At 47.4% G+C, this 57,671-nt stretch carries 52 protein-coding genes, 4 tRNA genes, 2 pseudogenes and 1 riboswitch (1 of these 59 running past the window's edge); of the genes and pseudogenes, 44 read left to right on the top strand and 14 right to left on the bottom strand.

The annotated features are described in order from the left end of the window. The 6 genes from DCCM_RS09230 to corA form a co-directional block, all read left to right on the top strand. On the top strand, positions 1–148 hold the end of the coding sequence (locus DCCM_RS09230; protein ID WP_104372104.1) for an HD family phosphohydrolase. 2,033 nt of this gene lie to the left of the window's left edge; 148 of the gene's 2,181 nt are visible here — the last part of the coding sequence; its start codon lies off the left edge, out of view; it ends in the stop codon at positions 146–148. After that, positions 102–560, top strand: a complete 459-nt coding sequence (gene ybeY, locus DCCM_RS09225) for an rRNA maturation RNase YbeY (protein WP_104372103.1) — start codon at positions 102–104, stop codon at positions 558–560. Before DCCM_RS09230 ends, ybeY begins: the two co-directional genes overlap by 47 nt. A 13-nt stretch (positions 561–573) precedes the next feature. After that, positions 574–951: a diacylglycerol kinase gene (locus DCCM_RS09220; protein WP_104372137.1), complete on the top strand. Its 378-nt coding sequence runs from the start codon at positions 574–576 to the stop codon at positions 949–951. A 63-nt stretch (positions 952–1,014) separates the two neighbouring features. Beyond that, complete coding sequence (locus DCCM_RS09215; protein WP_174705150.1) at positions 1,015–1,425, top strand: cytidine deaminase; 411 nt, start codon at positions 1,015–1,017, stop codon at positions 1,423–1,425. Between the two features lie 18 nt (positions 1,426–1,443). Beyond that, positions 1,444–2,346, top strand: a complete 903-nt coding sequence (gene era, locus DCCM_RS09210; RefSeq protein ID WP_104372102.1) for a GTPase Era — start codon at positions 1,444–1,446, stop codon at positions 2,344–2,346. Between the two features lie 287 nt (positions 2,347–2,633). Further along, complete coding sequence (corA, locus tag DCCM_RS09205) at positions 2,634–3,605, top strand: magnesium/cobalt transporter CorA (protein WP_104372101.1); 972 nt, start codon at positions 2,634–2,636, stop codon at positions 3,603–3,605. A gap of 106 nt (positions 3,606–3,711) precedes the next feature. Here the strand turns inward: corA and DCCM_RS09200 are convergent, their stop codons facing one another. Continuing rightward, entirely contained in the window at positions 3,712–4,272 is a 561-nt protein-coding gene (locus DCCM_RS09200; RefSeq protein WP_104372100.1) for a UbiX family flavin prenyltransferase, read from the bottom strand. 202 nt (positions 4,273–4,474) lie between these two features. Between DCCM_RS09200 and recO the strand changes: the two genes are divergently transcribed. The 13 genes from recO to DCCM_RS09130 all read left to right on the top strand — a co-directional run bounded on the left by recO (position 4,475) and on the right by DCCM_RS09130 (position 16,752). Further along, positions 4,475–5,221, top strand: coding sequence for a DNA repair protein RecO (gene recO, locus DCCM_RS09195; protein WP_104372099.1), 747 nt, complete (start codon positions 4,475–4,477; stop codon positions 5,219–5,221). A 61-nt stretch (positions 5,222–5,282) separates the two neighbouring features. Beyond that, positions 5,283–5,936, top strand: coding sequence for a DUF4342 domain-containing protein (locus tag DCCM_RS09190; protein WP_104372098.1), 654 nt, complete (start codon positions 5,283–5,285; stop codon positions 5,934–5,936). A gap of 478 nt (positions 5,937–6,414) precedes the next feature. After that, positions 6,415–7,293, top strand: coding sequence for a glycine--tRNA ligase subunit alpha (glyQ, locus tag DCCM_RS09180; protein WP_104372096.1), 879 nt, complete (start codon positions 6,415–6,417; stop codon positions 7,291–7,293). 2 nt (positions 7,294–7,295) lie between these two features. After that, a complete protein-coding gene (gene glyS, locus DCCM_RS09175) occupies positions 7,296–9,398 on the top strand; it encodes a glycine--tRNA ligase subunit beta (RefSeq protein WP_104372095.1) in 2,103 nt (700 codons plus the stop codon). Between the two features lie 118 nt (positions 9,399–9,516). Further along, positions 9,517–10,143 carry a transcriptional regulator CcpN gene (gene ccpN, locus DCCM_RS09170; RefSeq protein ID WP_104372094.1) on the top strand — a complete coding sequence of 209 codons (627 nt, stop codon included), beginning with the start codon at positions 9,517–9,519 and terminating at the stop codon, positions 10,141–10,143. Between the two features lie 256 nt (positions 10,144–10,399). Continuing rightward, positions 10,400–11,233, top strand: a complete 834-nt coding sequence (locus DCCM_RS09160) for a pyruvate, water dikinase regulatory protein (RefSeq protein ID WP_104372092.1) — start codon at positions 10,400–10,402, stop codon at positions 11,231–11,233. Then, entirely contained in the window at positions 11,223–13,868 is a 2,646-nt protein-coding gene (gene ppdK, locus DCCM_RS09155) for a pyruvate, phosphate dikinase (RefSeq protein WP_104372091.1), read from the top strand. Before DCCM_RS09160 ends, ppdK begins: the two co-directional genes overlap by 11 nt. A 447-nt stretch (positions 13,869–14,315) precedes the next feature. Then, positions 14,316–14,591, top strand: a complete 276-nt coding sequence (locus DCCM_RS09150) for an AbrB/MazE/SpoVT family DNA-binding domain-containing protein (protein ID WP_104372090.1) — start codon at positions 14,316–14,318, stop codon at positions 14,589–14,591. After that, complete coding sequence (locus DCCM_RS19595) at positions 14,575–14,781, top strand: PIN domain-containing protein (protein ID WP_307718809.1); 207 nt, start codon at positions 14,575–14,577, stop codon at positions 14,779–14,781. The genes DCCM_RS09150 and DCCM_RS19595 overlap by 17 nt, the downstream gene beginning before the upstream one ends. Next, positions 14,708–14,968 (top strand): hypothetical protein, encoded by a 261-nt coding sequence (locus tag DCCM_RS09145; RefSeq protein ID WP_231702721.1) that lies wholly within the window; start codon positions 14,708–14,710, stop codon positions 14,966–14,968. The genes DCCM_RS19595 and DCCM_RS09145 overlap by 74 nt, the downstream gene beginning before the upstream one ends. A gap of 88 nt (positions 14,969–15,056) precedes the next feature. Then, complete coding sequence (locus DCCM_RS09140) at positions 15,057–15,560, top strand: kinase (protein ID WP_104372089.1); 504 nt, start codon at positions 15,057–15,059, stop codon at positions 15,558–15,560. A gap of 572 nt (positions 15,561–16,132) precedes the next feature. After that, entirely contained in the window at positions 16,133–16,438 is a 306-nt protein-coding gene (locus tag DCCM_RS09135) for a type II toxin-antitoxin system RelB/DinJ family antitoxin (protein ID WP_104372088.1), read from the top strand. Continuing rightward, a complete protein-coding gene (locus tag DCCM_RS09130) occupies positions 16,435–16,752 on the top strand; it encodes a type II toxin-antitoxin system RelE/ParE family toxin (RefSeq protein ID WP_104372087.1) in 318 nt (105 codons plus the stop codon). The genes DCCM_RS09135 and DCCM_RS09130 overlap by 4 nt, the downstream gene beginning before the upstream one ends. Before the next feature lie 84 nt (positions 16,753–16,836). On the opposite strand, the gene DCCM_RS09125 is transcribed toward DCCM_RS09130, so the two are convergent. After that, positions 16,837–17,103: a DUF1413 domain-containing protein gene (locus DCCM_RS09125; RefSeq protein ID WP_104372086.1), complete on the bottom strand. Its 267-nt coding sequence runs from the start codon at positions 17,101–17,103 to the stop codon at positions 16,837–16,839. A gap of 259 nt (positions 17,104–17,362) precedes the next feature. Further along, positions 17,363–17,465, top strand: a riboswitch (guanidine-I (ykkC/yxkD leader). A gap of 58 nt (positions 17,466–17,523) precedes the next feature. Here DCCM_RS09125 and DCCM_RS09115 point away from each other — a divergent pair. From DCCM_RS09115 to DCCM_RS09060, 12 genes and pseudogenes are all read left to right on the top strand, one after another. Next, positions 17,524–17,839, top strand: a pseudogene (locus DCCM_RS09115) (DMT family transporter). Positions 17,840–18,007: 168 nt separating this feature from the next. Further along, complete coding sequence (locus DCCM_RS09110; protein WP_104372084.1) at positions 18,008–18,493, top strand: pyridoxamine 5'-phosphate oxidase family protein; 486 nt, start codon at positions 18,008–18,010, stop codon at positions 18,491–18,493. 66 nt (positions 18,494–18,559) lie between these two features. Further along, positions 18,560–19,513 carry a hypothetical protein gene (locus DCCM_RS09105; protein WP_128739119.1) on the top strand — a complete coding sequence of 318 codons (954 nt, stop codon included), beginning with the start codon at positions 18,560–18,562 and terminating at the stop codon, positions 19,511–19,513. 141 nt (positions 19,514–19,654) lie between these two features. Further along, on the top strand, positions 19,655–20,233 hold the full coding sequence (gene thpR / locus DCCM_RS09100; RefSeq protein ID WP_165792088.1) for an RNA 2',3'-cyclic phosphodiesterase: 579 nt from the start codon (positions 19,655–19,657) through the stop codon (positions 20,231–20,233). A gap of 198 nt (positions 20,234–20,431) precedes the next feature. Further along, positions 20,432–21,049, top strand: coding sequence for a flavodoxin family protein (locus DCCM_RS09095; protein ID WP_104372135.1), 618 nt, complete (start codon positions 20,432–20,434; stop codon positions 21,047–21,049). Positions 21,050–21,101: 52 nt separating this feature from the next. Next, positions 21,102–22,106: a deoxyguanosinetriphosphate triphosphohydrolase gene (locus DCCM_RS09090; RefSeq protein WP_104372081.1), complete on the top strand. Its 1,005-nt coding sequence runs from the start codon at positions 21,102–21,104 to the stop codon at positions 22,104–22,106. A gap of 240 nt (positions 22,107–22,346) precedes the next feature. Continuing rightward, positions 22,347–24,107: a DNA primase gene (dnaG, locus tag DCCM_RS09085; RefSeq protein ID WP_104372080.1), complete on the top strand. Its 1,761-nt coding sequence runs from the start codon at positions 22,347–22,349 to the stop codon at positions 24,105–24,107. Positions 24,108–24,139: 32 nt separating this feature from the next. Further along, positions 24,140–25,228 carry an RNA polymerase sigma factor RpoD gene (gene rpoD / locus DCCM_RS09080; protein WP_104372079.1) on the top strand — a complete coding sequence of 363 codons (1,089 nt, stop codon included), beginning with the start codon at positions 24,140–24,142 and terminating at the stop codon, positions 25,226–25,228. A gap of 163 nt (positions 25,229–25,391) precedes the next feature. Next, positions 25,392–25,466, top strand: a tRNA-Asn gene (locus DCCM_RS09075). A gap of 5 nt (positions 25,467–25,471) precedes the next feature. Continuing rightward, positions 25,472–25,546: transfer RNA gene (locus DCCM_RS09070), tRNA-Ile, on the top strand. 80 nt (positions 25,547–25,626) lie between these two features. Continuing rightward, positions 25,627–25,702, top strand: a tRNA-Glu gene (locus DCCM_RS09065). A 9-nt stretch (positions 25,703–25,711) separates the two neighbouring features. Beyond that, positions 25,712–25,787: transfer RNA gene (locus tag DCCM_RS09060), tRNA-Val, on the top strand. 257 nt (positions 25,788–26,044) lie between these two features. Here DCCM_RS09060 and DCCM_RS09055 read toward each other — a convergent pair. Next, entirely contained in the window at positions 26,045–27,637 is a 1,593-nt protein-coding gene (locus DCCM_RS09055) for a long-chain-fatty-acid--CoA ligase (RefSeq protein WP_104372078.1), read from the bottom strand. A 493-nt stretch (positions 27,638–28,130) separates the two neighbouring features. After that, positions 28,131–30,089: a sigma-54-dependent Fis family transcriptional regulator gene (locus tag DCCM_RS09050; RefSeq protein WP_231702717.1), complete on the bottom strand. Its 1,959-nt coding sequence runs from the start codon at positions 30,087–30,089 to the stop codon at positions 28,131–28,133. A 315-nt stretch (positions 30,090–30,404) separates the two neighbouring features. Between DCCM_RS09050 and DCCM_RS09045 the strand changes: the two genes are divergently transcribed. The 8 genes from DCCM_RS09045 to DCCM_RS19465 all read left to right on the top strand — a co-directional run bounded on the left by DCCM_RS09045 (position 30,405) and on the right by DCCM_RS19465 (position 38,052). Beyond that, positions 30,405–31,184 (top strand): SDR family oxidoreductase, encoded by a 780-nt coding sequence (locus DCCM_RS09045; RefSeq protein WP_104372133.1) that lies wholly within the window; start codon positions 30,405–30,407, stop codon positions 31,182–31,184. 19 nt (positions 31,185–31,203) lie between these two features. Continuing rightward, positions 31,204–31,347, top strand: a complete 144-nt coding sequence (locus DCCM_RS09040) for a hypothetical protein (protein ID WP_174705149.1) — start codon at positions 31,204–31,206, stop codon at positions 31,345–31,347. A 95-nt stretch (positions 31,348–31,442) separates the two neighbouring features. Next, positions 31,443–32,702, top strand: a complete 1,260-nt coding sequence (locus DCCM_RS09035) for an MFS transporter (protein ID WP_104372077.1) — start codon at positions 31,443–31,445, stop codon at positions 32,700–32,702. Between the two features lie 159 nt (positions 32,703–32,861). Continuing rightward, positions 32,862–33,653 carry an enoyl-CoA hydratase/isomerase family protein gene (locus DCCM_RS09030; protein ID WP_104372076.1) on the top strand — a complete coding sequence of 264 codons (792 nt, stop codon included), beginning with the start codon at positions 32,862–32,864 and terminating at the stop codon, positions 33,651–33,653. Positions 33,654–33,699: 46 nt separating this feature from the next. Next, complete coding sequence (locus DCCM_RS09025) at positions 33,700–34,545, top strand: 3-hydroxyacyl-CoA dehydrogenase family protein (protein WP_165792087.1); 846 nt, start codon at positions 33,700–33,702, stop codon at positions 34,543–34,545. Positions 34,546–34,598: 53 nt separating this feature from the next. Further along, positions 34,599–35,906 carry a thiolase family protein gene (locus DCCM_RS09020; protein ID WP_104372075.1) on the top strand — a complete coding sequence of 436 codons (1,308 nt, stop codon included), beginning with the start codon at positions 34,599–34,601 and terminating at the stop codon, positions 35,904–35,906. Positions 35,907–35,950: 44 nt separating this feature from the next. Next, complete coding sequence (locus tag DCCM_RS09015) at positions 35,951–37,081, top strand: acyl-CoA dehydrogenase family protein (RefSeq protein WP_104372074.1); 1,131 nt, start codon at positions 35,951–35,953, stop codon at positions 37,079–37,081. Between the two features lie 137 nt (positions 37,082–37,218). After that, positions 37,219–38,052, top strand: a complete 834-nt coding sequence (locus DCCM_RS19465; protein WP_104372073.1) for a methyl-accepting chemotaxis protein — start codon at positions 37,219–37,221, stop codon at positions 38,050–38,052. 273 nt (positions 38,053–38,325) lie between these two features. Here the strand turns inward: DCCM_RS19465 and DCCM_RS09000 are convergent, their stop codons facing one another. From DCCM_RS09000 to DCCM_RS08960, 9 genes are all read right to left on the bottom strand, one after another. After that, positions 38,326–39,033, bottom strand: a complete 708-nt coding sequence (locus DCCM_RS09000) for an ABC transporter ATP-binding protein (protein WP_104372071.1) — start codon at positions 39,031–39,033, stop codon at positions 38,326–38,328. After that, positions 39,027–40,841: a branched-chain amino acid ABC transporter ATP-binding protein/permease gene (locus DCCM_RS08995; protein WP_104372070.1), complete on the bottom strand. Its 1,815-nt coding sequence runs from the start codon at positions 40,839–40,841 to the stop codon at positions 39,027–39,029. The genes DCCM_RS09000 and DCCM_RS08995 overlap by 7 nt, the downstream gene beginning before the upstream one ends. Continuing rightward, positions 40,795–41,682: a branched-chain amino acid ABC transporter permease gene (locus DCCM_RS08990; protein ID WP_104372069.1), complete on the bottom strand. Its 888-nt coding sequence runs from the start codon at positions 41,680–41,682 to the stop codon at positions 40,795–40,797. Before DCCM_RS08990 ends, DCCM_RS08995 begins: the two co-directional genes overlap by 47 nt. Before the next feature lie 769 nt (positions 41,683–42,451). Continuing rightward, positions 42,452–43,738 carry an ABC transporter substrate-binding protein gene (locus DCCM_RS08985; protein WP_104372068.1) on the bottom strand — a complete coding sequence of 429 codons (1,287 nt, stop codon included), beginning with the start codon at positions 43,736–43,738 and terminating at the stop codon, positions 42,452–42,454. Positions 43,739–43,923: 185 nt separating this feature from the next. After that, entirely contained in the window at positions 43,924–44,664 is a 741-nt protein-coding gene (locus DCCM_RS08980) for an SDR family oxidoreductase (protein ID WP_104372067.1), read from the bottom strand. Positions 44,665–44,784: 120 nt separating this feature from the next. Continuing rightward, positions 44,785–45,687 (bottom strand): AraC family transcriptional regulator, encoded by a 903-nt coding sequence (locus tag DCCM_RS08975; protein ID WP_165792086.1) that lies wholly within the window; start codon positions 45,685–45,687, stop codon positions 44,785–44,787. 62 nt (positions 45,688–45,749) lie between these two features. After that, positions 45,750–47,324, bottom strand: coding sequence for a CoA-transferase (locus tag DCCM_RS08970; protein WP_104372065.1), 1,575 nt, complete (start codon positions 47,322–47,324; stop codon positions 45,750–45,752). Positions 47,325–47,762: 438 nt separating this feature from the next. Beyond that, positions 47,763–48,611: a 3-hydroxyacyl-CoA dehydrogenase family protein gene (locus tag DCCM_RS08965; RefSeq protein ID WP_104372064.1), complete on the bottom strand. Its 849-nt coding sequence runs from the start codon at positions 48,609–48,611 to the stop codon at positions 47,763–47,765. Positions 48,612–48,649: 38 nt separating this feature from the next. Continuing rightward, entirely contained in the window at positions 48,650–50,473 is a 1,824-nt protein-coding gene (locus tag DCCM_RS08960; protein ID WP_104372063.1) for an acyl-CoA dehydrogenase, read from the bottom strand. Positions 50,474–50,660: 187 nt separating this feature from the next. On the opposite strand from DCCM_RS08960, the gene DCCM_RS08955 reads away from it, so the two are divergent. From DCCM_RS08955 to DCCM_RS08940, 4 genes and pseudogenes are all read left to right on the top strand, one after another. Then, positions 50,661–51,236, top strand: a complete 576-nt coding sequence (locus tag DCCM_RS08955; RefSeq protein ID WP_104372062.1) for a TetR/AcrR family transcriptional regulator — start codon at positions 50,661–50,663, stop codon at positions 51,234–51,236. A gap of 154 nt (positions 51,237–51,390) precedes the next feature. Then, on the top strand, positions 51,391–52,572 hold the full coding sequence (locus tag DCCM_RS08950) for a thiolase family protein (RefSeq protein ID WP_207655569.1): 1,182 nt from the start codon (positions 51,391–51,393) through the stop codon (positions 52,570–52,572). Between the two features lie 91 nt (positions 52,573–52,663). Beyond that, positions 52,664–52,884 (top strand): annotated as a pseudogene (locus tag DCCM_RS08945) (long-chain-fatty-acid--CoA ligase); the annotation flags it as partial. Between the two features lie 684 nt (positions 52,885–53,568). Next, the gene (locus DCCM_RS08940) at positions 53,569–55,125 is read left to right on the top strand and encodes a methyl-accepting chemotaxis protein (RefSeq protein WP_231702716.1); all 1,557 of its coding nucleotides are present in this window, start codon (positions 53,569–53,571) and stop codon (positions 55,123–55,125) included. Between the two features lie 217 nt (positions 55,126–55,342). Here the strand turns inward: DCCM_RS08940 and DCCM_RS08935 are convergent, their stop codons facing one another. Further along, positions 55,343–56,161, bottom strand: coding sequence for an enoyl-CoA hydratase/isomerase family protein (locus DCCM_RS08935; protein WP_165792085.1), 819 nt, complete (start codon positions 56,159–56,161; stop codon positions 55,343–55,345). A gap of 926 nt (positions 56,162–57,087) precedes the next feature. Between DCCM_RS08935 and DCCM_RS08925 the strand changes: the two genes are divergently transcribed. Continuing rightward, positions 57,088–57,671 (top strand): DUF169 domain-containing protein (locus DCCM_RS08925; RefSeq protein WP_231702715.1); only part of this gene is annotated, 584 nt, incomplete at its 3' end.

The raw sequence follows: 57,671 nt of genomic DNA, 5'->3' as shown, positions 1-57,671 counted from the left end.
CGCCATTGCAAATTCTTTTTTAAAGGTTTTAAGCGGCATTTTCCATTCCAGGGTGGAATATCCGGATATGTCCAAGGAAATGGAAAGGAGAAAGAATCGAAATGCCGGTTCTCGTAAGCAACTTGCAGGAAAAAATCCAGCTCAGTGAAGAAATCGCGGCCACGGTGGAAAAGGTTGTGCTGGCAGTGCTGGAAAGGGAATTAATTGACCCCGGCGCGGAGATTAGCGTGGTTTTTGTGGACAATGACTATATCCGCCAGTTAAACCGGGAATACCGGGGTATTGACAGCCCCACCGATGTTCTTTCCTTCGCCCTGGAGGAAGGGGAGCCCATGCCGGATTCCGGGGAGGAAAGGATTCTGGGAGACGTGGTTTTATCCCTGGAAAGGGCGGAGGAACAGTCCAGGGAATACGGACACGGTTTTATGCGGGAAGTGGCTTACCTCACCGCTCACGGGGCGCTGCACCTTTTAGGCTACGACCACGGCACGGAGGACCAGAGGAACATTATGAGACAAAAGGAGGAAGCCGCCTTGGCGGCCCTTGACCTGGGGCGTTAGAGCGGTTTTTTATATGGGCAGAGGGAGATTGTGGAGGAGTTTCGGGTATGCCTTCAAGGGCATTTACCATACCTGGAAAACCCAGCGCAACATGAAGATCCATTCCGCAGCCGCCGCCGTGGTGTTCATTTTGGCCCTGGGGCTGAGAGTGGCGGGCAGGGATCTGGCGCTTTTGATATTGGCCATGGCTTTGGTCATGAGTGCGGAAATGATAAATACAGCCATTGAGGCAACAATAGACGCCACTGTCAAGGAGTATCACCCCCTGGCCGGCGCCGCCAAGGACGTCGCCGCCGGGGCGGTGCTGCTGGCCGCCATTGCGGCGGCGGTTATCGGATTACTGGTCTTTTATCCGTATTTTATCGGGGGTATTCCTTCGGGAAATAAATAAAAAGGTAAGGAATCAGGGGCAGCCTAAGAAGGTGTGTCCCCTTTCCTTGGACAGGTGATTATTATGATTCAGGAATTGATTAATACTGCCGTCGCGGCCAGGGAAAAGGCCTACGCCCCCTATTCCGGATTCAGGGTGGGGGCCGCCCTTCTGACCGAGGGGGGAAAGGTTTATAACGGCTGCAATGTGGAAAACGCTTCTTACGGCTTAACCTGTTGCGCTGAAAGGGCGGCGGTTTTTAAAGCAGTGAGTGAGGGTGATACAAAATTCAAAGCTATAGCGGTGATTTCAGACACCGAAGATTTCTGTACCCCCTGCGGGGCCTGCAGGCAGGTACTGGCCGAATTCGGGGGAGATATTAATGTGATCATGTGCAACAACAGGAAAGAGTTTCTGGAGCAAAAGGTTTCCCAGCTCCTGCCCGGATATTTCACATTAACCCCGGCTGCGGGGAATACTACGTTAAAAGGTTAAATCAAAGGGGAGCGCCAAATGACCGCAAAGGATTCATATAAATCTGGCTTCGCAGCCATCGTGGGCCGCCCCAACGTGGGCAAATCCACCCTATTAAACCGCCTGGTGGGGCAGAAGATAGCCATCGTTTCCGATAAGCCGCAGACCACCAGGCATAAAATACACTCGGTAATAACCAGGGAGGACGCCCAGCTGGTGTTGCTGGACACCCCGGGAATTCACAAACCCAAGCACCGCCTGGGGGAATACATGGTGGAAGTGGCCCTGGGAACCCTAAAAGAGGTCGATGTAATACTATTCGTGGTGGAGACGGAAACCCCGGGGCCCGGCGACACATTCATACTGGAGCAGATGAAAAGGGTAACAACCCCGGTTTTGCTGGTGATTAACAAAATCGACCGGATTGCCAAACATGACTTGCTTCCCTTGATTGAGGGTTACAGGCAGCTTTATGATTTCAAAGAGATAGTGCCGGTTTCCGCCTTGAATGGTGAAAATGTTGAGCGGCTGACGGACTTGATGGTGAATTACCTGCCCGCCGGTCCCAAATATTATCCCGACGACATGGTTACCGATCGGCCGGAAAGGTTCATCATGGCCGAGCTGATAAGGGAAAAGGTATTGCACCTCACCTCCCAGGAAGTGCCCCATTCGGTGGCCGTGGTGGTGGAGGATGTGGCGGAAAGAGCCAACGGCGTGGTGGCGGTAAGGGCCATTGTATATACCGAAAGGGATTCCCAGAAGAGGATATTGATAGGTAAGAGCGGGGCGATGCTTAAAAGGATAGGCCAGCAGGCCCGGGAGGAAATGGAGGCCCTTTTCGGCTCCAAATTTTTTCTGGAGCTGTGGGTCAAGGTAAAGGCGGACTGGCGAAATAAGGATTCTTACATTAGTAATTTCGGTTATACCCCGGAGAGGTAAGGAATAAAATAGTAGCGGAACCCGGTCTGGAAAAGCCCGGGTTCCGCCGTTTTAAGCTGTCAAACGATTGACTTGGGGCCGTGAAAAATTATAAAATAAAACAGTTTCCGGATTATTTACAGATCATTTTGCTATTTTCGGGGGGTGGTATAATGGATGACCCGTGCCCACGACGTAGTTTGAATTATAATTCCATACCACCTGTTTTGTTTGTTGAGGAGTAAAATTTCCGTTCAAACTTTACCAGGAGGCTGATCTATGAATTAAAATTTCGGGGGGTGAACCCGATGATAAAAACTTATTTTTACGATGCGGAACAAAACCGCATAATTCATGATGTGGAACTTATACCCAGGGAGTTGCTGGCCAATCCGGAAAGCCTCCTCTGGGTGGATTTGTTTAATTTTACCGACCTGGAGATCAACCAGGTGGCCCGGCTGTTTGACTTTCACAGCCTCACCGTGGAAGACTGCCTGCATTACAGTCCCCGGGCCAAGGTGGACAATTACGAGGATTACTATTTTTTTAATTTGCATGCCTTGAGATACGAGGAAGAAAGTGACGAGGAAATTTCACTGGAGCAGTTGAACGTGTATCTCGGCAGGAATTACGTGGTGACCCTGCACAGGCGCACACTGCCCACCCTGGGGCGAATCGCCAGGGACTGCCTGAACAACCGGGCGAATGTAATGAAAAAGGGACCGGACTTCTTCCTGTATTCCACCCTGGACGGCATCACCGACATGTATTTCCCGGTGCTGGAACGCATCAACCAGAGGATTGAGGAACTGGAGGATGACCTTTACGAGCAGCCCACCAAGGAAATTACCGAAGAGTTCTTAAGCCTGAAGAAAACCATTCTCTCCATGCGCCGGGCCATTATGCCCCAGAAAAGGATGTTTACCAACGCCAGCGGGCAGTATTCCTTCAGCATAGACGAGGAAAACAAACCCTATTATCTGGACCTGGTGGACCACATAGAGCGAATTATAGACTCCATCGACGGCTTCGGCGCCCTGGTGGACGGCGCCCTGGCCACCTACTATTCGGTGATCAGCGCCCGGACCAACGAAACCATGCGGGTTCTGACGGTTATTTCCACCATTTTCATGCCCCTGACCTTTGTAACGGGTTTTTTCGGGATGAACGTTCCGCTGCCGGCCCAGGAAAACGGTATTTCCACCCTGGTCATAACCGGCGGCCTGCTGGGGGTATCGATTTATATGTATATGATATTCCGGATTAACAAATGGCTGTAGGAGACCGTTGAAAAACTGCGCCTGTTTAACTCAGAGCCGTCCAGTGCTCCGCGCTGGACGGCTTCGCCTTTCGCGCCATGCTTGTTTTTGAACGGCCTCTTGGTAGCTACTTTGGGCCGTTCCAGCGGCTGAAAATATCGTTTTCAATGCCCAGCAGTTCCAGCGCCCTGCCCGCGGTCTGCCGGATTAGGTCACCGATTGTTGCCGGGCGCTGATAAAAGGAAGGTATGGGAGGCATTACAACAACACCCAGCCTGGACAATTTAAGCATGTTTTCCAGATGTATGGCGTTAAGAGGCGTCTCCCTGGCCAAAAGCACCAGGGGACGCTTTTCCTTTATGGTCACGTCGGCGGCCCTGGAAATGAGATTGTCGGCATAGCCGTTGGCTATGGAAGCCAGGGTTTTCATGCTGCAGGGGGCGATTATCATTCCCTGGTGGGAAAAGGAGCCGCTGGCCGGCCCCGCGGTCAGGTCCTCCGGCTGGAAAGAAACCGTGGCCAGTTCCGCCACCTGAGCAGCGGTATAGTCGGTTTCCAGTTCTATGGTTTTCACCGCCCAGGGACTTAATATCAGATGGGTTTCAATTCCAAGGGATTTAAGGGCCTCAAGTACGGCGACACCGTAAACCGCCCCGGTGGCGCCGGTTATAGCCACAACTATTCGCATCTATATACCTCCAACTCCGGTTTTCCCGGATTCCTTATATCCTGGCAAATTCGCCGGGGAATGTCCCCAATTAATTTTAAAGCCGCTGAGCGAAAAAGGAAAGCGCCGCTTCATAGAACTCATTTACTCCTTATATTCTTTCATGTTTTTGACTGTGGGAATATAATTAAATCAATACTGCCAAAAAAGGATATGAAAACTAATGAAGCTTTACACCGAAGAGGCCCTGGTGCTTAAATCGGTTTCCATGCGGGATGCCGACCGGGTGTTGACCCTTTATTCCCGGGCCGGGGGTAAATTCAGGGCGGTGGCCCACGGGGCGGACAAACCCTCCAGCAGAAAGAGGGGCTCGGTTCAGCCCTTTACATACGGTAAATTTCAGCTCCGGCGCGGCAGGGAACTGGACTCGGTGGAGCAGTGCGAGGGCCTGGAATATTTCAAAAGACTCCGGGAAAGCCTGGAGGGAATCGCCTTTGCCAGCTACATGGCCGAACTGGTTGACGTCTTCACTTCCGAGGGTGAGGCCACCCCCGGGATTTTTGAGCTGATTATGGAGTCATACGGCGGTATTGGGGAAGGCCGGGACAGTATTATTGTACGTTCTTTCGAGTTAAAGCTTCTTAGTCTGTCAGGTTATCGCCCTCACCTGGAAAACTGCGTTTCCTGCGGCAGGGAGGCGGGTGACGGAAGGGCTGTCCTGGTTCCGGCCCTGGGTGGGCTGGCCTGTTCCCGCTGCGCCACCGGACATGCCCCGGCATATTCATTGAAAAGGGACGCGGTGGAGGTTATGAAGTTAATTATGAAGTGGTCCCCGGACAGGCTTGCCCGGATAAAAATTGGCGGCGGCACGGAGAAAGAAATGAAAAATGCCCTGCGCGGTTTTATACAGTACCACCTGGAAAGCAGATTGAAGTCCGTGAGGTTTCTGGATTGGCTGGAAAATGAATAAAAACACCCCCATAAGGGTTAAATATTAGCAGCATGCAAAATTTGACGGGGGTGTGACAAATTTGAACGAGCTGGAGAAAATAGATCTGATCAGATCCCGGCTGGGGGTTTCCTACGCCGAGGCCAAACAGGCTCTGGACGCGGCCGGAGGGGATGTGGTGAGGGCGCTGATTGAACTTGAGGAAGGGGAAAAGAATTTTTCAAACCGCGTTCAGGATCGCGGGCAGGAGTTTGTCGGCCAGTTGAAAGGATTGCTGCACAAAACCCAGGAGTCCAGAATAAAGATCAAGCAGGGTGATAAAACAGTGCTGGAATTCCCGGCTCCGGTGGGGGCGCTGGGTCTTTTGGGGGTGCTGGCCTCAAGCCAGCTGGCGGTGCTGGGAGCCCTGGGCACGGTTACCGCCATGGCCAATAATTATACCCTGGAGATAGACCGGGGAGATGCAGGGCGCTCTGAAAGCCGGGAGGAAGATGTGGAGGGCGGAATGGACCCTCGGGTGGGGGAAGGTCCATTTGATAACCAGGGGCCTTCCCCCGGGGTACATAACAACGGTTTAAAGAACAGGGCAATGGGGCCGGAGCGTGACGGCGGGACAGCGGCCGGGCCTGTCATGGGTGAAAGAGGCTGGGGTTCCGGACTGCACCTGGGGGCGGGAATCTGGCGCCGGGGCAGGAAGCGCAGAAAAGCGAAGACCGTCCAATCCATGAATGACTGATTTCCCGGATAACGTGGCTATCTTGACTATTGCCTGCGGTTATGGTAAATTACAAAAAAATACCGCGATGAAGGAAAAAGTAGCCGGACAGTTTTTTTAAGAGAGCCGGGGTGGGTGGGAGCCCGGTAAAAGCATCCGTGCCAAAGGGGTTCCTGAGCATCAGGAGGAAAGCCGGTTGTCCGCCGGCAAGTAAAGCCTGTATTAAAAGAGAGGGCCTGAATAAGCGGGCCAAGCGGGGTGGAACCGCGGGATTATACCTCCCGTCCCCGGCAGAGCTGCCGGGACGGGAGGTTTTTGGTTGTTATGACATACATTGGGGACATTCCGGGTGTGTGCCCTGACATACGTTGGGGACATTCCTTCTTGAAGAAAGATAAATGAAATGGGATTTAATTAACCTAATTTAAATTGTTAAAAGGTGGGATTATGACAACCAAAGAAGGTGTGTCCCCTTACCTTATAAAGGAGGCTAACAACGGTGAATTTTCAGGAATTGATACTCACCCTGAACAAATTCTGGGGCGAAAGGAACTGTATTATTCAGCAGCCTTATGATGTGGAAAAAGGGGCGGGCACCATGAACCCGGCCACTTTTCTCCGGGCGCTGGGACCCGAACCCTGGCGGGTGGCTTACGTGGAGCCCTCCCGCAGGCCCACGGACGGCCGCTACGGGGAAAATCCCAACCGGCTGCAGCATTATTACCAGTATCAGGTTATTTTAAAACCGTCCCCGGACGATGTGCTGGAGATATATCTGGACAGCCTGCGGTCCATTGGAATTGATCCGGACCGTCACGATATCCGGTTTGTGGAGGATAACTGGGAGTCCCCCACCCTGGGGGCCTGGGGCCTTGGCTGGGAAGTCTGGCTGGACGGCATGGAGGTGACCCAGTTTACCTATTTCCAGCAGTGCGGCGGACTGGACTGCCGACCGGTATGCGCTGAAATAACCTATGGGCTGGAACGCCTGACCATGTTCATTCAGGAAGTGGACAGCGTTTTTGACATAGAGTGGGTTAACGGCATCACGTACAGGGATGTGCATCACCAGGGAGAGGTGGAGCACTCCCACTATAATTTTGAAGAGGCCGACACCGGAATGCTGTTTAAAATGTTTGAAATGTTTGAGGGCGAGGCGCTGCGGGTGGCCGGCAGGGGCCTGGTGCTGCCCGCCTATGATTATGTGCTTAAATGTTCCCATACCTTTAACCTGCTGGATGCCAGGGGCGCCATCAGCGTAACCGAAAGAACCGGCTATATTCACCGGGTGCGGAATCTGGCCCGCACCTGCGCCCAGGCTTACGTGAAGCAGCGGGAGGAACTGGGTTATCCGCTTTTGAAAGGGAAGGGGGCATAAATATGACCAGCAGTTTTTTGCTTGAAATAGGCTCCGAGGAAATACCGGCCAGGTTTATCGACCCGGCCCTGGAGCAGATTAAAAAAATGACGGCTGATTTGCTTAACGAGAGCAGGATCAAATTTGAAAGCGTGGAGACCTACGGAACTCCCAGGCGGCTGGCCGTGCTGGCCGCCGGCATTTCACCGGTGCAGGAGCCGTTGCTGCAGGAAGTAAAGGGACCGGCGGTCAAGGTTGCCTTTAACGCCTCCGGAGAAGCCACCCGGGCCGCCCAGGGCTTTGCCAAAAGCCAGGGTGTGGATGTTTCCGACCTGGTGGTCAAGCCTGTGGGGCCGGTGGATTACGTGTTTGCGGTAAAAAGGGAGGAAGGCCGTCCCACCGGTGAGATATTGAAGGGATTATTTCTGAATATAATCAATGGCATTCACTTTCCCAAACCCATGCGCTGGGGGGACCTGGAGGTGCGTTTCGCCAGGCCCGTGCGCTGGCTGGCGGCACTGTACGGCAGGGAAGTGGTTGATTTTGAATATGCCGGGCTTGTGTCCGGAAGGATAACCTATGGACATAGATTTTTAAGCAAGGGACCCATAAGGCTGGAAAAACCGGAGGATTACCTGGATAAATTGAAGGAAGCCCACGTTATGGCGGACCCGGCCGAACGCAAAAAGGTCATCAGGGAGCAGGTGTGCTCCGTGGCCGGGAGCGAGGGGGGAACCGTGGAGGTGGACCAGGAGCTGCTGGATGAGGTTACTAACCTTGTGGAGTGGCCCACCGCCCTTTGTGGGGTATTTGACAGAAATTACCTACGTCTTCCCAAGGAGGTGCTGGTCACCCCCATGCGGGAGCACCAGCGTTATTTCCCGGTGGTGGACCCGGCGGGGGCGCTGCTGCCAAAATTCATCGCCGTAAGAAACGGTACCGCCCAGCACCTGGATATTGTCAGGGCCGGAAACGAGAAGGTTCTTCGGGCCAGGCTGTCGGACGCGTCCTTCTTTTGGGACGAGGATCTGAAAACTCCTCTGTCCCGGCGGGTGGACGAACTGAAAAAGGTTGTCTGGCAGGAAAGCCTTGGCAGCGTTTATGAAAAGGTCCGGAGAATAACAACACTGGCCCGGCAACTTACCGCAGCCATGGGATTGGGGGACGGCCCGGCGGAAACGGTATCCCGGGCCGCCTACCTGTGCAAGGCCGACCTGGTAACCAGCATGGTATACGAGTTTCCCGAGCTGCAGGGGGTAATGGGCAGGGAGTATGCCCTGCGCAGCGGGGAAGAATCCGGTGTGGCCGAAGCTATTTTTGAGCACTACCTGCCCCGCTTCGCAGGCGACCGGCTGCCTGAAACCTTTCCCGGCATGGCTCTTTCCCTGGCGGAAAAGCTGGACACCCTGGTGGGCTGCTTTGGCATAGGCATCCAGCCCACGGGTTCCCAGGACCCCTACGCCCTTCGCCGGCAAGCTCTGGGCATTTGCCATATTATTATTGAAAGAAAACTTGTGCTTTCTCTGGGAGACCTGCTGGGCAGGGCTTATGACGGTTATGCGGAGGGGCGGGAAGGCGGAGCCGGAACGTCACCTCTGTCCGTGGAGCGGGATAATGTTCTGTCCGCGCTGGAGGAGTTTTTCATATTAAGGCTTAAAGGAATACTGGCGGAGCGGGGTTTTGGCCACGATACCGTGGAGGCGGTACTGGCGGCCGGTGTGGACGACATATACGGCGTGTTGCAGCGGGCCGGGGCATTGGACGCTTTCAGGCAGGACGAATATTTCGAGGAACTGCTGACGGCATTCAACCGGGCCAACAATCTGGCCAAAAAATATGAAGGTACGGCTGTGGACGCCTCCCTGTTCGAAACTGACGCGGAGCGAGATCTTTACGGCGCCTGCGGGGAAGTTGGCGTCAAGGTGTCCGGGCTGCTGGAAAAGAGGGATTACAGCGGCGCGCTAAAGGAAATAGGCGCCTTGCGGGGGCCGGTGGACCGGTTCTTTGAGGGCGTGATGGTGATGGTGGAGGACGAAAAGATAAAAAACAACAGGCTCGCCCTGTTGAAAAATGTTGCCGGCCTGGCGGCCCCGGTGGGGGATTTAAGTAGAATTGTGACGGCTTAAAATTTTATTTGTATAAATTATATGTCCTTGAAGGGAATTAGAGTCGGACATATAATATATATTAGTATATAAGTATGGTTAAATAGTATGTCACAAATGCTCTTGAGGGGCGATTTTATTGGAACTGACCAAACGGCAGGCGGTAATTCTGGATATAGTAAAAAGGGAGGGACCCATTACCGGCGAGCAGATTGCCGACAGGCTTTCACTCACCCGGGCTACACTGCGGCCGGATATGGCCATACTTACTATGTCCGGCCTGCTGGAGGCCAGACCCAGGGTAGGTTATTATCACAGCGGCAAAAATCCCAGCCGGATATTGATGGATAAACTGCACAGCATAAAGGTGGGGGACGTTAAATCCGTTCCCATAGTGGTTACTGAAAAATGTTCGGTTTATGACGCGGCGGTGACCATGTTTATTGAAGACGTGGGTACCCTGATTGTGGTAAGGGAAGGCGGTTTTCTGGAGGGAGTGCTTTCCCGGAAAGATCTGTTAAAGATTACCCTTGGCGGTCACGATATATATAAACTTCCTGTGGGGGTTATCATGACCCGCATGCCCAACGTGGTAACCGTGGAAACAGAAGAATCGGTGTGGTCCGCGGCAAAAAAGCTGATCACCCATGAGGTGGACGCCCTTCCGGTGGTGCGGGTGAGTGATGACAACTCCGGGGTGGAGGTTGTGGGCCGGTTGAGCAAGACCAATATAACAAGGCTCTTCGTTGAATTGGGAGAATCTTAAAAAAAATAAATTTGAGGCCGTTCAAAAAACAAACATGGCGAAGAAGGATAAGCCGTACGGCGCCGGGCTTACTGGTTAAGCAGGTGCCGGGGGCGCGCCTTACTGAGATATATAAAATTTTTAAACCGTTAAACAAAAGTCAGGAAGGAATGTCCCCAATGTATAATGTCCCCAACGATACTGGCCGGCGAGCCAAGATGCCGGGGGAAAGTTTTAGGAACGGTCTCCTGGGAAAAAGCAGTTAGGGGGAGTTTATATTACCGCTTTAGCTAAAGATAAACCGGTTGTTTATATTATATCGGATTCCATCGGGGAAACCGCGGAACTGGTGGCCAGGGCCGCCACCAGCCAGTTCAACGGCAGCGGGGTTGAGGTCCGGCGGGTGCCTTATGTCAACGATCCTGATGAAATTCCGGAAATAGTGGAGGAAGCCGCGGCATTTAAAAGTCTGATCGCTTATACCCTGGTGCAGTCCGATTTGAAGGAAATACTGGTAAAGGAAGCCGCCAGGTATAATATTATAACCGTGGATATACTGACCCCCATGCTGGATGCCCTCACCCAGTTCCTGGGCACTGAACCCAAGCTGGAACCCGGGCTGGTCCGTAAAATGGACCAGGAGTATTACCGCAAGGTGGAGGCCATTGAATTTGCTGTTAAATACGATGACGGCAAGGATCCCAGGGGGATTTTAAAGGCGGATATAGTCATACTGGGAGTAAGCCGCACTTCGAAAACCCCGTTGTGCATGTACCTGGCGAACAAGCAGATTAAAGCGGCCAATGTGCCCCTGGTGCCGGAGGTGGCGCCCCCTGAAGAGATATTCAAACTGCCGTCTCACAAGGTGGTGGGCCTGACCATCAGGCCCTCCAATTTAAACGAAATACGGCGGGAGAGACTGAAAACACTGGGTCTTACCTCTGATGCCGATTACGCCAGCATGGACAGAATATTAAAAGAGCTTGAATATGCCGAGTCAGTGATGAAAAGGGCCGGCTGTTCAATAATAGACGTTTCCAACAAGGCAGTGGAAGAAACGGCCAGTAGGCTGCTGGAGATATATTACAGGGGGGTTAGACATGCCAAATAAAAAGTATGTGTATCTTTTTGAAGAGGGCCGCGCGGATATGAAGGATCTGCTGGGGGGCAAGGGCGCCAACCTGGCGGAGATGACCAATATCGGACTGCCTGTGCCCCAGGGAATTATTATAACCACGGAAGCCTGTAAGGAGTTCTATACCGAGGGCAGGAACTTTCCTCCGGGCATGGAAGACCAGGTCCGGGAAAAAATGAAGGTGCTGGAGGAAAGGGCTGGTAAGAAATTCGGCGATACGGACAATCCTCTGCTGGTCAGTGTCCGTTCCGGAGCCCCCATATCCATGCCGGGAATGATGGACACGGTTTTGAATCTGGGTTTGAATGACAAAACCGTGCAGGGACTTGCCCGGGCCACCGGCAATCCCCGTTTTGCCATGGACTGCTACCGCCGTTTCCTGAACATGTTCGGGGACGTGGTGCTGGACATAGAACACCATAAATTTGAACGCATTCTGGAGTCCCAGAAGGAAAAAAGAGGCGTTACATACGATAATCAACTGGAAACAGAGGATCTGCAGGTAGTTGTGGAGGAGTATAAAAAACTTATTGAGCGGGAAATCAAAAAGCCCTTCCCCCAGGAGCCCATGGATCAACTCTTTATGGCCATATACGCCGTGTTCAATTCCTGGAACAACGACAGGGCCATTGTTTACCGCAAAATAAACAAAATTCCCGACAGCCTGGGTACCGCCGTTAACGTGCAGCTGATGGTATTCGGCAATATGGGCAACGACTGCGGCACCGGGGTGGCCTTTACCCGCAACCCCTCCACGGGTGAAAACAAGCTTTACGGAGAGTATCTGATCAACGCCCAGGGTGAGGACGTGGTGGCGGGAATCCGCACACCCCAGCCAATAGCCACCCTGAAAACGGAGATGCCGGATATTTACAAGCAGTTTGAAGATATTTGCCAGTTGTTGGAGAAGCATTACCGCAACATGCAGGATATAGAGTTCACCATTGAGCGGGGCAAACTTTACATGCTCCAGACCAGGACCGGCAAGCGCACCACCCAGGCGGCCATAAAAATAGCCGTGGAAATGATGCACCAGGGACTGATAAGCAAGGAAGAGGCCATAACCAGGATCGAACCGGCTCAACTGGACCAACTGCTGCACAGGCGTATTGATCCCAACGCCAAACTGGATGTAATCGCCAAGGGACTGCCGGCCTCCCCGGGGGCTGCCTGCGGAAAGGTGGTTTTCGACTCGGACGAGGCGGAGAAGCTTGGAGATGAAGGGGAAAAATTAATACTGGTGCGCACCGAGACCACCCCCGACGATATTCACGGGATTGTCGCCGCCCAGGGCGTTCTGACATCCCGGGGCGGGATGACCAGTCACGCCGCCGTGGTTGCCCGGGGTATGGGCAAGCCCTGTGTCTGCGGCTGCGAGGCGCTGAGAATAGACTACGAGGCGGATTTATTTACAGTTGGTCAACTGGTTTTTAAAAAGGGCGATATTATTTCCATTGACGGCTCCACCGGCCAGGTGATACAGGGCCAGGTGCCCATGATAGACCCCGAGCTGTCGGATGAATTCAGGGAACTGCTGGAGTGGGCCGACAGTGTCCGCACCCTGGGAGTCCGGGCAAACGCCGACAACCCGGAAGACTCCGCCAAGGCCAGGGAATTCGGGGCCGAGGGCATCGGCCTTACCCGCACCGAGCATATGTTTATGGCCCAGGACCGTTTGCCTATAGTTCAGGAAATGATCCTGTCCACCACCTACGAGGAGCGCCAGATCGCCCTGGATAAACTGCTGCCCATGCAGCAGGGCGACTTTTACGGAATACTTAAAGCAATGGAAAGCCTGCCTGTGACCATCAGGCTGCTGGATCCTCCGCTGCACGAGTTTCTGCCCAATGCCGAGGAGCTTTCGGTGGAAATTACCAGGCTCAAACTCACCGGCGGCAGCCAGGAGGAAATAAAGGAAAAGGAAGACCTGCTGCGCAAGGTAAGGGCTTTATCCGAGTTCAACCCGATGCTTGGTCACCGGGGCTGCCGCCTGGGTATAACCTTCCCCGAGGTATATGCCATGCAGGCCAGGGCCATCTTCCAGGCAGCGGCCCAGCTTACAGCCGAGGGCTATCATGTAATTCCCGAGGTGGAAATACCCCTGGTTATTGAGGTGAATGAACTTGCCTATTTAAGGGAAATGGTGGTCAAGGTGGCCGGCGAGGTAATGGCCGCCACCGGTGTGAAGTTCGAATACACCGTGGGAACCATGATTGAGGTGCCCCGGGCTGCGCTTTTGGCCGATCAGGTGGCCGGGGAAGCAGAGTTTTTCTCCTTCGGCACCAATGATTTAACCCAGACAACCCTGGGCTTTTCCAGGGACGACGCCGAAGGAAAGTTCATGGCTGATTATCTGAACAAGAAAATATTAAAAGATAATCCCTTTGTGGTGCTGGACCGCCAGGGTGTGGGCAAACTGATGAAAATGGCGGTGGAACTGGGCCGCAAAACCAAGCCCGACCTGCTCATCGGAATATGCGGTGAGCATGGCGGAGAGCCCAGCTCCATCGAATTCTGCCATATGATAGGTCTGAATTTCGTCAGCTGCTCCCCCTTCAGGGTGCCCATAGCGCGGCTGGCGGCAGCCCAGGCAGCGATAAAGGCGAAGTAAGCATTGAGATAAGTGTAGGATGCATGGCGCGTAAAACTTGTGACGTAATGGATTGAGAGAATTTTAATATCACATAAACAGGGTGCTGGCAACTCGGATTTTGGGTGTCAGCACCCTGTTTTTTAAATAAAAATAGTCGTTTCATGCAATCCAGAACTAAAAAAACATGCATTATGGGACAGTTTTTAGGGTTGAATTATGGCACAGTTTTTGAAAATGTGAAAATGTGAATCAGCCTATTTGCAGGCATTGCTACAGTCTAATAATGAATTATTTTTGGTTATAAAAATAGATTGCTCTGCTTGCAGCCGTTGTCATGTAGTCCATTTGTGTTTGGTTATCTCTAATAATTTGCATAAGAAGATTTTTGATTGATTTTTTTTAACAAAACGGCATATACTATAAATGTAAGGAAATCATTGAATTCTTGGAAAGCGGTTTTATATTATGGAGCTAGCGAAAATCACGTCAAAGGGACAAATAACAATACCTATTCAAATTAGGAAAATGCTGAATCTTAAAGATGGGGACAAAGTTGTTTTTATGACTGACGGCGGCAAGGTTATCATGGAGAATCCAACAAAACTTGCAATAAAAGAAGCACAGGAGGCTTTTGAGGGATTAGCTGAAGAATTGGGTCTGAAATCTGAAGATGATGTTGTAAATCTTGTCAAAGAGGTAAGAAAAGAGTTGTGGGAGAAGAAACATGCGGATAATGATTGACACGAATGTTCTTTTATCGGCTCTTGTGTTTAAAAGTGCGAAAATGGCAAATTTGATTGAGTATATTGCAGACAAACACACGTTAGTCTTGTGTTCGTATGTAATTGAAGAAGCCAATGCCGTTATTACTAGAAAATCGTCAACGTATAAAGCTGTGCTGGATGCTTTTTTTATTAAAAATGTCATTTGAAATGGCGTATACTCCTACGGATATGTCAACGGCGCCCAAAATAAGAGATGAAAAAGATAAGCCGGTTCTTCTTTCTGCGATTACTGCCGATGTGAATGTCCTGATAACAGGAGATAAGGATTTTACCGGGATAGATGTAGACCGCCCTGAAATACTTACGCCGACGGAGTTTTTGGATAGATATTAGTTTTACTATTTATCCTGGAAATAAATAGAGGCGCATCAATAACATTAATAGCGTTCCTGATAAACCTGAATTTGTAGAGGGCAACACAATGCATAATAAAGCGAAATTGATTATACTCAGAGGAAATTCTGGAAGCGGAAAATCGACTACAGCAAAGATGTTGCAAAGAAAATTTGGTAGAGGTACTTTAGTTATACCCCAGGATACAGTAAGGCGTGAAATGCTATGGGTAAAAGATGAGAAAGGTACAAAAGCCGTTCCTTTGCTAATTGAGCTTGCGAAATATGGAAAGCAAAATTGTAACATTGTTATTATCGAGGGAATTCTATATTCCGACTTATATATAGAACTATTCGAGGTATTAAAGTTGGAGTTTAATGATATATATGCCTATTATTATGACATGCCATTTGAAGAAACTTTAATCAGGCATCAAACAAAGGCGAATCATAATGAGTTTGGCGAAAATGAAATGAAGCGTTGGTGGAGAGAAAAGGATTATATCGGTATTATACCGGAAAAAAATATAACTAAAGAGTTAAGTTTAGACGAAATTGTAGAAATGATTTCTTCAGATGTAATGAGTAAGTAAATTCCAATTGGTGAACCCATATTAATAAGAAGTGTTCCGTAATGTGAAAAAATGAGATTGTTGGTATTTGATAGCGGGGGCCCAGGCGGCGGTCAAGGCAAAGGAATAAACCGGCTGCTTTCAGGCATATTCAAATTAAGAATCTAATCAAGATGAAACAGGGTATTGAACTGCGTGTCAGTGCAATACCCTGCTGTTTATGAATTACAAATTTTGGTTTACAAACAAAAACATACCATCTTTTTTATAGCCAGATAAAAAATAATTGCCGGGGATATGATGAAATATAGGATACGGGAAATGCAAAAAACGCAATATCCTTTACTTGCTGATTTTTTGGATGAAGCTATTTTTTTAAGAGATGTGTTCGATAATTTGAAAGAACGGAGATAAGTCTATTTTGATTGCCGCGGCCCAAGCCGCAATAACAAAATAGAGCTATCGCTAAATAAAAACAGACAGGGTAAAGCAATAATCTGCATTACCCTGTTTTTTGTTTTATCTATAGGCAAAATCCCTGTTGAAAAGTAACGACAAAAGCGTTACAATATTATCGAAAGGTGATGATTAACATGGAAAAAACTATGACTTTAAATTTAAGAGTTAATCCTGATGTAAAAAGAAGGGCTGAGGAAGTCCTTTCACAACTCGGCATACCTATGTCCACAGCGATAAATATTTATCTGAAGCAGATTTCAATGACCGGCGGAATACCTTTTGCTGTAACGTTGCCGAAAGCCCCGGTTTCTGTAAATGCTGATTTGATGACGCCGGACGAAATTCATGCGAAGTTAAAGGAAGGATATAACGATATCGAAAAAGGTAATGTGCAGGATGCATCTGCTGCCTTTCAGAGATTTCGGAAGACACACGCATGAAGCAGTATAAGATTCAGATAACTTACATAGCAATTTCCGATATGGAGGAAATTTATTATTATATCGCAGAGCAGCTACAGGCGCCGGAAACGGCCATGGAACAGTATAACAGAATAGCTGACGCGATCGAAACTCTTGATACGTACCCGGAACGTGTGAAGTTAATGGAGACGGAAGAAGAACGTGCGCTGGAACTCAGGCAAATGCCTGTGGATAACTTTTCTGTATTTTTCCATATCAGAGAAGATCGGGTAATCATTACAAACGTTTTATACAGTGCCAGCGATATAGCCAAGCGTTTACGTGATTCATGAAGCTTCAATTGAATTGCAATTCCACGAAAAATGTCTCTTAAAGCTATACAAATACCAAGGGAGCTTCTCTTGGGTGTTGTACCGTTAAATTCTGCGATAACGTTGTTGATTCTGTGGTGTTTTTCCTAGAGGGACAATCTGCGCTGCACCAGCTCCTTGTGCAAAAGCAAAAAACGAGCTCCCGAGACGAGTGCGATTTCCTTTGTCGATACGATTCCATTCGTATCCAAGGAACAGGTCTTTTACCATAAATTCCTCGCCAACTAAAAGGTTCCGAATTTCGGTTTGTGAATAGGTAATCAAATCGATCAATGGTGTATTATTTGTAATTGGGGTGTTTGCAATAGGCATATGTTTATTCTCCTATACTCATATTAGCATATAGCTAGTAGCTACTATGAGTATAATATAGTAGCTGGTAGCTGTCAAGTGTTAAATATAGAATTTTAGGGGCCGCCTTCTAATATAAAGTGTTCCACAATGTAAAAATACGAATATAGGTCTATTTTGCTGGCTGCCGCCCAGGCTGCTGTAACCAATAAAGACCAATCGAAATAAAGATTGAAAAAGTTAATGACGCATGGTATCGTATTAAGAGAAAAATTCATATTTAAGGGTTTTATAGGGTTCCGCAGTTTTTGAAAAAACTGGTCTGGACCGAGATAAAACGCGCAGTTCATCTGTGTATACGGAAGGATAAAAGCCTGGGAGATATTAAGTATATCTTCCGGCTTTTTTATTTTCAATTTATTATAAAAAGGAGTGAAGACCATGAAATGGGTATTATTAGTTATAGCAGGACTTTTAGAAATGGGTTGGGCTGTAGGCTTGAAATACTCTCAAGGTTTTACAAAGCTTGTACCGAGTATTTTTACTGTAATGGGGATGATAGCAAGTTTTTATTTTTTATCGTTGGCGTTAAGAAGTCTTCCGTTAGGAACAGCTTACGGAATTTGGACTCGGTGCAATTGGTACTGTGGCACTGGGGATAATCATATTCAAAGAACCAGCTGATATGACAAGATTAATCTGTATTGGATTTATATTAATAGGAATTATAGGACTGAAAATGTCATCTGATGGATAATGTAATAAAAAATGAATTAGTTGAAGGATTGAAGTCTATTTTAAATGACCAATTGGTCAGTGTTATTTTTATGATTGGCCAAATATGCTATAGTAGATAATGTCTATTTACGTTGTTTACATAGCACCAATATTAAATGATTATGGGATGAAAGCGAAGAAATAACTAATGTTTAGAGAAATGAGAAGAGGTAAGCAATTATTATTAATGGAAGACACCGTAGCTATAATGGGCAGATGCACAAATGGTATCTTGGCGTGCTTGGGTGATGAAGATTATCCTTACGCAGTTCCACTTAGCTATGTCTATTTTAATAACAAAATCTATTTTCATTCAGCAAAAGCTGGACATAAAATCGATGCCATTACGAAGAACCCAAAGGTATCTTTTTCAGTAATAGATGAAGATACCATAGCAAGTGAAAAATATACTACTTATTTCCGTAGCGTTATTGCTCTTGGTAAAGCAAGAATTGTAGAGGGTGATGAACGGCTGGAAGCTTTTGAGGCTTTTGTTGAAAAGTATTCAGGGGATCAACCTGAAGAAACCAAACATAAGGAAATAACCGGATGTGCGCAAGCTTATATTATTGCAATTGACGTCGAGCATATAACTGGCAAGGAAGCCATTGAATACGTCAACGCTAAAAGATAATAACTATTATCCTAGTTAAAACAGCGATTATCCCCTGGATGAACCTGGAAATGGAGTGTTGCCTTTTTGCGAAAATATGTCTATGTCATGCTGGCGGTTATTTTATTCATAGCCTTAACCGCCATGGCTGCCTGCGGGATCGGCCCAATTAATAAAGAGCCGCCGGAAGCGGGGCAGGGAAAGGAAGAATTAAAACAAACTTCCCAGGCAAAATCCCGGGAAGTAAAAAAAGCCCCGAAAAAGCCAAAAGCGGATCTTTCCGGCGTATACCCGATACTGAACGGATTCGGCCTGATCATGGGGGGCATTGTGGATGGCCTTTGGGTAAATAACGATGAAATTTCAAGACAAATAGAAGGTGGAGAAAAGTATAAACTGTATTGCAATGAACAATACATCGGCCAGGCCGTTGGCTCGAAGCCTTTGGAGCAGCAGTATATATCCGGGGATAAAGGATACAGGGTTGAATTGGAAGGTCAGAATGGCTTGAATGCAGATGGTTACGGCATAATCGGCAGCTGGAACCCCCTGCCTGCAATGCTGAAAACCCAAACAACGGGATTGGAGAAATATCAAAAGCCGGTTGGGGATGTTTTGCGCAAAACCGGATTTGACGGCCGGGATGAGGGAATCAAAGAGGTTAAAAAAGTGGATCTGGATAACGATGGAATGGAAGAGGCAATTATTATTGCAACAAACATCACCGAAGAAGATATGAACAGGAATACCGATGGAGATCCGGGGCTTTTCCAGGGGAAATACAGCCTGGTAATTTTGCAGAGGCACATAGACGGAGAAGAATTGAACACCGTGGTGTCACAAAGGTTTAACGCGGGTCAGATATTCCAGGTTCCATTTATCGCGGATGTGGACGGAGACGGACAGATGGAATTTCTGGTGAGGACGGTAAATGTTCAGATGGTGCCTGTTGAAGGCTGGGCAAGCACCCATGATGATTTGTATAAAATAAAAGACCGGGACATAGAAAGGAAGCTATCGATTTTCTATCATCCAATATAGCGTCGTTAAAGCTTTATTTTTTTCTGTTTTGTTAAATTGGTGTAAATTTATGGATAATAAAAAGGAAAATACAAAAATATAAAGAAATGATATTATTACTTTTTATCACCATCAATAATTAAACCTGGGGGAGTATCCGGTTTGGCACAAAATGCGCGCCTGTTCTGGGCTGTTAATATAACAGATGAATTAAAAGAAAAAATTGATTCCTTCAGCCGGGAGATGCGCCTGCCCGGCCTGGACGCCAGGTGGGTTGCCAGGGAAAGCCTGCATCTTACCCTGGCTTTTCTCGGGGATACCGACGTCAACCGGATAGTGCCCATGGTGACGGAAGTGGAAAGAAGGCTGGCCGGCTTTATTCCCTTTCAAATTCAATTCGGGGGCGCGGGATTTTTTCCGTCCTCCGGCAGTCCCAGGGTTTTCTGGCTGGGTGTCGGGGGGGAGATTGACCGTTTAAAGAAACTGCAGCGGGAAGTTTTAACCGGACTGAAAGCCGCAGGGCTGGCCCCGGATACCCGCCCCTTTTCGCCGCATCTTACCCTGGCCCGGATTAAGTCCCCGGCGGGAGTATCCCTGCTGCGGTCCAGGGCGCTGGAGGCCGGGCATAATGAGATTGAAGGGATATTAAGGGTGGATTCGGTGGAACTGATGCAAAGCAGGCTTACTCCGGGGGGAGCAATTTATTCTGTTGTTGCTTCGCTGAATTTCAAAGCCGGGTAATGAAATAGTTGAAAAAGTAATAGAATTATAAAGTAAATTGGGGACATTCCCTGGTGAGATTGTTAATAGACAAGGAATTTGGGCGGCCGGAGAAGGTGTGTCCAGCTTTCTGCATATTTGCAATTTCCGCCGTGGAGGACATTGCACCGGGGAAATACAAAAGTCATGCCGGACTATATAGGAAAGGAAGGGAAGAACATGTTTGTTGCGGTTATTAACGGCAGTCCCAACCCGGAAGGCAACACCAACCGCCTGCTCAAGGAGGCTTTTGATTTGCTTGAGGGAGCGGGGGTGGAAACGGTTTACATGCAATTGTCGGAAATAATGTCCGGGCTTAAAGTTCCCTTTTGTGTGGCATGTTCCAATCCCTGCCGGGGAAGTTGCTATGCCGGCACCTCCCTCGCCCGGGCCTTCGACCTGCTGCGACGGGCCGACGGCATAATAATGGGCAGTCCGGTTTACTTCAGCACGGTTTCAGCCCAATTGAAGGCCTTCTGGGACAAAACCAGGCTTTTGCGCAAGGAAAAGGCGCTTCTTAACGTGGTGGGAGGGGCTTTGACCGTGGGCGCCGCCAGATTCGGAGGCCAGGAAACCACCTTGCGGGCCATGCATGATATGATGCTTTGCCAGGGGATGACCGTGGTGGGGGACGGTTACTGGGAGAACGATTCCGGTCATCAGGGGCCTTGCGCGGTGCGTCCTTCGGAGGACGATATGAACGGCATAAACCGGGCCAGGATATTGGCCCGCAGGGTGCTGGAGGTGGCCGGGGCGACCATGTCGCTGAGGCTGCACCGTTTGAGCGCCAGAGAGTAGAGTTCCGGCAGTCGCCGCTGTCGTCCGGGTTATATTTTGTCGGAGGTGCGCCGTGTACATCCGGGAAAGAACAGAAAAATTCGAAAGGGAAATACTTTGTTCCCATGCCAGCTTCAGTGATTCAAGCCGGGGCAGGCTGGCTCCGGAAGACCCTTGCCTGGTTCGCACGGCTTTTCAAAGGGACAGGGACAGGATAATCCACTCCAAAAGCTTTCGCCGCCTTAAACACAAAACCCAGGTGTTTATCATTCCCGAGGGTGATCATTATCGCACCAGACTCACCCATACCCTGGAAGTGGCCCAGATTTCCCGCACTGTTGCCAGGGCTCTCCGGCTGAACGAAGATCTCACCGAGGCCATAGCGCTGGGGCATGATCTGGGGCACACACCCTTCGGCCACGCCGGTGAGGAAGTGCTGAATATGGTTTTCCCCCATGGGTTCAGGCACAACGAGCAAAGCCTGAGGGTGGTGGATTTGCTGGAAGGCGGCAGCGGTTTAAATCTTACCCGGGAGGTGCGGGACGGTATATTAAATCATACCGGCCCTGTCAGGCCCTTTACACTGGAGGGCCAGGTTGTTAAAATATGCGACCGTATTGCCTACATCAATCATGACATAGATGACGCGCTTAGAGCCGGTGTGCTGACCATAGACCAGATGCCCCGGGGCTGCATCGAGGTGCTGGGAGAAACCCACCGGAAAAGAATCAACAGCATGGTCATGGATTTAATTGAAAACTGCCAGGGAAAAGAGCAAATATTAATGAGCGGGCCAATGCAGGAGGTTACCGATTCCCTGAGAAGCTTTTTGTTTGAAAACGTGTATGTCGGCTCCGAGGCCAAGCGGGAGGAAAACAAAGCCAAGCATGTGATTGAATTTTTATACCGCTATATTACCTCCAATCCCGATTTGCTGCCAGGGGAGTATCGCCGTAAAGTGGAGCAGACGGGTGTGGAAAGGGTGGCCTGCGATTACATCGCGGGAATGACGGACCGATACGCCATTTCCATGTTTACCGACCTTTTTATTCCGCACTCTTTCAGGATATATGAGTGAGATGTAAATTTTTCGACAGCGGAAGGATAATTAATAGTTACAGCGAATATGTGATAAAATAAACAGTTCAGCTTTATTCTCTTGTTGACCTGCGGATGACTTTGGTCAGACCTTTTTTTAGCCGTTTATCCGGCTTAATTTCGAAAATTAAGGCTTTATTTGTTTTTTTAGTTAACAGCCGGCAGTTTTTTTGCTGCTATATTATTTAAATAGTGGCACTATTTAAGTGGTGAAGCCCAGATGGGTCTTATATCTCCTGAAATCATTGAAAACGTCCGAGTAAGCACCGATATAGTTCAGCTTATAGGCGAATATGTCAGGCTACAAAAAAAGGGTAAAAACTACGTTGGAAACTGTCCTTTTCACCAGGAGCGGGACCCGTCTTTTACAGTCACTCCTGATAAACAGATTTTCTACTGTTTCGGGTGCCATGCCGGGGGCAATGCCTTCAAGTTTTTAATGCTCTTTGAGAAACTTTCCTTTCAGGAGGCGGTACGCAGGCTGGCGAGCCGGGCAGGCATACAACTGCCTGAAACCGATTCTCCCCGGGACAGGAAAAAGGCAGCCAGGGATGAATGGGCCTGGAAGGCCAACGCCCTGGCTGCTGAGTACTATCATTATATATTGCTTAATCGTCCGGAGGGAGCTGTTGCCAGAGACTATCTCAGGGGCAGGGGTATTTCGGATGATATTATTAAAATTTTTAAACTGGGTTTCGCCCCCCAGGGCTGGGAGAACCTGTTGAGGTTTATGAAGGGCAAGGGATACCAGCCCGGGGAACTGGTGGAACTGGGACTGGCGATGGCCGGTGAAAGGGGCGCGAACCGCGACAGGTTTCGCCGCAGGGTAATGTTTCCGGTAAATGACGCCCTGGGCAGGACGCGCGGATTTGGAGGCAGGATTCTGGAAGCCGGTCAGCCCAAATATTTAAACAGCCCGGAAACACCGTATTTTGACAAGGGTTCGATACTGTATGGCCTGGACCAGGCCAGAGCCGCAATCAGAAAAAAAAACCAGGCTGTAATTATGGAGGGATATCTTGATGTAATATCCGCCCATCAGCACGGCATCACCAATGCTGTTGCCTCGCTGGGCACAAGTCTTACTCCGGAGCAGGGGAAACTGCTTCTTCGTTATACCAACCGCGCTCTTTTTGCCTATGATTCGGATCGGGCGGGTATTTCGGCAACCCTGAGGGGATTGGATGTTTTACAGGAATTAGGTTTTTCCTTGGGGGTGATTACCATACCCGACGGTAAGGACCCGGATGAATTTTTGCGCAGGCACGGCGCTGCCGACTGGGAAGAGCTGATAATATCGGCGGAGCCGCTGCTGGAGTTTAAGTTGGGTTTTTTATTGCGGGAGGGGAAAAGCAGGTTAGAAGCACTTGCTGATGTACTGAAAAATCTTGCCAACATTTCCCGGAGAGCAGAACAGGATGAAGGCATACAACTGGTTTCCTCACGCCTGGGGATGAGTTGGGATGCCGTTAAGGAAGAATTAGAGAGCTTTAAAGAACATCAGGGAAAAATTTGGCCAAAACCGGATAAAATTGCTAAAAACAAGCATAATATAATTAAAAGCGAAAAAATAGTCGATCCTGTTATAGTGGCGGAGAGAGGGATTCTCCATCTGCTTTTGGAAGACCAGAACCGTATTGATTATGTGGTATCGGTGCTGGGTAACGACTTCTGGAGCGAGCCGCTGCACCGGGAGATATTCCGGATGGTGGTCAGGCACCGGGAGCAGGGCGGCTTCGAGCCGGCCAGGGCCATGAACGAGCTTGATGAAGTTGCGGTGATGCTCGTTAACAGGCTGTTATTCGAGAAAATTCCCGGGGATGACCCGGATAGAATTATGGAAGATTATATAACTGCGGTTAATAAAAATTTAATCAATATAAAGAGAACAAAGCTGATTCAGGATTTAGCCGAAGCCGAGAAGACCGGCGATCAGGATAGAATGAACCAGTTGATGCAGCAAATTCAAAACCTCCGTTAACATTTTGCGGCCCTGAAAGGGGGAATCTGGGAATGAACGACGAGCTAAAGGCCGAAGGCGTAAAAGATTTAATAGAAAAGGGTAAAAGACGGGGGATGCTTTCCTACACCGAGATTATGGATAGTCTTCAGGCAGCCGACCTGACACCGGAGCAGATTGACGAAGTCTATGAGAAGCTTAGCGGCCTTGGCATTGAAGTAGTGTCTGAAGTGCCGGAAGTTGACGCCATTGACGGGCCGGCGGAGAATCCGCCGGAGGATATGGATATAGATCTTACAATTCCCGACGGGGTTGGAATAGATGACCCGGTGCGGATGTACCTTAAAGAAATTGGACGCGTTCCGCTGCTCAGCCCCGAGGAGGAAGTGGAACTGGCCAAACGTATGGAAGAGGGCGACGAGGAATCCAAGCGCAGGCTGGCGGAGGCCAATCTCCGGCTGGTGGTAAGCATCGCCAAACGTTACGTGGGCCGGGGCATGTTGTTTTTGGACCTGATCCAGGAGGGCAACCTGGGGCTTATTAAAGCAGTGGAAAAATTCGATTTCCGCAAGGGATTCAAATTTAGCACCTATGCCACCTGGTGGATTCGCCAGGCCATTACCAGGGCTATTGCCGACCAGGCCAGAACCATCCGCATACCGGTGCATATGGTGGAGACCATCAACAAACTAATCAGGGTTTCCCGGCAGCTGCTTCAGGAACTGGGACGGGAACCAACCCCGGAGGAAATTGCCCAGGAAATGAATATTTCCCAGGAAAAGGTCAGGGAAATAATGAAGATAGCCCAGGAGCCGGTATCTCTGGAAACTCCCATAGGCGAGGAGGAGGATTCCCACCTGGGAGATTTCATAGAGGATCACGATGCCCGGGCGCCGGCTGAAGAGGCGTCATTCACACTGCTGCGGGAGCAGCTGGATGAAGTGCTTAAAACCCTTACCGACAGGGAGCAAAAGGTGCTGCGGCTGAGATTCGGTCTTGATGACGGCAGGGCCCGGACCCTGGAGGAAGTGGGCCAGAAGTTCGGAGTCACCAGGGAGCGCATCCGCCAGATCGAGGCCAAAACCCTGCGCAAACTGCGGCACCCCAGCCGCAGCAAAAAGCTCAAGGACTATCTGGATTGAAAATGAATCCGGTTGATCTAGAAAATCAGGGGGGATTAAGAATAAAACCCCCTGATTTGTTTTGTGCGGCCAGCATTTTCAGCGGTTATATATTCCATAAATTGGATTGCTAAATAGGTGTTGACCAGAGGGGCATGTTTATGTATAATAAATATTGCGCCGTTCCTCGATAGCTCAACGGTAGAGCAACCGGCTGTTAACCGGTAGGTTGTAGGTTCGAATCCTACTCGAGGAGCCAAATACGGGCCCATAGCTCAACGGTAGAGCATCCGGCTCATAACCGGCTGGTTCCAGGTTCGAATCCTGGTGGGCCCACCAGGTAAGTGGTGGGAAGTGAGAGGTTGGTAGTGAGAACTTGTATTCTCACCTCCAACGTCTCACTTCCCGCCTCACATAGTGGCCCCTTGGTCAAGCGGTCTAAGACACCGCCCTTTCACGGCGGTAACACGGGTTCGAATCCCGTAGGGGTCACCATAAATATAAGGGCGATTAGCTCAGCTGGGAGAGCGCCTGCCTTACAAGCAGGATGTCGGCGGTTCAAGCCCGTCATCGCCCACCAAATTAGAAAAGAGAGTAGCACCGGAGGATAACTCCGGTGCTACTCTCTTTTTTTATCGTTCCGAAAATATCTATCTCTAGGAGCCTGTCTGAATATTAACAGATAATTCCAATTTCAACCATATACCGGCATTATAAAATCGCAAAACCCCAACATGTTGTGGTGTTTGTATGTCGAAATATAATTCTCGGACAGGCTCCTAGGTATTTAGGAGCAAAATCTATTTTTCCAACTATCTGACACATTGCAGTTATAAATTATCCCTCCCGCAGGACACGGCGCAATATCTTACCTACCGCCGATTTGGGCAATGCGTCCCTGAATTCCACCTGACGCGGCGCTTTATATGCGGCAAGCTTGGTGCGGCAATAGGCAATAATCTCTTCCGGGGTAGCACTTTCCCCCTCTTTTAGTACGATAACCGCTTTAACCGATTCTCCCCGGTATGCGTCGGGTATACCAATCACTACCGCCTCTTGAACTTTTGGATGGGCAAACAAAACATCTTCCACCTCAACCGGATAAATATTATATCCACCGGCAATGATTACATCTTTTTTCCTGCTGACGATATAAACATAACCTTCTTCATCGACTTCGACCACATCACCGGTTTTAAGCCAGCCGTTTTCCAGAACATTGGCGGTTTCATCCGGACGGTTCCAATAGCCGCTCATCACCTGCGGACCTTTAACCCACAATTCCCCGGTTTGCTTAACCGCGCATTCCTCACCGGTATTAATATCAATAACCATCATATCCGTATCCGGTACGGGCAGACCAATGCTGCCAATCTTAACTTTTCCATTCACGGGGTTGCTATGCGTAACCGGGGATGCTTCAGACAGACCATAGCCCTCGACCACTTCCACTCCGGTCAGTTTAAAGAATGCCTCTTTCACTTCGTTGGGCAGGGGGGCTGAACCACTGATGCAAGTATGGAGGCAGCGCAAATCATAGTTGCCTATTTCCTTATAAGTATTGATGGCGATAAGCATTGTAGGACTGGCAAAGAATACACCAACTTTGTAGTCGTGAATGGCTTCAATGACCGTTTTGGGATCAAACCGTGGAAACAAAATCATTGTTACCCCCATATAAACCGACATGTTCATAATGCAGGTGAGACCGTACACGTGAAAGAGCGGAAGAACTCCAATAACATAATCGTTCCCGCGGCGATAGTTTTTGCCAAGAACCTCAACGGATTGCAGTACATTGGCCACAAGATTACGATGGGTCAGCATGCAGCCTTTGGATACTCCCGTAGTACCGCCGGTATACTGCAGCAGCGCCAGGTCCCCGGGGCCAACTAATTCCTGCCGGTAGTCGGAACTGTAGTTGCTAATTATTGTTTGCAAGTCAACCGTATCATCACCGGTTGAGACAGGAGAGTCATCTATATTGAAAGCAACAATGTTTTTCAGCTTGACGTCTGGGCGGATGTTTTTAATTTTGGGATAAAGATCGGCCAGACAAACCAGTGTTTCGCTGCCCGAGTCATTTAACTGGTGTTCCAGTTCCCTTTCCACATACATCGGGTTATTCTGTACCACAACGGCACCAATTTTCAGCGCCCCAAAAAAGCCAATCACATTCTGGTGGCAGTTCGGCGCCAATATGGCCACCCGGTCTCCCTTTTGCACCCCGTTATCCTGCAGAAACCTGGCAAAGCGATTGGTGTACAAATCAAGCTCACTAAAAGAAATATGCTTGTCTGCAAAGATAATGGCGTCGTTTTCCGGAAACTCCCGGGCAATGTCAGTTAAAAACTGAAAAACCGGGATTTCGGGATAAGTCAACTCATGCCCTGTGTCCGAAAGGTAACTTGCAAACCATATTTTTTCCAAAACAAATTCCCCCTTGAACTATTTTTTAAATGTTTTATTACTCTTTTTACAGCTTTATTTAATGCAAAACTAATACCCCTTTGATAAACTCCTTTAGCCACAAGCATTATACAAAGACCCAAATCTAGCCCCAAATAGCTTTTCTAAATAATAATGCCACATATAAATCCCTTTTTGTTAAAATCAAGTTGCTCAAAAATTTAACAAAAAGAGGGATTAGTATGCGGCAAAAGCTATTGAAATTAATTAGATATTTGAAAAGCATAGCTATGACAATAGGTTTCTTTTTACCCTTGAAAGCTGCAATAATTCTCAAAGAAATCATAATGGTTAAAAATCTTGAGAAAAGCCCTAAGGGAAATAAAGTTATTTCTTCCTGGATTTTGTTGCAATAACTTTTAAGAAATATCACTGTACTAAGATGTTACAATTGTCCGGCCTATGGTTGTAGCATAATAGGACACTATTAAACATTGTCCCTTTAATTGTGAAGTTATTTAATATTGTATTTTGACATTTTTCTATATAAACAACTTCGTGAAATATTTAAAGCCTTTGCTACTTCACTTTTGTTATCTTCAAATTTTAACAAGTAGTTTCTTATCAGTTGTTCTTCTACATCTTCTTTGGTGGGGGTATTTCTCCACAGAGAAATATTGCTGCCGGATGAACTCTGGTATATCTCTGGTGGCAGTAGGTCAGTCGTTAAAGTATTATTTCGTGATAAGTTGATTGCCCGTTCAATGACATTGCTCAATTCCCGAATATTTCCGGGCCAATCATACTCTAAGAGGATGTCAATCAGGTTCGGTTCAATTTTATCAATCTTCTTGCCAACCCTGGCGGAAATGGTTCTCATGAAATAGTCTGCCAGAATGGGAATATCCCCTTTTCTGTTTCTAAGGGACGGAATAGTAATTGATATTACATTAAGCCTATAGTATAGGTCATTGCGAAAATTGTTATTTTTGATTCCCTCCAATAAATTTTTATTGGTCGCACAAATCAGGCGTATATTGGTTGGAATTACCACATGACCGCCTACTCGTGTTACAGTTTTATCCTCTAAAACTCTGAGAAGAGCAGTTTGAAGATCTATAGGCATTTCTCCAATTTCATCTAAAAAGATAGTACCTTGATCAGCCAATTCGAACTTTCCGGGATGTCCTCCTTTTCGGGCACCGGTAAAGGCCCCTTCCTCATAACCAAATAGCTCACTGGAAATCAATTCTCTCGGAATCGCACCACAATTAACTGTAATAAATGTTTCATTATTTCTATTACTGGCATTGTGAATGGCATGGGCAAATAACTCTTTGCCAACACCACTTTCGCCGAGTAAAAGTACATTTGAATCTGTTTCGGAAGCCATTTTTGCTTGCTCTAACGCTGATTGGAACGTGCTGGTCTCTCCAATCAGACTATCAAAGGTTATGGTGGAGCGGGGCCTCATTATTTTACTTACGATGCTATGTAATTCGTGGAACACACAGACAGAACCTATTTTCTTATTATTTATCTCATTCACAAGAGGAGTACAGTTGATCATGAATTTCTTCTTACCTTTTTGAGTTTTAATAAGCACGGATTCTCCATAAATATGCTTGCAGGAAGTAATTAGGTTTATGAAATATGAATTATTTGGTAGCATACTTTCTATGTCCAGGCCTAAATTATCTTTAGTGTCTATACCTAGAAGATGACCTGCACGTTTATTGATGTGAATTACTCTTTTATTCTCATTTATCACTATGATACCTTCAGATATTGATTCCATAACGGTTTGTTTTAAGGAATTGGCAAGGTTTACTTCATTATAGGCCTTTTCAAGAAGAATTTTTCGTTCAATAGCACTTGTGGCAGCAACGACTATTCCTAATGTATGAATATTAACATGCTTGTAAGGACCTGTGAGATCCAGCACACCAATAATATCTCCGTATTCGTTATGAATTGGAGCAGCCGAACAAGTTGAGAGAGTCGCACATTTGCAATAATGCTCATACCCATAAACCTGAACCGGTTGATCAAGAGCTAGGGCTAGTCCTATTGAATTTGTTCCCATTACTTTTTCAGACCAATTTGAACCTTCACTGAAATTACTATAATTTGTAAAGGCCAGTTCTTCATCGTCACCAATTACCTTAAGAAGCCAGCCATTCTTGTCACTTAGGGCGACACAAAAACTTGACCCTTTTGTGTAATTGTAGATGTCTGCCATGGAAGGGGCTGCTAAATCCAATAAAAAGTGATTGGAACGAAGCAATTGGTTGAAGGCCTCTTTACTAAGGATATCAGTGTTTGTAGGTTTAAAAGGGTCCACATTGTATTGTTTACTTCGTTCCCAGGATTGATAAATGTATTTATGAATGGAAATGTCAGGATCAAATTGGCTTTTATTCAATTTCTCCCAGAGCCGTATCATTTCGAAGCGGTTTGATTTGTTTTGCAAAGCACTTCCTCCAATCCAGCGATCCTGAATAATTTATGAATTATACCTATTATACAATAAATCTGAATCTTTCATAAAGTAAGACTCTTTTTGTGGCCATGTTTTTATAGCCCCCTTTAAATTAAATGCAAATTAACTTTGGCACAAAGATTGCAATAATAAGAAATATCCGAATATTCCAATTAACTTGGCCGGAAGGGAGTTCGATGAAATGAACTGGCATTGAGGAGCGTGCTGCAAATCTTTAAGCCGTATCACAGGGTAAGGGCTCTATCAAATCCATGCCTTAAACAAATTACAGAAAGGGAAAATTACGTGAGACATATTAGGGAATTATTGGACCTAACCGGCCAGGTGGCCATCGTGACCGGAGGAGCAACAGGAATCGGCAGGCAGATGGCCTACGCCCTGGGAGAAGCCGGGGCTGATTTGGTCATTGCAGCTCGAAATTTAGAGCGTTGCCAGGAGGTTGCCAGGCAGATGGCGGAGGAACTGAGAGTACGCGTGCTTCCCGTTGCCCTGGATTTAAGAAAGTCCCAAATGATCGATGCTCTATATGATCTGGTCATGAAAGAGTTTGGCAGGGTTGAAATTCTTATTAACAATTCGGGGACTACCTGGGGTGCTCCAACCTTTGAACTACCACTAAATGGCTGGAATAAGGTTATTGAAACTAATTTGACCGGTGCTTGGCTGATGGCCCAAAAAGCCGGCCAAATCATGTCCAAACAGAACTACGGGCGGATTATCAACATAGCTTCGTACTTAGCCTTTGTGGGAACCTACGCTGAATATATGGATGCCGTGCCTTATCCGGTGAGTAAGGCCGCCCTGCTCGGTTTAACCAGGGATTTAGCTGTCAAATGGGCTAAATACAACATAACCGTAAATGCCATAGCTCCGGGCTGGTTCCCATCTCAATTAAGTGACAAAAACAAAGAGCTCCATGAAGAGATTTCTAAACACTTAATTCCTATGCACCGTCTGGGCAGTGATGATGAATTAAAGACCGGAGTCTTATTCCTTGCTTCTCCGGGATCAAGTTATTGCACTGGAATTACCCTAAGTATTGACGGTGGATTATTGGCTGTTTGATCCAGGAGCCCTTGAGAAAATGAATTACGACCTAAGATTGGACGGTAAGGTAGCCATCATAAATGGTGGAGCGATGGGCCTGGGGAAAGGTATTGCCAACGGACCGGCTTCATTTGGATTAAGGAGGCTGAAGGAATCATGGAAGGATTGGAACAGATACTGATCCTCGCTTTATACATTGGGCTTTATTTCGCAGTGAAGAAATTTGTGTTGGGGCGATTCAAGAGAGATTAAGAATGAACTTGGGGAGGAAATGAGATGGCGGAGTTATCATATAACCAAAAAATAATAGCTGATCCTCATAAGAATAAGTATAAGGCCTTGATCGGTGCCGTATTGGGTTATATTTTTGATGCTCAGGACTTTATGGTTTTGGCCCTGGTGATTCCTTTGCTGGTAAAAACATGGGGCATTAGTTTGGCCAGTGCGGGGTTAATAAGTACAGCCACCATCTTTGGCGCGGCCTTAAGCGGTTATCTTTGGGGACCAATGATCGATAAGTTTGGCCGCAAGAGGATGCTGATATTGTGCCTTGTCTGGTTTGGTGTTTTTACCTTCTTCTGTGGATTTGCCACAGATTATATGCAATTAATAATCTTAAGATTTATAGCCGGTATAGGGCTGGGGGGAGAATGGGTTATTGGCGCGGCGTTAATAAGTGAATTCTTCCCTCCTGAGCAAAGGGCCCGTGCTACCTCGGCGGTGCAGAGCGGCTGGCCCCTGGGCTACGCTTTGGCTCTTGGAGTAAATGCCTATTTGGTTCCAACCTATGGTTGGCAGGTTCTTTTCTTTTCAGGAATCCTTTCTTTGATTGCGGCAGTATATATAGCTGTACTTGTTCCGGAATCACCGGCCTGGTTAAAAGCAAAAATCAACAAAACCGAAGGCAAAGAATCCGTCTCCAAAACGGATGTTAAGGCAGCAACCTGGACTGATCTTTTCAAAGGAGCCAACCTGAAAACCACATTATTGGCTTTTGGACTTTGCGCAAGCTGCCTGGTTTCCTACTGGGGGGCGGGATCGTGGATTCCAGCCTACCTTTCGGCGGAACGGGGCCTAAATGTAAAAAACATGAGCGGTTATTTGATGATTTTAAATGTGGGAGGCTTTATAGGGTATTATTTTTATGGATTTCTGGCAGATAAACTCGGACGTCGAGCAAATTTTATCTTTGGATCCCTGGCCTCGGCGGCTGTTATGCTGATCTGGATCAATTTAAGCAGCCCAACGGCTATATTGTGGATGGCAGGGGTATTTGGCTTCATAACTTACGGCTATTGGGGACCACTGGCGGCCTTTGTTTCTGAACAATTTCCAACCGGTGTGCGTGGAATCGGAACCGCCTTTGCCTATGCCAGCGGCAGAATGATGTCAGCCTTAGCTCCCTTTTTGATGGGTGGTATTGCCAGCAAATACAGCCTGGGCTTAGCCTTGGGGTTAGTATCCGTGATTTATGCGGTAGGCGCAATATTCGGATACTTTATGAAAGAAACCAGAGACACGATTATAGTTGACTAAGCCAGCTGGGTAATGCAATTAATAATGACATGGTTTGAGGGCTTGGCTCATAGGGTCATTCCTTTTGGGCTTAGCCCTATCAGTGCGAGGTTTAATTCCGGTTCGGTTCAGGGAGCTGAGCAAGCTCACCGGGATATAAAGGAACAGGTGGTGATATAGATGGAAAATCAGGGATATACATCCCTTCTCTGTGAGAAAGAGGAAGGCGTGGCGATTGTAGTAATTAACCGGGCTGAAGTTATGAATGCCCTTAACGGACAAGTTTTTAAGGAACTTGGCAGAATCTTTGCTGAACTGGAAGCAGACCACAGGGTTCAGGCAGTGATTTTAACCGGCAGCGGTAAAAAATCCTTTGCTGCCGGGGCAGACATAAGCCAGATGCAGAAGATGACCACCCTTGAGGCGCGTCAACTGGCCCTGGCTGTAAAAGCAGCCCAGGATAAGATAGCCTCGCTCAGCAAACCGGTGATAGCGGCGGTTAACGGCTTTGCCCTGGGTGGCGGCTGCGAGGTAGCCATGTGCTGTGACTTCCGGATTGCCGCTGAGAATGCCAGGTTCGGTCAACCGGAAATCAACCTGGGTATCATACCCGGTGGCGGAGGGACTCAGCGTCTGACGAATCTGGTGGGTTTGGCAAAAGCCAAAGAGCTGGTTTTAACCGGAAAAATCATTGACGCCCGGGAAGCCCTGGACATAGGCCTGGTTAACAAGGTGGTAGCGGCGGATTTACTGCTAAGTGAAGCCAAAAAGCTGGCCGGCAGTCTCGTTGAGAAGAGTGGGTTCGCCCTGAATATGGCTAAGGCGGCACTGAACCAGAGTGTCAGTTTGGATCTTAATAGCGGGTTGGATTATGAAATCGAGTGTTTCGCGGCTTGCTTCTCAACGTATGATCAAAAAGAGGGTATGGCTGCCTTTGCAGAAAAAAGGAAACCAAAATTTATGGGAAGGTAAACTTCCGGTCTGGATAAATGACGATGATAAAGGGGTGCTTAGCTAAATGGAAATTAAAAATGTGGCAGTAATCGGCGCGGGCGCAATGGGCCTGGGAATTGCCCAGGTGTCAGCCCAGGCGGGTTACCAGGTTAGTTTAAATGACATATCGGAAAATGGGCTGGAAAAGGCCCTGAAAGCCATTACCAAGTCGCTGGATAAGAGTGTGGAAAAGGGTAGGCTTGCGGCTGAGTCCAGGGATGTGATTCTGGGCCGGATAAAAACCACCACTGACCTGGCCGAAGCTGTCCGGGATGCTGACCTGGTGATTGAAGCGGTTTTTGAAAACCTTGCTCTGAAACAGGATGTTTTCAAGAGGATAGATCAAACAGCTCCCCAACAGGCCATTTTTGGCTCCAACACATCCACCCTCCCCATTGCGGCCATAGCCGCTGGAACCGGACGGCTTGACAGATTCGTGGGAATACACTTTATGAATCCGGTTCCCTTAATGAAGGGAGTGGAATTGATTCGCGGCCGTCATACTTCCGACGAAACCCTGCGGATCAGCTTGGATTTTGTTAAGTCCCTGGGCAAAGAAACGGCCATAGCCGTGGACTATGCGGGGTTTATCGTCAGCCGGGTCCTGGACGCCATGCTTAATGAGGCGGTCAAGTGCGTGATGGATGGAAACGATCCTGAGGAAATCGATAAAGCCATGAAGCTCTGCTGCAACTTTCCGATAGGACCGCTGGCCTTAATCGATCTGGTAGGGGCGGATATAGTCCTTAACGGACTGGAAACCATGAGAGGAGACTTCGGGGATAAATACACTCCCGCGCCGCTGCTCCAACAGATGGTCAGAGGCGGTGACTTGGGCCGAAAGACCGGCAGAGGTTTCTATAAGTATTAAACCGGTTATAACCTTGCGGATAAGCTTTAAACAAAATCTGAGGAGTGAAGAAGATGAGTTTTAAGTCAAGTAAAGATGACATTGTTTGCGTAAGCGCAGTCAGAACGCCCTTCGGTCGTTTCGGCGGGAGTATGAGAGATATTGATATTTACCAATTAGGTGCAATTGCGATGAAGAATTCAATGGAGAAAATTGAGTTGGAGCCCAACTTAATTGATGAAGTTTGGTGGGGAAACGGTGACACCACAAACTGCAAAGATCCGTTTACTCCGGTAGTAGCGCGGCAAACCATGCTCAAAGCCGGAATTTCGCCTGAAACACCTTCCATAACCTTTGACCAGGCCTGTACTTCGGCATTGACCACTGTGAAATATGGAGCAAGAAGTATTAAATTAGGCGAGGCTAAAGTAGTAATGACGGGTGGTTCCACCAGTTTTAGCACTGTGCCGTTTTTACTTCGCGGTATTCGCTGGGAAGGCAAGAAGCACAGTTCTTTTATGGTTGAAGACCCAATCATTCCCCTGGGCTACAAGGATTATGCGCCGGTTGCGGTTGATTCCGGCCATGTTGCCATAGAATATGGTGTATCAAGGGAAGAACAAGATGAATTAGCTTATGAAAGCCATCGGAAATATGGTGCGGCCTGGGAGCGAGGTTTCTTTCAAAAGGAAATGACCCCGCTTGAAATAATCAAAACAGATAAAAAGGGCAAGGTTATTTCTAATCTAATGCTGGACAAAGACGAACAATATCGCTCAGATATCACTCCGGAAGCACTTGCGAAGTTAAAACCTATCTTTGGTAATCCCACCTGCACCGCGGGTAATGCCCCGGGAATGAATGATGGTGCCGCTGCCCAAATTTTCACGACCAGGGAATATGCTGAAGAACTAGGGCTGGAAATAATCTATACCTTGGTATCTGTTGCAGCCATTGCCTTGCAGCCGAGAATTATGCCCGTATCCCCCGCATTTGCAATTAAGAAATGTTTAGATGAATCAAAGCTGACAATCGATGCTCTGAAATACCTTGAGATTAATGAAGCTTTTGCCTGTGTTCCCCTGGTTTCCTGCAAACTTCTGTCCAACCACAGATTCTTAAGCGGTGATTATAAGGATATGGTAAAAGAGGCATCTGAAAAGCCGATTTTGGATAATGATGCCCGGAAATATCAGGATTTAAAGAATAAATTAAATGTTAACGGCAGCGCAATTGCGATTGGTCATCCCAACACCGCAAGCGGAGCCCGAATCATGATGACGGCAGCCTACAATCTAAGAGAGAATGGTGGAGGTTTTGCGGCGTGTGCCATATGCGGCGGTTTAACCCAGGGCGCGGGAGCAATAATCTGGGTTGAATAAGGCCCCTCTTGGCAGTATTATGGCTAGTTTTTGGAGGTGTATTTATGATAAGCTTTGAACTTACCGAAGAACAAAAAGATTTACAGGCTTTGGTTCGGAAATTTACTAAAAACGAGATTATTCCCGTTGCGGCAGAATACGACCAAAAAAATGAAATGCCCTGGCCCATCATTCATAAAGCGTTTGAGATTGGATTGTGGAATTTTAATCTGCCCTCAAAGTACAACGGCTTGGAACTGGACCATGTTACTGAAGCCATCCTAATTGAAGAACTGGCTTACGGGTGCTTGGGAATCAGCGGAGCATGGGATGGAAATACCCTGGCACTTACGCCAATCCTGATTGCAGGTACAGAGGAACAGCAAGACAGGTGGCTGCCGCAATTTGCCCAAAAACCCATTTTGGCGGCCTTTTGTCTCACAGAACCCGGTGCCGGCTCAGATGCAAAATCCATGGTAACCCAAGCGGAAAAAGTCGGTGATGAATATATTATTAATGGTACAAAGTGTTTTATAACCCATGGCGGTATAGCAAGCATGTACACAGTTTTTGCTAAAATTAAAGGGACCAAAAAGATCAGCGCCTTTCTGGTATCCGGGGACAATCCCGGTGTCTCCATGGGAAAAGTGGAAGATAAACTGGGAGATAGGGCTTCCCACATAGCAGAAGTGATTTTTGAAGATGTGAGAGTCCCGGCTGAGGATCTACTGGGACAAGAGGGGGATGGATTTAAAATTGCCATGCAGACCCTGGATCGCACAAGGATGAGTATAGGGGCGGCGGCAGTCGGCGTGGCGCGCAGGGCCCTTGAAGAGTCCATTGAATACGCGAAGGTTAGAGCCCAGTTTGGGAAGCCTATTGGTCAACATCAAGGGATTGCTTTTATGCTCGCGGATATGGCTACAAAGGTAGAAGCAGCTCGAAGTTTGGTGCTGCTGGCCGCCTCAGAGATAGATGCTAAGAGGGTAGACCCTAAATTTGGTGCTATGTGCAAGCTATATGCGGCTGATATAGCTATGGAAGTAACGGTGGATGCCGTTCAAATTCACGGCGGTTATGGGTACATGAGGGATTATCCGGTTGAAAAGCTGATGAGGGATGCTAAGATACTTCAAATCTATGAAGGCACTCAGCAGGTACAAAGGATGGTAATTGCAGGCAGACTATTGAGTTAAATATGAACTTCAAAACACCGCACTCCGCAACTATGCCTATTCCAAATTGGACCGTGCAGTCCAATTTGGGATAGGCTTAAAGAAAAAACAAGGAATTTTTTAATTATCATATATTACTTCAGATAGGAGCGGAATAAATGTCTGAACATGACTGGGATGATTATATTGTTATGGCAAAAGCCATCAAGACTCTTCTAGGCAGCGAGGCAGCGGTAGCCTTAAGCGACCATTCACAATTTCTTTTCTATGAGCCCGGCGCCGAGCTTGATCACAAGTCAAGGGCCGGTGCCCCGGTTAAGGCCGGCACAACAACCGAACAGGTATTGAAAAGCGGCGAAAGGATAACAACAAAGATACCGGAGGAAAAATCCCAATACGGCGTGGGCTACATGGCCATGATAGCGCCTATAATAGATATGAAGGGCGAAGTGATAGGAACGCTGGGTGTTTTTGAACCGACGTCCACCTATGATATATTGCAGAAAGATTCAGAAAAACTTGAAGACGCCCTTGTGGTCATCAGCGAGACAGTATCAAATCTTTCAGCAGGATCTCAGCAGCTGGCGGCCACCGCCACCAGTTTATCCGGGCAGGCCAATAATATTAACGAAAATGTAAAGAAAACAGACGCACTGTTAAAGCTCATTAAGGATATTGCCAGCCAGACCCATCTTTTGGGATTGAACGCAGCCATTGAGGCCGCCAGAGCGGGGGATCAGGGCAGGGGCTTCAATGTGGTGGCAGAAGAAATACGCAAACTCGCCCATAAAACTGCAGGTTCAGTAAAGGAAATCACCGACACCATCTCGTTAATCACCAGTTCTATCAGTGAGCAGAGTGAGCAGATATATCAAATTGCCGCCGTATCCGAGGAACAGTCCGCCTCTGTTGAGGAAATTTCGGCATCGGTAAGTGAGATTTTACATATGTCAAAGACCCTCAGTATACTGGCCGAAAAAATATACAACTAACACAAAACTAACACAAGGGGACGGTTCTGTTGTGTCCAATGTCACCCTTACAGAATTTTTTGTCGAGGAACGCCCGCAGCTTGCTGTAAGCTCCTTTGAAATCTTCAGGAAACCCCATCCCTTGCTCCTTAAATCAATTATAAAAATAACGGCGGTTGCCTCGTCCGGGTTTATTTCAAATTTTTTCGCATTAACAATGTATACCTTCAAATACGTTGAAAAAATCCTCCTTGTCCACTGTTCCAAGGAAGATTTTCTCACGTGGGACTTTAATCAAACATTACCTAAATAGGCCTTTACAATATCATCACTGTTCTTCACTTCGTCCTTGGTACCCGAAAATACTATATTTCCGGTCTCGAGAACATATGCATAATCCGAAATGCTTAGCGCGTTATCGACCATCTGTTCAACCAGCATTATTGTTACACCCGTCTGTTTTATCTCCGTCAACAGTTTGAAGACATCCTTAACTATTATCGGCGCAAGGCCCAGCGACGGCTCGTCAAGAATAAGAAGATCGGGTCCCGTCATCAACGCTCTTGCGATTGCAAGCATCTGCTGCTCTCCACCCGACAATGTGCCTCCAATCTGCTTGCGTCTTTCCTTAAGTCTTGGGAAGCGGTCATACATTTCGTCCATTCGGTCACGTATCTTTTTTGCGTCCTTTTCCACATACGCTCCGAGAAGTATGTTCTCTTCAACAGTATGCTCCGGGAATATCTGCCTGCCTTCGGGGACAAGCCTTATTCCTTTATAGACGAGCTTATCCGGAGCTTTCCTGGCTATGTCCTCGCCCTTATACAGGATACTCCCTTCCTTTGGCCGGTGGAGACCCACAATGGTATTTAGTATCGTACTCTTTCCGGCTCCGTTCGCTCCCGCTATGGTTACAACCGAGCCTTTCTTTACATCAAAGGACACGTGGTGTACGACCTCTGTCTTGCCGTAGGCGATTGTTAAATTCTCAACCTTCAGCATGCCGTCACCTCTTCTCCCAGATAGGCTTTCCTTACCACCGGATCTGCGCTTACTTCCGCCGTAGTACCCTCCGCAATCTTCTTACCGTAATCTATAACCGTTATATAATCAGATATGCCCATTACTATGCTCATATGGTGTTCGATCATAAGTACCGTTATTCCGACATCTCTTATTTTCTTAATTATCTCGGAAAGCTCTGCCACTTCCGTTTCATTAAGACCGGCGCAGGGCTCGTCCAGTACCATGAGTTTTGGCTTCTCGCATAGAGCGCGGGCGATCTCCACCAGTTTCTGCTGTCCTGTTGAAAGGCTTCCGGGATCAAAATTTGACTTACTGTCAAGGCCGATCAGTTTCAGGCAGTCGTAAGCTTCCAGATATGCTTCTTTTTCTTCTTTTCTTTTCCTGCGCGAATGGAAAATCGCATCCGCCATACTATATGTGTAGTATATTCTTCCGCCCATCGCCACGTTATCTATTACACGCAAGTCCTTGAACAGCCTGACATGCTGATATGTCCGGGCTATTCCGCGCTTAACCGAATCGAAAGGTTCCATTCCCGTTATATCCTCGCCGTTGAATATAACGCTGCCTTCGCTGGGCTTGTCGATACCTGTTATCAGATTAACCGTGGTCGTCTTGCCGGCTCCGTTCGGTCCGATTAGGGAATGTACCGTACCTCTCTTAACCGCAAGGTCTAAATTTCCGACAGCCGTAAGCCCACCGAATCTCTTTGTAAGATTCTTTACTACAAGGATATTTTCAGGACCATCTGCATGAACCCTGTATTTTTCAAAACTTATGGGCAGCCTGTCGCCTAAATTTTCTATATGTCTGTTATCTTCGATTGCCCTGAAACGTTCCTTTATTCTTCCCACAATGCCTCCGGGCATAACCTGGGTCAGTATGATAAGAAGCCCGCCGAAGACTATCTGCTTAAGGTCCGGTGACGCATTGAAGAATTCCGGTATTATCATTACGACGACAACGCCGATGGCAGGACCGCTCAAAGTGCCTGTTCCGCCTATAACCACCGTCAAAAGGATAAATATTGTCAGGTAGAATCCAAACGTGTCGGGACTGATAAACTCACTGTAGCTGGCGTAAAGGGAGCCGGCCACCCCGATGATCATTGAGCTTATGAGCAGCGCTATAACCTTGAATTTCCTGTTGTTTATACCTACTCCCGACGCCGCTATCTCGTCATTCTTGACCGCAACGAAATCACGGCCCCAATGGCTCTTGATCAGACCCCATTCAAATAACATAATGAGAATCAAGAAGAAAAATACTACATAGTATTTTGTATAATTAGTGAGGCTCATGCCGAATATGGACCATTGGGGGAGAAAAAATCCTGCCGCGCCTTGCGTCAGAGAAGTCCAATCGTTGAGTATCCTCTGCACGATCTCTAAAATGCCAAGGCTTATCAGGGCTAGATAGTTGCCCTTTACCTTATATGCCGGCAAGGATATCAGGAAGCTGATCAGTCCGGTAACAACCATTGCTGCCAGCATACCGACCAGGAACGGCATTTTAAGGGTCGTAATAGTTATTGCCGAGGCATATGCCCCGGCGCCGAAAATAGCCGCGCCGGAAAGGGTAAGCATACCGCAATACCCTGAAGATATGTCATAACCGATGGACAAAATGATGTAAATAAATAAAATTATGGCAAACCGCGAATAATAATTACCGGCTATAAATGGAAATGCCAAGCAAATGAACAGCAATGCCAGCTTCAGTATGGTAAACCACAGGCTATACTTTTTCCGCAGCGGACCAGTTTCTGTTGAAAATCTTGGCACTCATTATCCCCCCCGGCAAAAATATTATCACAATAATCATAATGACGAAGCTGATCGAATCCTTTATCCCGGCGGGGACAAATATACTTATGAAGGCTTCGATGAGTCCCAAAAGGAAGCCTCCGATAAATGCTCCCTTTGTGTTTCCAAATCCGCCCAACACGGCGGCTGCAAATCCTTTCAGGCCAATTGAATAGGTCATGGTGTAACTGGCAAACGTAATAGGCGCGATTAGTACGCCGCCTATGGCCGCAACGGCCCCGGCCATGGCAAAGCAGGATAGTATTATCTTTTCGCTCTTGATGCCCATCAGTTCCGACGTGGCCGGCCTGAATGCAACAGCGCGCACAGCCCTGCCAAACCGGGTCTTCTTAATTATCGTCTGGTATGCAACTCCTATAACGACGGCTATGGTTATCATCATCAACTCATGAAGCATGATGTTTGCACCAAAGAACGTTACCATTTTGCCACCGAATAAATACGGAAAAGCCTGCGGCTCCGTACCGAACAACATTCGGGCAATGTTGTCCAAGATGATGGACGCCCCGAACAGTGTGATAATCCATCCTACATTATCCAGCAAATTTCCGAGTTTCTTAACGCAGGTTTCATATATTACTATGTTCAGCACTATGCTGACGGCTATTGCCACGAATAGGGCAGGTATATAGCTGAATTGGTATATTACCATCAGCCACCAGCTTACCATTGCGCCCATCATTACAACAGATGCGTATGCAAAATTAACGATGCCTGTGGTAGAGCTGACCATTCCGATTGAAAGCGCCATTAGCGCGTATATGCTTCCGTTCGCCAAGCCGAATATTAATTGCTGCATCCTGTCATTCACCTCTCATTGTATTGACTGCCCGTATGTGTTCCGCCATCTTCGCAACACGGCACCGGAAGTGATGAACCGGTTCATCCAAGGTTAAGCTCCGAATTACCGGTGAAGAAAATGGCCAATTGCTTGATTTGTTAAAGATCAACTATTAGGCCTGGCTGAACCGGCTGCCCAGCAAGCTGGAGCGAAAAAGATGCAAAATTGGTTAACTGATTAGAAAAAGCCATCAGGAAAGTTGCGGGGTCCATGGTGTGGATAAAATTCATCAGGGTGTCAAAGAGCATAGACCCCGCGGTTGTAAGCGGGTGTTTCGAGTGTCGAATATCAACATAATCTACTTCCAAAGCTCCCGAAAACCCGAGGCAATACATAAATTTCCAGGCGAAAAAAGCAATGAGTGTAGATATTCCATGCAGTCATACGACAGGTAGAGCAAGTCACACTCACTTGGTCCGGTAATATCCAAATCAATTCACTATTTTAATGTAAACATCCGTACATTATAATTTTTATTTCTGACAAACGGTGTGTCGATATCGGTTTAGGCACACCACAATCTGATTCCAGGAGGCCGTTAGAAAAGTCCATCTGCTGTGTTGCGGCTGGGGCCTCAATGCTTAAGCGTACTACGAGTACACTTAAGCTTGAGGCCTTGCCGCACCTTGCATCCGGAGCTTTTTGAACGGCCTCGGGCGGTAGTTTATCAACACGTTTATTGTTTTTTCAATGTGTTTTTAAACACTTTTCCAGGTGCGATTTACTCTTACTTCGTAAGGGATCCCCTGATATAAACGTCTCCGAATATTTTGTCCGTTGTTAACATTGGGTCTAACAGAACAGGCACGAGATCTTTTCCGGAAATGGCTTCATGATTTGTTGGTGAAAACCTATACGTGTCTGCAGTACCGATTTTCAAAGGAAACTCGGAAATTTTCGTCTCAATGGTATTTTTCACTGAGTCGGAATCGAAAGAACCCGCTGTTTCCACTGCCCATTTATAAAGATAGACCGCTTCATAGCCGGATGCCACCATCTGAGGAGCGGTGGTTCTGTCGCCAGGTCCGTATTTACCATATTTTGCTACTATCTTGTCATAGAGTTCCTGACGTGCATCGTCCAGCTGAGTTTTGCCGGCAGCTTTGTCCACCGACCAGAAGCCGTTAATGGTATAACATCTGTCAATGCCAGCTCCGGCAAGCTCCCGGAAGTTCGGCAGGGAGAGTCCTGTATAGCCAATATAAGTCAAGCTGTCCATGTAACCTATTCTTGAAAGTGCGGAGACTATTTTCGCACCATCCGCACCCAGGGTCCAGGCGAGTATGCTGTCTGCGCCGGCTTTCTTGATCTTCTCTGCCACAGGTGTCATATCGGCATCCCCGGATTTATATGTAATAGCTTCTACCGGCGTGATTCCGGCTGTTTTGCAGGCTTCTTGCAAAGAGGCTATTCCATCATTCCCCAGGGCGGTGGTGTCGCCGAGCAGCACGATCTTTTGGAAACCGGCTTCTTTTGCAATATTTACAAGGGCCTCAGCCTGTACCGGACTTGGGAAGAATGTTCTGAAGGTATAAGGATATTTTTCAACATCCACAAGCTTGGTGTTGGTTGCGATGTTAAGGATCTGAATAATTTTGTTTTGATTGACATAATCTTCAGAAGCAGCAACGCTTGTTGAGTTCGGCTGGCCAATCATCATCTGAACTTTCTCTTTATCGATCAGTTCCTGAACCGCGGTCTTTGATTTTGTCGGGTCAGCTTCATCGTCACGGAATACAAATTTAATGGTCTTTCCCATAATTCCGCCGGCGTTATTGATTTCCTCAATAGCGAGTTCGGCACCCTGCTTAGTGGCTATTCCCATGGTAGCCGACGGGCCTGTCATTGGTCCGGCATATCCGAGTACTACTTCGCCGCCCGCTTTCTCCGCAGCCTTGTCCGGCGTGTTGGAAGCGCATCCGCCCAGTACCAACATCATCAAAAATATTACCAGTACCGCGATGATAGGTTGATTTTTCCTCACCATTTTTCCCTCCATTTCATTTTTTATCATATCGGATAAATGCTGGTGATCATAACATTTATGCCGTTATGAACAGTTCAAAAAAGCCGAATTCACAACCGCGCATTTAAAATTACAACCGAACTCATAATATTTATATCCGCCCGCTCAGTTCTTCCGCCGTCTTGGGACTTTATCTTCATTGATATCGGTTATGACAGCCACCGTCCCCCCAATTACATACTCCCGCCGCTTACGATAAGGCACTGAGCGGAGATGAAACTTGCATCGTCACTTGCCAAGAAGGACGCTGCGCCGGCTATTTCTTCCGGCTCCCCCAGCCTTTTGAGCGGTATAACCTTCATATGTTCGGCAATAATCTTTTCCGGTACCGCTTTGTACATATCTGTGTTAATAAATCCCGGGGCGATACAATTAGCCGTAATATTTTTCGGTCCGCCTTCCTTGGCAAGTGTTTTTGTGAAGCTAATGATCGCACCTTTTGAAGCGGAATAGTTTGCCTGGCCTGGGAGTCCAAACGCTGATATGGATGCTATGTTCACAATCCTGCCGTAGTTTTTCTCACGCATGATCGGTACGACATATTTGCACGTATGATATACACCGTAGAAGTTAACGTTTATTACGGAATCCCATTGTTCATTCGTCATTTTGTGGAACATGGCATCCTTTGTGATGCCGGCATTATTTACCAGAATATCGATGGTTTTGAATTTGTCCATTGTAATTTTGATGGCATCGGCTACCTGCTGCTCATTGCCGACATCGCACTGGATTGCGATTACCTTTTCCCCGGTAGGATCGATAGACTTGGCCGTTTGTTGTGCAGCATTCAAATCAAGCCCTAAAATAGCAACCCCTGCCGCACCATCTTCAACAAATCTTTTTACGATAGCCCTGCCAATTCCTTTCTCCCCTCCAGTTACGATTGCATATTTTCCGCTTAATTTACTCATTTTTTTACCTCCATATTGTGTTACGATATCCTTTAAGATACATTCAGTAGAGCTCATTTTTGAAAGTTAATTTGGTTTTTAAATAAAATGATGCATATAGCGATATGTCAATCGGTAATACTAATTGCTCAGCGTAAACTGGGGAAAATCTATTTTCTTTCCTTCCAGCGTGGCAGCAGTGATGTGACTTACTTTTTTTACCGCGGTGGCGTCTCTCCAATATAAGTCCTGGGAATTTAGATATTTCCTAAAATGACCGGGTGGAATCATTACGTGTTTCGCAAATACTCTGTTAAAATGCGTAATATTCACAAAACCCGTTTCTTTACTTATCTGCGCTAATGGCAGGTTGGTATAGGAGAGAAGTTCCACCGCCTTTCGGACCCGAATAATCATAAGGCATTCGAAAATAGTGACAGTGGTTTCTTTCTTAAATAGACTGCTGAGATAACTTTTCTTCAATGATGCATGGGCAACAATATCGTCCAAAGACAGCCGTTCCTTATAATTGTCCTCTAGAAATCTGATTGTATCCCTCACCGGTGCGGAATAAGCCGATACCTCTATATATTTTGACGATGTGTTTTTCTCCCGTCTTGTCTTTTTAGTCAGTTTAAAGAGGATGGCATAAAGATATGTAACCATTATCTTCTCAGACTCCGGTGTTGAATTGTTACTCTCGTCCAATATTTCTTTTAGAAGTTTTCCCGAAAAATTGTCATTCTGCACCAGGATACCGACATCGGAGCACATTTCCATCAGGCCTTTCGAAAACGAAGAGAACTTCACTTCGAAATAGTAGCCAGTCTCGGCGCCTGTCTGGGTGAAGGTATGGACGCAGTTTGCCGGGATCAGAATCGTATCCCCCACGCCCGCCGTGAACGTACGGCCCCCCACCGTGAATTGGTAACTGCCCCGGACGATATGATTTAACTGATGGAAGGGATGCGTATGTGGTTTATACGTAACCCCCGCGTTCATTCTTGACAGTACCTTAATTAAAATCTTGATTTCCTGATGCATTTTAATACCCCCTCCCATGGTCATGTTTGTTTTTATCTTTTTAGATACCATATCCTCATCTATCATTTTATTTCAAAGCAAATTTGGGGCATTTCCTTAAGGTCCTCAGCGATCAATGGCTTAAAATCCAGCAGGTCGAGAACGTCCTTCTTAATATCGAGACCCGGGGCGATTTCCACCAGTTCGAGCCTGTTTTCTTTAAGTTTGAATACACAGCGTTCGGTAATGTAAAGGACAGTTTTATGGTTTTCAAACTCCACGCCCGCATTCATGGTGATGCACTCTACATTTTTCACCATTTTCGTTTCTTTTCCGTCATAGGGAACCATCTTTCCGTTTTCGGAATTATAGCCTGAGCCCCGCATGAAGGTGAAGCAGAATACCAGCTTCTTTGCGGAATGGACAATGAAATTAAAGCCGCCGACGCCCGCAAGATATGCCCCTTTTTTACAGACGTTCACGTTTCCGGCCGCATCCACCTCCAATGCTCCCAGAAAACCGATATCAAGCCCGCCACCCTCGTAAAACCTGAACTGGGACGCCTGATCATAGACAGAATCCGCATTCATGGAGACTCCGAACACCGATGGAAGCTGTACGCCGCCTATGATGCCGGTCTCGGTGGTGGTAACGACGGAACTCATATCGATTCCGAGATTTATCGCCTCGCCGCTGACCATCTGCGGGATCCCGATACCGATATTCACAACGGCATCCGGATATAGTTCCATTGCCGCTCTTCTTGCAATGACCTTCTGCGTGATGTCTCTTTTCCGGGCGCCGTTTTTCGTCTCTTTGTCCAAAATTACCCGCATTTCTTCCTCGCCACATCGCTTTTCATTTGAAAAATACGGACTGTAAGGAAGGTGCGGGGCCGTCTGTACATGGTCGGGATCGACAATGATGGCGTCCACAAGGAAATATGGAATGTGGACAATGTGCGGATTAAAGTATTCTTCCTTCAGGGCTTTTACGTATACGATTACCTTGCCCCCGTTGTTCCTTGCCGCCATAGCGGAGGCCAGGGCATCGTTAATTGAGGGCTCCGCTTCCAGCGTTATATTGCCTTTCACGTCCGCATAGCTTGCCTTCAGCACGACGACATCCGGCCGGATCATTTTATACCAGAGGTATTCCTCGCCGTCCACGACCCTAAGTTCGACCAGGTCTTCCGTCTCCAGCCCTTCGTTGAGCTTGCAGCCCTGGTAGCGTGGATCCTGCTGGGTACGGAGTCCGACTTTTGTAAGATATCCGTCCTTGCCGGCTATGTACTCGCTCATCATAATCGACAGCACGCCCTGGGAAACATTGTAGCCCTCTATCTCGTTGCTTCTGATCATGAGGAACAGAGGCTGATGATAGCCCATATGTCCGCCGATCACACGCTTCAGGAGCCCCTTATGGGTCATATGCTCAAAATAATTATAGCCCGGTGCATCGATGTCCGGGGAGCCGTAGGAGATGATGCACAGGTCGCGCGGGTGTCCGGTGGCGAGAAACGAATCCCCGATGCTTTTAAATATTTTGGCGGGAGAGCACACAAGGGCCGTACCGGCAATATGCACGGCGGCTCCATCCGATATCAGTCTTACAGCTTCGTCCGCGGACATGAGCTTCTTTTTTAGTAAATCAGTCATATAGTTACGCTCTCTTTTTCCATGTTTTTTTATTTCCTTTTCCAGATGCAACCATTATGTTGGCACTATTTGCAATATTTTGATATTTCAGTCGCGTGGCACTATTTTAACATTTCCGAAAACGGAATGTCAAACAATAATTCAACAGAATATGCGCAATATGAGATAATTTTTTTTAATATTACGCGCATGTCAATTTATTCGTAATTTAGGATATTTTTATCTGTGATTCCGCACTTCCATATTCTATGGTTTCCTATTTGTTAACGCCGGCTGTAAAATAAACAATAACGCCGGGATAAAAATGAACGTTTTTCCCGGCTAAAATAACTGAGACAATGGAAATGGAATAAACCGAAAGCAGAACAATATGCGGCAATATCCGGTCAGGCAATTCCGTCAGCTTTTGGTCTTTTTAGTTCAGCTGCAGGTTGTTCATTACCGGTAAGAGTAAACCCCCTCTCCTGTTTTGCGTCCCAATTTGCCTGCCGCCACATATTCCTTCAGGAGTGTGCAGGGACGGTATTTTGAATCACTAAAACTTTCGTAAAGGGACTCCATGGTGTGAAGCAATATATCTATCCCCACCAGGTCCGCCAATTGCAGCGGGCCTATGGGATGGTTGGCCCCCAACTGCATGCCCTGGTCAATATCTTCTTTTTTATTGCCCTCCATTAGAAGATAGAAGGCCTCGTTTAGCATGGGGACCAGCAGCCTGTTGACAATAAAACCGGGCGTGTTATTGGCCAGCACAACTTTTTTGCCCATTTTTTCAGATATGTCTTTAATGGTGTCCATGACTTCCTGCTCAGTCACCAGACCCGGGATTAATTCCACCAGTTTCATCACCGGGACGGGACTGAAGAAATGCATGCCCAATACCCTGTGGGGCTTCTTTGTTACTGAAGCGATCTCGGTAATGGAAAGTGAAGAGGTATTGGTGGCCAATATAGCGTCGGCACCGGTTAAGGAGTCTATTTTTCTGAACATATCCTTTTTCAGATCCATCTTCTCGGGAACAGCTTCTATAACAACCTGGGCTTCCGAGCATACCGCCAGGTCCGTTCCCGGAGAAAGCCGGGCCATTATCTGCTCCTTTTCCTCACTGGACAGCCTTCCCTTGTTGACCTTACCCTGGAGCAGTTTATTTATGACCGACATTCCCCGATCAACAAACTCCTGGTTGACGTCAAGTATATTCACCTTGTAGCCTGCCTGGGCGGCCACCTGTGCAATACCGGATCCCATAAGGCCGGCACCAATTACTGTGATAGTACCGATTTCCATTTTTATCCTCCTTTTAAGCTAGTAATGCAATTAAAAATTTATAAAGCATTCTCCGGAATTTCCATGGCTGTTGTATCACAAATTCTTATAAGCTCTGCAATATTGAAGATCTCGGGAACGATGTTTCTTATATAGAACCTGGCGGTTTGTACTTTACCGATATAGAAGGGATACTCGAAATGACTTTCACCCACTTCTTTAGCTTTCTTTACGCCAATAGAGGCCTGTTCCAGGAGTAAGGCGCCCGCCCAGAGGAGGGAGGTGGCCCGGAGTATCCTGGTGGAATAAAGAGGCAATATTTTTATATTTGTTTTAGCAGATAGTTTGATATGTGAACATAAATTTTTATAATCCTCAGAGGCAGCTAGCATTATATGTGCGTCCCGTGTAATATCCTCTATATCCTTGCACTTTTCCAGCGAGTTTATTATTTCGTCCAGCCATTCGGCGAATATATTCCCCCGGTCAAGATTCCACTTTCTACCTACTAAATCCATTGATTGGATAAAATTGGTTCCCTCCCAAATAGTCAATATTTTGCAGTCCCGGGCACACCGAGCCACCGGGTATTCCTCGGTAAAACCGTAGCCGCCGTGTATTTGTATGGCCTCGGCGGTTGTTATCCACGCCATGTCGGATGGATAAGCCTTAATCAATGGATTGTTTACCTCAATTCTCCGCTCAGCTATTCTTCTCTCTTCAGGATCAGGGCTGTTCTCCGCAAGGTCAATATAATAAGCGTTTTTGTAGAGCATTGCCCTGCAGGCCTCGGACACGGACTTTTGAAACATGAGCATTCTTCTAATATCAGGGTGCTGTATTATAGGCACGCGCTCACCTTTGGGGTTGTCAATTTCTTTACCCTGTACACGCTCTTTGGCGTACTGCAGAGAGTAATTGTAGGCCGCCTGCATAATGCCCAGAGCAGTAAGGCCTGTGCCCTGCCTGGCGCCGTTCATCATAACGAACATTTGGGCCATGCCTTCTGCCACGCCATTTTCATCCGGAGGATTACCCAGCAGGATGCCCCGGCAGACATCGTTCTCACCAAAACTGAGCATGGCGGTGGGAGAACCGTGAAGCCCCATTTTATGTTCCAGTGCCACCGTGGAAACATCGTTGAAATCTCCCAGGCTGCCGTCTTCATTAACCCATATTTTGGGTACTATAAAGAGGGAAATTCCTTTGGTTCCCGGGACCGCCCCTTCACACTTGGCCAACAGCAAGTGAATAATGTTTTCAGTAATATTTTGGTCGCCACAGGTGATAAAGCACTTGGTTCCCTTTATTTTATACACGCCGGGGTCATCGGTGGCAAAGGCCCGTGTGGTTATATCGCCCACATCCGACCCGCAGCAGGGCTCGGTAAGGCACATGGTGCCGCCCCACTCTCCGCTGTACATTCTGGGCAGAAATCTTTTTTTGTCATCCTCGGTTCCAAATCTGTATATGAGCTTGCTGGCCCCCTTAACCAGGCTGATGTACGCATCAAAGCTGGGGTTGGCGGCGTTGAAGAACTCCTCCAGGGCGATATGCACAGTATTGGGCAGAATTCCCTCTTCATCGGGGTTGAACTGGGAATTTCCATAACCGTTTTCCTGCATGAATTTATAGGCCTTATGATAACATTCCGGAACGATTGCCTGCCCATTGGAAAGCACAACCCCTGTTCTGTCTCCGTCAATGCTGGTGGGAGCGACAATTTCCCTGGCTACCTTGACCCCCTGATCCAAAATCATGTCCATGTCTTCAAGGTCGTAAAAATCCTTGAACTTATCAAAACCCAATATTTTTTCAATATCCAGCCATTCTTTAATGACAAATTTATGATCACGGTTAGAGTAGTTGAAATTTCCAGCCATTTATAACGCCCTTTCTTTTAAATTTACAATACCGGACGGCCGGTACTGTACCGGCTGTCCGGTATTGTAAATTATATATAATTGGCTTATAATAATCAATGATAAATTTGTGCGAAAATTTTAAAATTTAGATGGTATAATCACTCTTAAAATATTTCACAAAACCATCTCAAAAGGGGCCGGCTGGATGAAAACAGAGACAAAGGAAAGAATTGTAGAGGCTGCGACGCAATTATTTGAGACCAAGGGTTACCATGCGACTTCCATACTGGAAATTTGTGAGAAAGCGGAGGTAAGTAAAGGCGGACTTTTTTATTATTTCAAATCCAAAGAAGACATACTGGTCCTGATTCACGAAAAGTTTATGAACCATATATACGAAAATGGTAAAGAGGCCTGCAGACTACATACCGACCCGATTATGCGTTTAAAGAAATTGATCATCGACCTGGTGGAGTGTGTGGGGGAATATAAGTCCTATGTAAGTGTTTTTTATCAGGAAAAAAGATTTTTGTCGCAGGAAAAATTCAGGGCTGTCAGGAGAAAAAGAGACGAGTATGAGCTTATTTTTGAAAATGCTTTAAGTGATGGGATTATGTCAGGGGCTCTCAGGGGAGATATCGATCAATCCCTTATGACAAAAGCCATATTCGGTACGTGTGACTGGGTTTACCAGTGGTACAACAAGAATGGCCCGCTGTCATCCCGGGAAATAGGAGAAAAATTTTGGCCCATTATTTTTGACGGAATAAAAAATAAATAAGTGTGTTTCAATAAGCTAACAAATTGAAAATTTATAAAAAGGCTGGTGAGGGATGATGCGGTTAACTGATGTATAGTGAAAAATTTCACCAACCAAGGGATTGTTTTCCTGGGAAAATGTACAAATTTATATTTAAATTGAAAGGAGAATGAAAATGCGTGAAGCTGTTATTGTAGGGATGGCCAGAACCGCTATAGCAAAAGAAAATGGTGCTCTGCGGGACATTCCCCCGCAAAACCTTGCGGCTGTTGTAATGAAAGCGGCGGTGGCAAGGAGCGGCTTACAAAAACCCGGGCTAATTGACGAGGTAATATACGGGCACTGCCTGGGAACGGCGGGTTGCCTTGGGCGGATGGCCCTGCTGGAGGCGGGGCTGCCCATGGAAATACCGGCTATAACCATTGACCGCCAGTGCGGATCCGGTTCCACCGCGGTCAATTTGGCGGCAACCCATATTTGGGCGGGTGTGGGCGATATTTACCTGGCCGGAGGAGTGGACAGTATGACCCGCCAACCGTATCTATTGGAAAAACCTACCGCCGCTTTTCAGCGGAATGCGCCTGAATTTACCGGCCGGCCTTTAAGCCCCGAGGAAATTGGCGACCCGCCCATGGGCATCACCGCCGAAAATGTGGCCCAGCGCTTTAACATTCCCAGGGAAGAGCAGGATGAAATGGGTTACCTCAGTCAGGTAAAAGCCGCCAGGGCCATTAATGAAGGAAGGTTTAAAGAACAGATAGTTCCGGTGGTAATACCCCAAAAGAAAGGTGACCCGGTGGTATTTGAGGTGGACGAGCACCCGCGTCCGAACACCACTCTGGAAGCTCTGGCCAAACTAAGGCCGGCTTTTAAAAAGGATGGGACGGTTACTGCCGGCACGTCATCCGGGATTAACGACGGGGCCGCCGCGCTGTTGGTCACTTCCAGAGAAAAGGCGGAAGAGTTAGGCTTAAAACCCCTGGCAGTGGTGCGGGCTTTTGGATCTGGAGGTGTGGACCCCAATATAATGGGTATGGGGCCTGTCCCGGCCACCCGCAAGGCCCTGGCCAGGGCCGGCATGTCCATTGACCAACTAGACGTAATAGAGCTTAACGAGGCCTTCGCCTCCCAGGCAATTGCTTGCTGCCGTGAGCTGGGCATCGACTGGCGTGACGGTGAAAAATTCAATCCAAACGGAGGGGCTATCGCTCTGGGTCACCCCATTGCAGGTTCCCTGGCCATACTCACCGTCAAGGCAATCAGCGAACTGCACAGAAAAGGAGCCCGTTACGCCCTGATTACCGCCTGTTGCGGCGGCGGGCAGGGTGTGGCTACCATCATAGAGAAGGTTGACTGATACCATGTAAAAATAGGAGTGCCCTTAATTGATAATAAAAGGGCACTTCTATTTGCTTGCCGGAAAAAGTTCGGCAGGCTGCCGGGGTTATCCGGATATCACAGCAAAAACAGTAAAAAATGGATGGCTGCACACCGGCGACATGGGACCGTGGACAAGAATGGCTATATATACCTGGTGGACCGCAAAAATGACATGATCATAACCGGGGGCGAAAATGTATATCCCCGGGAGGTGGAAGATGTCCTTTTTGAACACCCCGCGGTGATGGAGGCGGTGGTTATTTCACAAATACATGAAGGAATTATTGGTTAATATAGAAGAAAGAGATTGTGTAAGATTTAGTTTGTAACGGCTCCTTAAAAGACAGTGCAGTTGATACTGCCCGGAAAATTTAATTTTTGCGACACTTGAGAACCGTCCCCTTGTCGCACTACAAGTACAGTCTTATTCGGCTAAATGGACTGTGCTTTTTTGTCTGAAAACCCTTTTAGTCTTTCAGACAGTGCCCTGGTTGGTTCAGCCACCGGTTGGGATAACGCATGGGTTACCGCTTCTTTAAGCAGGTCTACCAGTTCTCTAATTCTGTATACTTTTAGTCCATTATATAAAAACAAATACCGGAGATTATACCCTTGCGTTGTAAGAAGTATTCGGGCACTCTGCGATATTTCCTTGTAAACTCCGTGTATAAGAAATTATCCATAGATTTCATAACAGTATAGTTTTTATACATTATTAAGCCAGCGGCTGTTAGCCAGTTATTCAAAATGTTTATTAAGCCTTTAGCATGAGGCAGTAAATTAATATATTTCTACACATTCTGCTTTCTGAAAAGACAGGGGACAGGCACAAATTCATGACTTGCTAATTCCGGCGGACAGTCCAAAGCCATTTGTGATGTTGGTATCCTCAAGCCACAATAAGCCACAATTTTATGTTGGTGTGAAATTTGCTTACATGAAATCAAATAAAAAAATAGGGAGGGAAAGAACAATGAGGGCTTCTGTGCGCATGAGAATAGGCGGTGGTTTCACAACACTTTTAGTGCTGCTGGCCATAATCGCGGTGGTGGCCAGCCTTAAGATGAACACTACCGAGGTAAATATCAAGGATATCGGGGTGAACTCTGAACGTATCAGTCTTGATTACCAGATCAAAGAGTCCTTCCAGGAAGCTGTGTCGGCCATTTGGGGCTATATGCTCTATAATAGCGAAAGCTATCTTAATCAGTACAATGAGAAGATTAAGATAACAGAAAATCTTATCTCAGAGCGGATCAATAATTCTTCGGAACAAGACAGGTCTAAATTTGAGATAATACTGGTTCAGGTTAAGGATTGTGACCAGCAGGTTACCCAGAACATGGTGCCCCTACTAAGGGAAGATAAGCTGGTGGAGGCAACTGCGCTGGGAACTGTCATTGCGCCGATCACTACCAAAGTAAATAAAACACTGGATGAATCAATTAGCGAAAACGAACAAAAAAGCAATCAATTGCATAGTGTTACTGAAACTGCCGTGAAAAGCGGGCGTGTCACCATCAACGTGGTAGGCATAATTGCTTTGCTTATAGCTGCCCTCCTGTCTTTTTTCATTACCAGGTCCATCACCGGCCCGGTGCGGATGATCATGAGCAGAGTCCAGCCCATGGCCGCCGGGGACTTTACCCATACCGTGGAGATTAACCGCCGGGATGAACTGGGTGAGCTGGCCGGGGCGATCAACCGGACCAGGGAGCAGCTAAGGGAGCTGGTGAGTGGTATCGTAATCGCCGCCCAGTCGGTGGCCGCCCACAGTGAAGAGCTGGCGGCCTCGGCGGAGGAGGTAAACGCCACCGTGGAGGAGGTGGCCAGCGCCACCGGCGAGGTGGCCGCCATGGCCGAAAAAAGCATGGAAAACGCCAGCACCACCGCCGAGGGGTCCAGAAAGGTGGTGGAGGTTGCCCAGTCGGGCAGCGGCACGGTGCAAAGGACGGTAGAAAAAATAAATGCCATCGCCCGGGCCAGCGGTGAGGCCAATAGCTCCATTCAGAAATTGGGCCAACTGTCCGCCAAGGTGGGGAACATAACCGATGTTATAACGGGAATTGCCGAACAGACCAACCTTCTGGCCTTAAACGCAGCCATTGAGGCGGCCAGGGCCGGAGAGCAGGGGCGCGGCTTTGCCGTGGTGGCCGACGAGGTGAGAAAGCTGGCCGAGCAGTCGGCCTCGGCCGCCGGAGAGATAGGGCAGCTGATACAGCAGATCCAGGCCGGAGTGGAGGATTCCATGCTGGCCATGGAATACGGGGCGGCCGAGGTGAAAGAGGGGGTTCATCTGGCCTCGGAGGCCGGTGCCGCCCTGGACAGCATAATAGTGGCCATCAACAGCAGCATCAGCCTGGTTGAGGAAATAGCCCTGGTCACCAGGCAGACCGGGGAGGGCACCCAGCGCCTTTCCGAGGGCAACGAGCAGGTTTCCACCACCATCCAGCAGGTGGTCGGATCCACCCAGGAACTGGCCGATATTGCCACCGGTCTGCGGTCGGCTGTGAACAGGTTTAAAGTGTAGTTATCGATATAGAAGTGATTTATTGAATTCTCTCCATGTGGATATTATCGTACAGCCACTACCCCCCTTGACTATACACCTTTTTTAAAGCACATACCTTTGTTTTTAAACTGGCCGAGTTTATGATTAGAATAAAAAATACCACCGTTGAACACTTCGTTTAGACCGTGTTTAACGGTGGTAGAAAAATAGGGAGAGGAGGAGTCACAAACTTTTATTACCTGACTATCGTTTTTTCATCCAGCTGCTTGAGCAGCGCTTTCAGCCCTTGCTCTCTAATAAACTTTAAGGAGTCCATCCTTTCTTCCCTTGTCTTGTTAAGGTTGAGTATAACGGAGTACTCACGGTTATATTCAATGGCATCCCAAAGACCCATTAGCTCATATTGCTTGTTTAATACTTTTTTGCTCATTTTTAAAGCCGCCCTGGGGATATTGCAGATGTGTTTCACCCATTTTTCTACATTTTCGTCCAAAGCGTCCAAAGGAAATACCCGGTTGATCAGACCCAGTTCCTTGGCCTCTTCTGCGTCCAGTTCGGTACCAATAACAAGAAATTCCCTGGCTTTTTTCATCCCCATGAGCCAGGGGACAATTAGAGTCGGAGCAAAGGCTCCCATCATAATTTCCGGCTCACCGATCCTGGTATTGTCGGCGGCCAAAACAAAATCAGCCATCATGGCCAGGTCGCAGCCGCCGCCGAGGCAGAAACCCTTAACTGCCGCGATTACCGGGATATCCAGGTTCCACATAACTCTTGAAGTACTAATCAATTGGTTAAAATGGCCGGCCCAACCTTCGGGTGTATGCTCCCAGCCGTTAAAAGCCATATCCTTCAAATCTACGCCGGAGCAAAAATTATTGCCGTGCCCAAAAAGGACAACCACCATGGCTTCTTTTTCCTGGGCAACCATGGTAAATGCCTCCAGCAACTCCCTCTTCATCACACCATCAATGGCGTTAACAGCCTTGGGGCGGTTTAGCCCGATTCTCACCACCTTGCCATCAACCTCGTAGGTTACTGTTTCAAAGCTCAATGAATTCATCCCCCTTTTTTTATTTATTAAAGACGTACTTGCTGGCGCAAGCACTTTTAGGTGGCTTAATGGACATGCTGTGGACAGTAAGAAGAACAGTTATGGTGTCGTAAGGCCCTTTAAATACGAATATAAATTCATGCAATATAAATGCCAGTAAGAACAGGAGGTGCAAAGTTTTTGTCGCAGAGCATCCTTATTCATTTTGGCACTTTACGACTTGGCCGCATTTACTGGGACAACGGGATATGTGAACAAGTATTTGGGAACCGCACCGGTATGCCAGTATTTAATTTATTGCCATTCCTACCTGTTAAATAAAAAATTTTGGATGTTGCCGGGGACTATACCTCTGCGGCGGAAGACGCGTTCAGGTGCCCTGGGATATCCCCTTGTAAACTCCATGTATAAGAAATTATCCATAGATTCTAACATAGTATAATTTTTATACATTATTAAGCTGGCGGCTGTTAGCCGGTTATTTAAAATGTTTATTAGGTTCTTATCATAAGACAGTAAATAAATATAATTTTTATACATCCTGTTTTCTAAAAAGACATTTTTTATACGCCACTTCCCATTGGATTTTTCAGCGCATAGGTATTGGGACAGGCAGAAATTTATGACTTGCCAGTTTCTTGTGGACAGTGCAAAGTTGTTCGTGATGTTGGCATCCATAAGTCACAATTCTTATGTTGGTGAGAGATTTGCTTATACATTAATTATCTGGTTTTATTTTTTCCTAGTAATGAGAAGCAGCTGATTTTTTGTAGTTTTCATGCATGGGGAGGAGTCGTATGGGGAAAACAATTTGAATATTTTGGATTGGCCCAAGGGGAGTATAAGAAAAGAAGGAACAAAATTTCATTTGCAACTGGAATGTAGAATGGTACCTTGTATGGAAAAATTTCTAAGGAGTAACCAAAATGCAATATAAAAACGTTAATAAGAAGTATGCAATGGATTACGTCGGTGCTCAGGAAACACTGGAAAGTTTATTGAAACTGGACTATCACCCGGTGGCCATAAAGTTCTTTAAATCTTCGGAGGAAGCCGGCCATTACAAAGCTGAAAAGAGAGTATTGGCGAAGGTTACTTTCTGCCAGTTCACGGCCGCTTCCCGCATGGCCAACTATGTGCTGAAAGGCTCAAGGGATAACATTCTATGTCAAAGCTGCCTGACCACTTTTGGATACAACCGGCTATCGGATGAAGAGGCCAGGAGGCATATGAAATTTGTCATCGATTTTGAAAAAGCAAAAGAGGTGATGTCAACAAAGCCGCGCTTGTCCCTTGGTGAAATCGACTCCTTTATGACGGCGCCGCTGGCAAAAACACCCGTTGCTCCGGACGTTGTCCTGTTTGTCTGCAACCCCTTGCAGGCCTATCACATTTTAAATGATTACATCGGAGCTTTTAACGTGCATCCCTTGCAGTTTAACCACACGGTCAGTTCTGCCGTTTGCGGCGGTGCTGTTTGGAGTTACCTGAACCACAAGCCCAATATGAA

It is taken from the genome of Desulfocucumis palustris, from assembly GCF_002933875.1.
Taxonomy (GTDB): domain Bacteria; phylum Bacillota; class Desulfotomaculia; order Desulfotomaculales; family Desulfocucumaceae; genus Desulfocucumis; species Desulfocucumis palustris.
This window is presented reverse-complemented; position numbering and strand designations above follow the sequence as displayed.

What these genes read in the sequence shown, in the direction of transcription:
- ybeY (WP_104372103.1), top strand. Translation starts at nt 102, where the DNA reads ATGCCGGTTCTCGTAAGCAACTTGCAGGAAAAAATCCAGCTCAGTGAA.
- DCCM_RS09220 (WP_104372137.1), top strand. Translation starts at nt 574, where the DNA reads ATGGGCAGAGGGAGATTGTGGAGGAGTTTCGGGTATGCCTTCAAGGGC.
- DCCM_RS09215 (WP_174705150.1), top strand. Translation starts at nt 1,015, where the DNA reads ATGATTCAGGAATTGATTAATACTGCCGTCGCGGCCAGGGAAAAGGCC.
- era (WP_104372102.1), top strand. Translation starts at nt 1,444, where the DNA reads ATGACCGCAAAGGATTCATATAAATCTGGCTTCGCAGCCATCGTGGGC.
- corA (WP_104372101.1), top strand. Translation starts at nt 2,634, where the DNA reads ATGATAAAAACTTATTTTTACGATGCGGAACAAAACCGCATAATTCAT.
- DCCM_RS09200 (WP_104372100.1), bottom strand. Translation starts at nt 4,272, where the DNA reads ATGCGAATAGTTGTGGCTATAACCGGCGCCACCGGGGCGGTTTACGGT.
- recO (WP_104372099.1), top strand. Translation starts at nt 4,475, where the DNA reads ATGAAGCTTTACACCGAAGAGGCCCTGGTGCTTAAATCGGTTTCCATG.
- glyS (WP_104372095.1), top strand. Translation starts at nt 7,296, where the DNA reads ATGACCAGCAGTTTTTTGCTTGAAATAGGCTCCGAGGAAATACCGGCC.
- ppdK (WP_104372091.1), top strand. Translation starts at nt 11,223, where the DNA reads ATGCCAAATAAAAAGTATGTGTATCTTTTTGAAGAGGGCCGCGCGGAT.
- DCCM_RS09150 (WP_104372090.1), top strand. Translation starts at nt 14,316, where the DNA reads ATGGAGCTAGCGAAAATCACGTCAAAGGGACAAATAACAATACCTATT.
- DCCM_RS19595 (WP_307718809.1), top strand. Translation starts at nt 14,575, where the DNA reads ATGCGGATAATGATTGACACGAATGTTCTTTTATCGGCTCTTGTGTTT.
- DCCM_RS09145 (WP_231702721.1), top strand. Translation starts at nt 14,708, where the DNA reads ATGCCGTTATTACTAGAAAATCGTCAACGTATAAAGCTGTGCTGGATG.
- DCCM_RS09140 (WP_104372089.1), top strand. Translation starts at nt 15,057, where the DNA reads ATGCATAATAAAGCGAAATTGATTATACTCAGAGGAAATTCTGGAAGC.
- DCCM_RS09135 (WP_104372088.1), top strand. Translation starts at nt 16,133, where the DNA reads ATGGAAAAAACTATGACTTTAAATTTAAGAGTTAATCCTGATGTAAAA.
- DCCM_RS09130 (WP_104372087.1), top strand. Translation starts at nt 16,435, where the DNA reads ATGAAGCAGTATAAGATTCAGATAACTTACATAGCAATTTCCGATATG.
- DCCM_RS09125 (WP_104372086.1), bottom strand. Translation starts at nt 17,103, where the DNA reads ATGCCTATTGCAAACACCCCAATTACAAATAATACACCATTGATCGAT.
- DCCM_RS09110 (WP_104372084.1), top strand. Translation starts at nt 18,008, where the DNA reads ATGTTTAGAGAAATGAGAAGAGGTAAGCAATTATTATTAATGGAAGAC.
- DCCM_RS09095 (WP_104372135.1), top strand. Translation starts at nt 20,432, where the DNA reads ATGTTTGTTGCGGTTATTAACGGCAGTCCCAACCCGGAAGGCAACACC.
- dnaG (WP_104372080.1), top strand. Translation starts at nt 22,347, where the DNA reads ATGGGTCTTATATCTCCTGAAATCATTGAAAACGTCCGAGTAAGCACC.
- rpoD (WP_104372079.1), top strand. Translation starts at nt 24,140, where the DNA reads ATGAACGACGAGCTAAAGGCCGAAGGCGTAAAAGATTTAATAGAAAAG.
- DCCM_RS09040 (WP_174705149.1), top strand. Translation starts at nt 31,204, where the DNA reads ATGAATTACGACCTAAGATTGGACGGTAAGGTAGCCATCATAAATGGT.
- DCCM_RS09035 (WP_104372077.1), top strand. Translation starts at nt 31,443, where the DNA reads ATGGCGGAGTTATCATATAACCAAAAAATAATAGCTGATCCTCATAAG.
- DCCM_RS09030 (WP_104372076.1), top strand. Translation starts at nt 32,862, where the DNA reads ATGGAAAATCAGGGATATACATCCCTTCTCTGTGAGAAAGAGGAAGGC.
- DCCM_RS09025 (WP_165792087.1), top strand. Translation starts at nt 33,700, where the DNA reads ATGGAAATTAAAAATGTGGCAGTAATCGGCGCGGGCGCAATGGGCCTG.
- DCCM_RS09020 (WP_104372075.1), top strand. Translation starts at nt 34,599, where the DNA reads ATGAGTTTTAAGTCAAGTAAAGATGACATTGTTTGCGTAAGCGCAGTC.
- DCCM_RS09015 (WP_104372074.1), top strand. Translation starts at nt 35,951, where the DNA reads ATGATAAGCTTTGAACTTACCGAAGAACAAAAAGATTTACAGGCTTTG.
- DCCM_RS19465 (WP_104372073.1), top strand. Translation starts at nt 37,219, where the DNA reads ATGTCTGAACATGACTGGGATGATTATATTGTTATGGCAAAAGCCATC.
- DCCM_RS09000 (WP_104372071.1), bottom strand. Translation starts at nt 39,033, where the DNA reads ATGCTGAAGGTTGAGAATTTAACAATCGCCTACGGCAAGACAGAGGTC.
- DCCM_RS08990 (WP_104372069.1), bottom strand. Translation starts at nt 41,682, where the DNA reads ATGCAGCAATTAATATTCGGCTTGGCGAACGGAAGCATATACGCGCTA.
- DCCM_RS08985 (WP_104372068.1), bottom strand. Translation starts at nt 43,738, where the DNA reads ATGATAAAAAATGAAATGGAGGGAAAAATGGTGAGGAAAAATCAACCT.
- DCCM_RS08980 (WP_104372067.1), bottom strand. Translation starts at nt 44,664, where the DNA reads ATGAGTAAATTAAGCGGAAAATATGCAATCGTAACTGGAGGGGAGAAA.
- DCCM_RS08975 (WP_165792086.1), bottom strand. Translation starts at nt 45,687, where the DNA reads ATGCATCAGGAAATCAAGATTTTAATTAAGGTACTGTCAAGAATGAAC.
- DCCM_RS08970 (WP_104372065.1), bottom strand. Translation starts at nt 47,324, where the DNA reads ATGACTGATTTACTAAAAAAGAAGCTCATGTCCGCGGACGAAGCTGTA.
- DCCM_RS08965 (WP_104372064.1), bottom strand. Translation starts at nt 48,611, where the DNA reads ATGGAAATCGGTACTATCACAGTAATTGGTGCCGGCCTTATGGGATCC.
- DCCM_RS08960 (WP_104372063.1), bottom strand. Translation starts at nt 50,473, where the DNA reads ATGGCTGGAAATTTCAACTACTCTAACCGTGATCATAAATTTGTCATT.
- DCCM_RS08955 (WP_104372062.1), top strand. Translation starts at nt 50,661, where the DNA reads ATGAAAACAGAGACAAAGGAAAGAATTGTAGAGGCTGCGACGCAATTA.
- DCCM_RS08950 (WP_207655569.1), top strand. Translation starts at nt 51,391, where the DNA reads ATGCGTGAAGCTGTTATTGTAGGGATGGCCAGAACCGCTATAGCAAAA.
- DCCM_RS08940 (WP_231702716.1), top strand. Translation starts at nt 53,569, where the DNA reads ATGAGGGCTTCTGTGCGCATGAGAATAGGCGGTGGTTTCACAACACTT.